Source organism: Halorhabdus sp. SVX81 (assembly GCF_029207715.1).
Lineage (GTDB): Archaea > Halobacteriota > Halobacteria > Halobacteriales > Haloarculaceae > Halorhabdus.
In genome coordinates, this window is the sequence record NZ_CP104322.1 from 2,587,579 (window position 1) to 2,642,319 (window position 54,741).

The window sequence follows — 54,741 nt, forward strand, 5'->3', positions numbered from 1 at the left end:
GAAGGGACCGCGACGTTCACGCAGTACTGGTCCATTCGACAGAACTCCCGGACGAGCGGGACCATCACCACCTCGAATCACTTCGACGCCTGGGAGAGCGCGGGCCTGAACATGGGGAGCCACGACTACCAGATCCTGGCCACTGAGGGCTACCAATCCAGCGGCAGTTCCAGCGTCACAGTCGGCAGTTCCGGCGGCGGTGGTGGCGGAGGCGGCGGCGGTGGTGGTGGCGGTGGTGGCGGTGGTGGCGGTGGTGGTTCCGGCAGCCAGCAGCCCTACAACGGAACGCCGCACAGCATCCCCGGCACCATTCCGGCCGAAGAGTACGATCAGGGTGGCTCAGGCGTCGCCTACAGCGACAACACGTCCGAGAACGAGGGCGGTGCCATGCGCACCGGCGAGGGCGTCGACATCTCCTCGAACTCCGCGGGTTCGGGTTACTCGATCGGCTACATCGAGTCCGGCGAGTGGGTCGAGTACACCGTCGACGTCCAGCAATCCGGTGACTACACCCTCGATGCGCTGGTCGCCTCTGACTCGGGCGGCGGTTCCTTCCACCTCGAAGTCAACGGACAGAACGTCTCCGGGAACGTCAGCTTCGGCGCGACCGGCGGCTGGGACTCCTGGGAGACGGTTTCGACCTCCGGTGTCTCGCTCGACGCCGGACAGCAGGTGATCCGCGTTTCCATGGACGAGAGCTGGTGGGACCTCAACACCATCGACCTCTCGCTTGACGGTGGCGGTGGCGGAGGCGGCGGAGGCGGCGGCGGTGGCGGAGGGGGCGGTAATGGCGGTACTGGTGGCGGTGGTGGCGGTACCAGCGGCGATCTCGTTGCGGAGATTGATCCGAACACGACCTCAGCCAGTACCGGCGACCTCGTGCAGTTCAACATTAACGACACCACCGGATCCGGGAACTACATCTCCTCGCTGGAGTGGGATCTCGGCAACGGTGTCACCGGCTCCGGCTGGTACATCGACGAACGCTACCAGTCCGCCGGCAGCTACACTGTCACACTCACCGCGACCAACAACGAAGGGACGTCGACGACTGACGAGGTGACCGTCACGATCACGTGAGGTGACTTTCCGAACGGCACTGGCGCTCTCTCGTATAACTCGCCTCGCTTGCTTTCGGGGCGTATAATTGCGGAATACACGGAGTGCGCTTCGACAGGTCGCCCTCGAAAGTCGATCGTTCGCCGGCTCGCAGTCAACTGTTACTGACTAGTAGCTCCCCCGAATATGTCGTTCCATAGAAATAGAATGATTTATATAGCTGGACTAATGTCATTTGTTTTGTTGGTATCTCACAATGGGGCAACACAAATCGGATGACTCAGGCAACGAGCAGGCAGTCGAATCGAACGCGAACGAACGGGTCGGACAGTTCGACCGTCGGAGTTACCTGAAAGGGGCAGCCGCGACCGTGGCGACGGGGCTCGGGATTGGCTCCCTGGCCTCCCCGGCCGCCGCCATCACGTCGAATCAGACCGGCAACGACAGCGGGTATTACTACTCGTTTTGGACCAATTCCGAAGGGACGGTCGAGATGACCCTGGGAGACGGTGGTAATTATAGCGTCGACTGGTCGGACACGGGGAATTTCGTCTGTGGCAAGGGCTGGGAGACCGGCGGCCGTCGTGACGTCGATTACACGGCCAACTACAACCCGTCGGGTAACTCCTACCTGTGCATCTACGGGTGGACGACGGACCCGCTGGTGGAGTACTACATCATCGAGGACTACGGGAGCTACAAGCCGGGCGACTCCTATCAGGGAACGCATACGACCAATGGGTCCACGTACGAGATCTACACGTCCGAGCGGGTGAACAAGCCCTCGATCGAGGGCAATGCAACGTTCACGCAGTACTGGTCCATTCGACAGGACTCCCGAACCAGCGGGACGATCACGACCGGCAACCACTTCGACGCCTGGGAGAACCACGGGCTCCCCATGGGTAACCACGACTACATGATCGTGGCCACCGAGGGCTACCAGTCCAGTGGCTCCTCGGAGGTCTGGGTCGGTGCCGACGGTAGCGGCGGTGGCGGCGGTGGCGGAGGCAGCGGTGACACCGGTGGTTCGAGTGGCTCCTCGAATCCGCCATCCAGCGGCACCTACAGCATCCAGAACGTCAACAGTGGCAAAGGCATGGACGTCGCCGGGCAGTCGACGTCGGACGGTGCGAACGTCCAGCAGTACAGCTACTGGGGCGGCGAGAACCAGCAGTGGAACGTCGAGGATACCGGCGGCGGGCAGTTCCGGATCCAGAACGTCAACAGCGGGAAAGTGCTCGACGTCGCCAACCAGTCGTCCGAGAACGGCGCGAACGTCCATCAGTACTCGGACGGCGGCGGTGACAACCAGCGGTTCTATCTCCACGATCAGGGCGGCGGTCAGTACCACATCCAGCCGGTTCACAGCGAGAAGGCCGTCGAAGTCGAGAGTTCCTCGACCTCCGACGGCGGGAACGTCCAGCAGTACGACTGGCACGGCGGTAACAACCAACTCTGGACGTTCGAGTCGGTCTAGTAGGGCTGTCGGGTAGATCATCGAGCACTCATTTTTGCTGTTGTCCACACTTCGACAGCTGCTGGTCGAACACCGTTTCGTGAAATCGTTGCCGGTGGGATTTGAAGCGAGTGAAGACGTTCCGGGATGCTTGCCCACTTCGTTCGCTGTGCTTCCGGGGCTGCGGCTCCCCGGTTCAATTCCTCACGTCAAGTATACGACGAGCGAAGCGAGTCGTTTCACCGGACGCGAACGAAGTGAGCGTCCGGCTTTTGGATACTAAAGTTTTCGAGGAGTGAGTTGCGGGCCGACGGCCCGCAACTGATACCGGTGGCGGCGAAGCCGCCACCCAGTTCGCGCCACGCACGAACCCGACGAGAAAAGTTTAGCGGGCCGGATGGGAGTTCGCCGAGCACCGCGAGGCGAACGCCGAACGACGTTTCGTCGTTCGGAAATTGAACCGGAACCAGAGGTTCCTGCTCGCTACGCTACGCGGGCTGGCACTGGTAGGGTTCAATTCCCATCATAGCACATTTGCTGCTCGCGGATTGCACACAGAAAAATGCTACGGGCCGGATGGGAATTGAACCGGAGGGAGACGTTCCGGGCATGTGGCCTCGTTTCACTCGGCCATTCCGGGGCTGCGACTCCCAGGGCTCAATTCCCACCGGCATCGAACAGCAGGCGCTCGCGAGCTTGCGAGCGCCATCGTGAGCGGGCCGGATGGGAATTGAACCCATGACCGTCTGGTTAAAAGCCAGACGCTCTGCCTGACTGAGCTACCGGCCCTCACTCGCTCATGGGGGAGTTGCCGGCTAAGTCCTTACGGTTGCCGCCGATCGGACTCCCCGACCGCGTCGTAGTGCTCGGCCAGCGCCGCGGCGATGAGCGACCCGGGGGATTCGTCCTCCAATGAGGCCCGCCGCCGGAGTTCACAATAGGCCTCAACCGGCAACCGGATCGTGAGTTCGCCGAGTGGATATCCGGCTTGACCGAGGACGACGGCCGGATCCGCCCCGTCGGTGATCTCACTCGCCAGTGTCCGAACCTCCCGGACGGTCAAGCCATGGTCCAGGATCGCAAACGCCAGCAAGAACCGTGACGTCCCGCTGACCCGGGCGATGTGTTTGGCTGCGGTCGGCGCGATCTCGCCCTTCGCGACGTGTCGGCGGATCGACCGGGGTAAGTCGTGGACCCGAGACCACTTCCGGATGAACGAGACCGTCGTCTCGCCGCCGGCCCGTTCGGCAGCCGCTTTGTAGGAGCCGACACCACGGACCAGTGCCGCACAGGCAGCCGCACCCCGGAGCATGTAGACGCTGTCCTCGTCGCCGACAGTGTTCTCGGCGAAGGCGCGGACGGTCGTCGCCGCCGCTTCGAGACTCTCGTCGTCGGTTGGATCGAACTTGACGGCCCGGTTCGCGTGCTCGCCTGTCGCGTCCGGGTCACCACGGATCACCGGTTGGCCGACCGGCGACTCCCGGTCAGTGGGCATCCCCGGCCCCTGCGTCTCGTCACTCATTCGTATGGTGGGACGGATTGTATGGCTAAAAACGTCTCGCCGCGATTCAATCGTCGGCGGCCGTCCGCTCGCGCTCCGCCGAGAGGTGTTCCCAGACTTCCGCACAGCCACAGCCGTCCTCGACGTTCTCGAGGTGCTCGTCCTCGCTGTCAGTGTCACTCATCGCTCAGTCCCTCCGCAAGTGTTGTCCAGGTTCGCGCTGCGATTAGCTGCCGTCTACTCATCGATCATTCGTAGCGCGTACAGCCCTAAAAGACCGCTCTCCGTGGTAATGCCTTCCCGAACTCCCATCTCGCGGCAAGAATCTTCGGTAGCTACGACACTCGCCCTCTCGCCCTACTCGCCAGCGTCGATTCAGGTCGCTGGCTTCTTCGAGAAGGGGCTGGCACTGACACAGAGTCAGCAATATTGGCCTATTTCAGTGAGGAAGCCGGAAGGGACTCCGTTTCTCCTGCTCGACGGCCGAGACACCACGTTGAAGACACTCCGCTTGTAACCCGCGAACATGTCAGCCTCGGAACTCGCTGCCGCAGTCCGCGAGGCGTTGTCGGTCGATCGTGAGGCGTTCCAGGCGCGGGCCGAGGAAGAAGCCCAGGAACTCAAAGCCGCCGTCAGAGCTGGAACCTTCGACAACAACCAGGCGATCATCGGCCTGGAGTTCGAACTCTACGCGGCCGACGACCGGACGGACGCCCTCCGTCGGGTGCCACGTCAGTTGCTCGAACGCATCGGTTTCGAGAAGGAACTCGGCCTGCACAACGCCGAAATGCAGACCAGTCCGCTGCCGTTGAACGATCACGGCCTCGAAGCCCAGCAACGACAGCTCCAGGCCAACCTCGCGCCGGCCATCGAGCGAACGGGGGCCGAGGACATCAGACTGGTGAGCGACGGGCTGTGGACGGTCCCACCCAACGGCGAGACTGCGGTCGAGTACCTCTGTGATTCCGTCGAGCAGGACGGGATCCGGATCGGGACGAACATGTCCGACAGCGTCCGGTATCACGCGATGGCGAACACGGACTATCCCTCGCGTTTCCGCCTCGACGCCCCGCACGTCTCCCTGGAGGCCGATACCGTCATGCCGGAGAGTCTCATCACGTCGATCCAGCCCCACTATCAGGTCCCGCATGCCCCTGATCTGCCCGAGCACTTCCGGTACGCCCTCCGGGTAGCCGGCCCACTACTCGCCCTGGGTGTCAATTCCCCATTTTTCCCGCCGCAGTGTTACGACGACGCCCACGATCGGGAGATCGTCGCCGACGCCCACATGGAACACCGGATCGGCATCTTCGAGTCCGTCCTCAATCCGTCCGCGGAAAGCGACATCGAACCGAAGGTTCGGTTCCCCCGGGATCTGGATTCCGTCGAGGAAGCGATCGACCGGATCGTCGCTGACCCGCTGATCGTCCCGATGGACATCGATCGCGGGGACCGTTTCGACGATCGCTTCGCTCATATCCGACACAAGCACGGCAGTTACTGGCGATGGGTCCGACCGGTCTTCGACGGGGCGACACGCTCGGCGGCCAACGCTCGCATCGAGTTCCGCCCGCTGCCCGGGCAGCCGACAATCCGTGACGCGGTCGCCTTCACGGCTGTCTTCGCCGGGCTTCTGGAAAGTCTTCCACGTCGGGAACACCCCGTGCGCGAACTCGATTGGGAACGCGCCCGCGAGAACTTCTACGCTGCCGCTCGCGATGGATTGGACGCCGAGATGACCTGGATTACGGGCAGCGGCGAGACGACCGCGATCGACGAACTCTACGGCGACCTCTTCGAACACGCCCGCGACGGCTTGGAGTTGCGGGGGTTCTCGACGGAGCAAGCTCACCGGTACATCAAACCGCTTCGGGAGCGCCTGGATCGGCGGATGACGCCGGCCCGCTTCAAACACGACTACGTCCGCCGGCAGGTCCGTGACGGCGTTCCGCTCGGCGAGGCGATCTGGGGGATGCAGGCCGAGTACATCAACCGGCAGCGCGAGACCTTACTGGAGGGGACGTTCATCGACTGGCTGGCGTAGCCTATTGCCGTGCTGACTCGATGTATTCGAGGGCGGCTTGTGGCGTCTCGACGGCTTTGACGCCCGCAACGTCGTGCGTATCCAGGCCGGCCACCGGTTTCCCTGCGTCGAGCGCAAGCGCGATCTCCGAGAGCGTGCCCGTCGAGCCGTCGATGGCGATCGCGGCGTCGCCGTTGCCCACGACCAGGGCGTTGCGTGCGTTGCCGAGGCCAGTAGCGATCGGCGTCTCGATGTACTCGTTGGCTGCCCCGCGGTCCGCTCCAGGGAGAATGCCGATCGTATGGCCACCCGCTTCCGTCGCGCCCCGGGCAACTGCTTCCATGACGCCACCGCGGCCGCCACAGACGACTTCGTGGCCGCGCTCGGCCAGCAACCGGCCGACTTCACGAGCCTGGTCGTACAACTCCTCGCCGACCGTACTCCCGCCGATAACACTGACGCGCATGGTTTTCAACTCGCTCGGCCGATCCGTAGCGATGTCGGTTCCACCTGGTCGAACATGTTCACCGGCAGCCCCAAACCTCGGCCGATCGAACGGCCGGTATGAGCGACGATCAACTGGCGGACCTCGCGGGATCGGTACTCGAACTCGAAGACTTGCTAGACTATCAGGACGGCGCGATCGTGAGCCGAACGCTGGTCGATCGGGAGGCCGCGACGCTAACGGTGTTCGCCTGCGACGAAGGCCAGACGATCAGCGAGCACACCGCGCCTCACGAGGCACTCCTGCAGGTGTTGGATGGCACCGCCGAAGTCACGATCGACGGGACCGACTACGAACTGGCGGCCGGCGAGTCGATCGTCTTTCCCGCCGACACGCCTCATGCGATCGCGGCAGCAGAGCCATTCAAGATGCTGTTAACGATGGTTCGGTAGATCGCTCTGTTTGCGTCCAGGAGCACACTACTCAGGAGCCCGGAAGACCCGGATCGTGTCGCGGTTCGTCCGCTCGCAGACGATCTGGGCCAGCCCCAGATCAGAGAAGACAGCCTTCCAGTCGCGGTGATAGAGCGGAAAGTCGTCGTCGACATAGCTCACGTCCTCGGCGTCCGGGCCCCGATTCGGTCGATTGCCCTCGTTCTCGGCGGTGATCAGCAGGTCGCCGGTGACCCGGACCAACTCCTCGAACACCCATTCGTCGTCGGGATGGACATGCTGGAGGGTCTCGACGGAGTAGACGACATCGTAGGCGTCGTCGGGAAACTTCGGAAGATGGTCCTCGATCGCGCCACTGAGGAACGTCCCGGTGTCGGCGAGTCGCGGGTACTCCTCGGCCATGACTTCGAAGGATTCGTCGTTGATGTCGATCCCGGCGAGGTCCTTGTAGCCGACGCCGAGTAAGTGGTCCAGGTGGCGACCCGAGCCACACCCGATCTCGAGGATGCTCGCGTCCTCGTTCGCGTAGTATTCGATGACGGTCGCGAGCGTCTCGCTCACCTCGTTCTCTCCGATCTGGGCGTAGTACTCCGGCGAGTACGCGCCGTCGCGTTCGGCCCAGCTCCGGCGGTTGTCCTCCGGGTCCATGCGAGTTATGTCGGGGTAAGCAAGTGGGGGAGAAAAGGGCGACGAACCGGCCTGTCGCGATACGGGCTGTCTCTTTGGGCGTCTGGCAGTTGTTGCGGTAACGATGATATTTTAGAGGGTCTTGTTTAGACGCTAAAATTTTGACGGTATAGGGTTTCTACTCGGATGTAGTAGAAAGCCCTCGGATCGCTCGCGGCCTGCAACTCGCTGTGCTCCTCGCTCACGCCGTTCGCTGCGGTGCTTACGTCGTTTCGGCTCGCGACCGATCCTCGCCCTTTCGATCCGCCAGGAATTAGGTTTCATAGCCGGTCTACACCCAATATTTCCCTGGTGGACTGAAAGGGCGAATCCGTTTCGCGTGTCGCTGCGTGACCCCTATCTGAGTGAGCGAAGCGAGCGAAGATATGTCACGCAGCGGCTGCGAACGGGTGAGGGCTTTCAACCGTTTCTGGATAGCGGCCGTAAACGCAGTGAAATCAACCGTCTAAACAAGGCCCTTTAGAGTATCATACTTCAAAGTACGATCAGTCACGAGATCGACGTGGTCGGCTTGATGACGGGCGAGACGCTGATCGTCGGCGAGTGCACGTTCATGCAGGCGCCGCTCGGGTACGACCCGTTCGCGACCCTCCGCGATCACGTCGAGGAACTCCGGTGGACGCCCGAAGACGGGGGCGATCGGGTCGAGACGTACGCGCTCTTTTCCCGGAGTGGATTCACCACGGCAGTCGAAGAAGCCGCTGAGGAACGCGACGATCTCAAACTGTTCAGTGCCGGTGACGTGGTCGATGCGCTCACGTGAGCGGGTTTTGGAGTGGCGGAGTGAGAGGTTACACAATCGTCACTTGCTCTTCTCTAACTGAGCGAAATAACGGCGGATTCTCGAGATTGGTGCTGGTTGGCGTGCAAGATGTAGGGTACGTATTTCGCACCGGGAATTCTGGAGTTGATATGAGTCGCAATTGCTCAATATATGGATTAGAGGAAGCGATCGAGATCCTCCTCGCTAGAGTTGCTGCTTCGTTCGCTAACGAGAGTTTCAATGTCCAGGATTTCAGGCATATCCTCGGGCGTAAATTCGAGTTCACGCTTTTCCAGTTGGTTTCCGGCACCAAGGTCGTCAAGCAGCCGAAACGCACTTTCGACACGACCTGGCTCCAAACTGCGGTAATTGAAATGATTACGGAGTTGACTCACCGTTATTCGAACAGGTTCTGAGACCGCCCTTTGGCCCCAAATATTACAGATGGTGACAGCTACGCTCTCTATCTCCAAGCCATCAGTCATCGAGACCGTGACTCGCGGCGTCTCTGACATTTTGATACCGTACTCCAGCCACTCAGTAAGGTCGGCAGAATTGAATTGGCCCGTCAGTAACTTCAGTTGTCGATCCGCTTCTCGACCTAAAATCGGACAATTCGATTCCATCTCGATCAATCTCTCTTCGCAACTCTCCCACTCGTTTCGGCACTTCTCTATATAGGTGCTATCAATGCCGTCATAGTATATCAGCGGCTCAACACCGTATACGTCCCCACTAAGACCGAAGCGCTCACCGATGTTCATTTTATCCATGTACGCTTCGGCAGCATCTAACGTCACACTGTCGAGACGCCCCGTTTGTTCGACATCTCGGACATCTATGTTGTTACCCTGTTTCACTTCAGCGAGAATGAGTGTTTCACCGTCATAGAGAGAGAAATCCGGTTCGACTGCATCATCGGTGAACCGGTTGTCTATCGTCGGAAAGAAGTTCGTGAGTCGATATCCGCGCTGGGAAAACCCATGATAGCTGCTCCGTGACCGATAAGCAGAGAGAAAAGCATTGTATGCGTCTATTTCCCCCTTTTGGCGTGTCCATGACTTCCCACTGGTCACTGTGCCTTCACCCTCGTTTCTTTCTTCCTCAGAGAATATGTCGAGTCGAATTCATCGAGGACCGTGCGACAGAAGGCTCGTAGACTGTAGGCAGTCGTCGTCTCTCGGGCGTGAAGCACCAGCTCGTTCGACTCAATTCCAAGCTCAAAGACCTCCTCATGCTCCTTGTCGTAGACGAAGAACGTATCGTCTCCCCATCGACCAGTCTGGTAGCGATGTTTCGAGAAGACCTCCTCTTCGAGTTCCCTATCGAGAGAGTCGGCTTCGGTTTCATCGCGTCCGGGGTCATAGAGTTCAATACTGGTGTACTCATCTACGACGAATCCAGGTTGGAACAACTTCCAGCTCGTGTCCGCGTTGACGCGGAACTGCTCGATATCTCGGTCAGCAAACATTTCTGACGTTCGTAAGAGTGTATCGGCCGCTTTTGCTTCCGAATCCTCCCGGACGCTTTCGAGTTTGAGGAATCCGTCATTTGAACCGGACCCCTGAATTGCCGTCGCTGGGCTGTTCTTTTGGTTAAACTCTATCCGTGTCGGGGTTGCAGAGAAAGCATCTTCCGCTGTTCGAAGATCGTTCTTTTCTGCGCCGTGGAATTGTAGGGTCGCATCCCGATCCTTGTGATTGGCATGGTACTCAGCCGTAAACCCAGCTATCTCGGAATCGGCGATGCTCCGCATCGTGTCTTCCAACTCATCAGGCGATAGATAGACTCGTTCCAGTTGCGGAAGGTACTTGATGACTTTTTCAACGGTGTCCTCTAACCATTCCTTCAATTCGGTTGTAAGGATCCAGAATACGTCGCCTCTGTCTACGACGATCGCTTCGTCCGTCCGTTCATACCGTGGGTATGTAACGCTAAGAAAAGAGATCCCATCACTGACTTCGTCCTCCTCAATGACGATACTATTGAAGAATTCCCGGGCTGCCTTCTTCGTGTTCTTGTCGTCGGCAACGTCCATCCCGGCCTTGTCGAAACGACCCTGGATGTCTTCAGAGGAGTTGACAAGGTAAAGCTTCAGATCCGTCGATTTGGAACCTCTGGTCTCTTTTTCTTCCATCTCCTCACCGGATTTGGTGACTTCGGTGATGAGTTCCAAGACGATCTCCCTTTCGTCGTAACCCTTGATTTCGGATAGCTCAATGTTCATATTGTGGGATCTTTATTGCTCAGCCCTGATTAGTCTGATCACTTCTTCATCCAATAGACCACTCTGGGCAATTCATATTATATCTTGGCCCGAAACATTCACTTCAGAAAAATAGGTCAGAGTAGGCTTGTTGAAACACATTGAGAGGGTTTCAGTAGGTATGCTGAATACACAAGCGCAAACCACCCAATTAGCAAGCTGCTGACCGGTTGATTCATCCCAGCCGATGTGGAACCATCGAGGGCCGACTGCTGCATAGACACTCTATATCTTGCACGTCTCGATCCCAAAATTTCGAGACAAATACCGTGTTCGCTGTCTTCAATAAGTGTCTCGCCACGTCAGATTGACACAGCGCTACAGCGCTTCTTTGTACGCTTCGAGTGCCTCCTCGATGTCGTCCTCAGTATGCGCCGCCGAGACGAACTGCGATTCGAACTGGTTCGGCGTCAGGAACACGCCCTGATCTTTCATCGCCGGCCAGAACAGCCGCTCCCAGCGTTCGGTCTCGGCCCGATCCACGTCCGCGCCGTTCTTCGGGCAGGCGTCGTAGCTCGGACAGGATTCGCGCTGGCGACACCCCGACCCGCAGTGGTTTTCGCCGCTCGCGCCGTCGCGGGTGAAGATCACCTTGAAAATCGAGTCCGAGCCGACGACGGTGTACTCGGGGGCGCGATCCGCGACGATGTCGGTCAGACCCTCGCGCATTTGCGCTCCCAGATCGTTGACCTGCTCCCAGACGTCGTTCTCGGCGGCGTACCGCAGCGTCTCCAGCCCGGCAGCCATCGTGACCGGGTGGCCCGAGAACGTGCCCGACTGGAAGACGTCGCCGGCGGGCGTGAACTGCTCGATGATCTCGCTCTTGCCGCCGATCGCGCCGACCGGGAACCCGCCGCCGACGATCTTCCCGAACGTGGTCACGTCGGGTTCGATGCCGAACTTGCCCTGGGCGCACTGCGGCCCGCCGACGCGGAAGCCAGTGATCACCTCGTCGAAGATCAGGAGGGACCCGTAGTCGTCACAGAGGTCCCGGAGGGTCTCGTGATACCCCTCGACGGGATGGACGATGCCATGGTTGCCGAGAATGGGTTCGGTCAGGACGGCCGCGATCTCGTCGCCGTGGCTCTCGAAGACGCCCTCGACGTATTCCTCGTCGTTGAACGGGACGGTGATCGTGTGCTCGGCGAAGCTCTCGGGGATTCCCGGACTCGACGGGGACGTGTGACAGCCCTCGCCCTCGACGAGGGTTGACTCCTGGGCCCCGTGGTAGGACCCCTGCATGATGACGATCTTGTCCCGTCCCGTATAGCCGCGGGCCAGCCGGACGGCCGAGACGGTCGCCTCTGTCCCCGAATTCACGAACCGGACCATCTCGACGCTGGGGACGTGTCTGGCGACGAACTCCGCGAGTTCGACCTCGACCTCCGTGGGCGCGCCGTACATCGGCCCCTCGGCCGCGCGCTGCTGGATCGCCGACTGGACCTGTTCCGGGAGGTCGTGGCCGAGCAAGAGCGGGCCATAGCCCATCACGAAGTCCAGGTAGCGGTTGCCGTCGGCGTCGATGACGTGCCCGCCGTCGCCCTTTTCGACGAAGAAGGGGTACGGCTGGATCGCCCGGACGGAGGAGTTGACGCCGCCCGGGGCGACCGACAGCGCGCGATCGTACAGCTCGCGGGAGCGCTCGTGATTCATGGGCGGACGTTGCCGCCGGGGAGAAAAGTAGGTGTGGGTTCCGCCGGACGGATGCCTCCCGTCGCCTCGTCAGTCCGACCGATCGGCGTCCTCGTCGACTGGCTTGCTGTCGTACTCCCAGATCAACTCGAAGTACCGGCCCAGCCCGGCGACAAAGGAGCCGTTCTCGGTGACGGCGGCCTGGCGCATCGACAGCGGGACGTCTTTCTCCTCGACTAGCATGATCGCTTCGCCGGTCTCGTAGTCCATGCTGGGATCGACGATCGTCCCGCGCCAGGGGAGGGCCTTCTCGCTGTAGCGCAACGCGACGTCCGGAAAGCCAGCCTGGAGCGTCTCGATCACGTCTGCCTGGGCGGTACGATTCTCCGCCGAGAGGTGGTCAGGATCGAGCAACAGGACTCGGATCGGGACATTGCTGTCGTAGGCAGCTTCGAACGCAGGGCGAACCGACTCGAAGTACGCGAAACTCTTCGTGATGACGGCGATCTCCTCGTCGGCCGACCCGTAGAGTCGGCGGGTTTCGGTCTCGCTTGGCTCGCCGACGTCGACGACGTGAAACAGGTCCTCGGTCGGCGTGACGTCCTCGCTGGCGCGCTCGTAGACGGGGCCGAACTCCGCGACGAAGCGCTCGCGGAAGGAATCGATCTCCTCGCGGGCCGACTCGAAGGACTGCCGGCGGTTCTCGACCGCCCGTTCGAGGATCGTCTCGGGGTGTTTGGCCTCGTACTCCTTTGGCCGGCCCGGGATCTCCTTGACGTAGCCGGCATTCGACAGCGTGTCGAGCACGTCGTAGATCCGGGCGCGCGGGATCCCCGTCGCCTCGGCGAGGTTCGGTGCGGTCGTCCGCCCGAGCGTGAGCAACTGCGTCAGCGCCGTGGCCTCGTACTCCCGCAGGTCCAGGGTCTCCCCGAGGTCCTCGGCGGTGTCGTCGGTCATTGTCCGTCCTTCGAGACGGCGGGCAAATAAGGGTAGGTCATCTCGCCGGGGTAGCGTTCAGATACGCACCGACCGCTGGAGTGCAGACACCGAAAGCCCTCGCGGGGCTCGACCGCTCCGGGACTCTCACGGCTCACTCCGTTCGCCGTTCGAGCGGTCCGAGACGCTCACACAGTTCGCGTCTCGCGCTCGCTGCGCTCCGGTAGGTGCTTGCGTCGTCCGGGAGGGTTCGAGCCCCGCTCGCCCTTTCATCCACCAGGCACATTGACGGTCTCACAGTCCAAATCCTGGCGGATGAAAGGGCGAGGCACGCGTGGCGGCTGCGAGGCGGTTGCACCGCCTCGAATGGAGACGGCGATGCCGTCTCCCTGCCGCCACGGTTTGAGGAGGTCGGCGACGCCGACCTCCCTTTCCGGGAACCCCGGCGATGTAAGTAGCGAGGGACCGCAGGTCCCTCGGACCATGCGAATAGCGTGGGAGCAAAGCTCCCACGGACAGTGCGAGCGGGCCTGCGGCCCGCGAGCATACGGCGGCTTCGCCGCCGTGAGCAGAGACCGCAACACAGTGAGGACCGCAGCGAGCCGCGGGACCGGAACTGCACGAGGGCTTTCGGTGCGTTGTCCCCAGTTTGGATATCTTATCTGAGCACCACCTTCGCCAGGGTCACGCTCTCGATAATCCGGCAGTTCCTCCCTCAGAAGTCCGACAGCGTCGCCTGGAGGCCGGCGACCATCTCGGACTTCCGGCGCAGTGCCGTCAGCGAGACCGGGAGTTGCTCGGTCACGCTCGTCACGGCGTCCCGGAAACTCCCGGCCTCGCCGTATCGGCCCGAAAGCGCGTCGGGCAGCCCCTCCGGATCCTCGAAGGCGTTGCGCACGCCCTCACGGACCTGCCAGACGCCGACGGGTGCCCAGTAGTCGTCGGTCACCTCCCGAAGGACGAGACACTTGGCCTGTCGATCGATGTCGACGAGGTGCTCAAGGACGCCGAGTCGCGAGGCGTAGTACGCCCCGGCGGTTTCCTCGACGTAGCTCGTCCGCCCTTCGTAGCCTTCGTGGGCGCTCGCGAGGTAGTGGGTCTCGCCGAGGGGGTTCCAGACGCTCTCGGGGGCTTTCATCTCGACGAGTTCGAACTCCCAGTCCCCGGGCGTGAGGATGATCCAGTACCGGTTGCCCATGTACTCGTTGTACCAGACCTGGGTCTCGTCGATGGTGTTGGCGTTGCGAACTTGGCCGTGGAGATACTGCCCGACCGTGTCGTCGACGGCGGTGATCGACCACCGCGTCGGGACGAGTCGCCGGTTTCGGCCCTGGCCGAGCGCGCCCGCCGAGAGGATGGTGTTGACGTCGTAGACGTCGAAGCCCTTCCGGTAGAGGTACGTCATCGCGCCCTCCGCGCGCCAGTCGTCGTCCTCGAGGGTCTTCTCGACGGGGCGAGGGACGTGGGGATTCTCGGCGAGTGTGGCTTCGGTCGCCCGTGCCCGCGGGCCCGTGGGCGTGGAGATGTCGTCAGTGGTCAGGTCGAAATCGGGCGTCCCGTCCAGCCCGATCTCGACGTCGACGGGCCGGTCGGCGATCGCGACTTCACGCTGGGTGCCGACGAACCCATCCCAGACGTCATTCACGTCCACCTTCGCCGAGCGCTGGGAGTTGAGCAACCCCGTCCGGCGCTGGAGGACGTCCTCGATCCCCAGGCCGTTGGCGTACCACTGGCCGCTGGTCGCAAAGTCCGTCGGGTCGCCGTCGTCGGCGACCGGCGAGAGCACGCCCGAGGAGACGTTCGGGTAGCCCGACCGTCCGACGAAGATCTCGGGCGCGGTCGAGCCAAAGAGCGCGTCGCCCTGGAGGGTCTCCTCGAGTTGTCGCTCGACGTCTTCGAGGTGATCGGTGATCGCATAGGACTTCTCCTCGGCGAGGCGGCGCTTCTCGGCGGCCTCGTCGCGCTCGAAGCCTTCGATATAGTCGTCGAGCCGCATCTATCGGAACTATGACGACGAGAAGTATGAATCTACGGAACGACGGACTGCCCGAGCGACGTGCCGCGCTGGTCAGCGACAGCTGCGGCGGTGGTTCGATCGCTTCGGGTCCACCGCTTCTCGCGAGTCGGAGGTCCATACACTCGGATCGAGTCCCAGAGTATTCACGACCACGACGGATCCCCTGGAGGGCCGTCACGTCGGGGACCTTTGGTCAGTGGGCCGTCGCGGTCAACGGGAAAGCAAGGAGGACCGGCGCTGTCAGAGGCACCGAATCCTTGGTGGGCCGGTGTTCACCGGGAACCTCGCAATAGCACGTACCGGGCGGTAGTACTTATTACCCGATCCAGACCTTCCGGGACGGCAGGTCGGGAAAAGAGTTAAATACCGTTCAGGCAAGCAACTGCGGGCCGAACAACATCAACATGAGGCTTCCGAACATCACGAGTCCGACCGAGACAGTCACGGTGCGGACAGCCCAGCGCTTGTTGATCGGTGTTCGAGACACGATTGCTTCCGTTCCCGTCCGGAGCAAGTGGCCGCCGTCCAGCGGAAACAGCGGGATCAGGTTGAACACGGCGAGATTGAGGTTGATCCAGGCAGTCCAGAACAGCAGGTTCGCCGCGACGAACACCCCGCCGCCGAGGCCGCCGAGCGGCCCCTGGATGGTATAGAAGTCAGCGATCGGCCCGAGGAAGCCGGCGAAGTTGAATGCGATGTTGGGGTTGACCACGCTCGCGAAGGGTAGCGTCACGATCCAGAGGATCTGCTGGGCGAGCGAGCTGTCCAGGCCGACGTCGCCGCCGAGGATGCCGAGGTAGGTCTCGGCGGGGTACGATTGGATGCCGAAGTCGTTGACGACGAGGCCGCTGATCCCGGGCTGAATGCCGACGACGCCGAGAAACCCGGTCTCGTCACGTGGGTTCTCCCCGAGCGTGACCGTGTACGTTCGGCGTTCGCCGTCGACGTACGCGACGAGGTCGACCTCGTCGCCGGGTGCAGTCCCGTCGAGCGCATCGGTGAGTTGACTCTGCCCGACGATCCGCTCCCCATCGAAGTGAGTGATGACGACTGATTCGCCCGCCGGGCCGCCGTCCTCGGCGAAGGGGCCGTCCTCGGCGACGCGGCTGACGTACGCGCCGATCGGCCCGGTCGTCCGGTTTCCGTCGGCCGTTTCGAGTGTCGCAACCGACCGGTTCTCGATGGTCTCGACCAGCCCGCTGACGGTGTGGACACCCGTCCCGTTGACGCTCGTGATCGTGTCGCCCTCATCGACGGCAAGCGGCCCCTCGAGGAGGGCCACGGTGACGAACACCGACCGCTGAATGTATTTGGTCTCGCCGCCGTGGAGGGACACCGCGACCGTCCGGCTCTCGGTGTTCCCGAGTGCGTCGGTCAGCGTCGACTGGTTGGTCACTTCGGTCCCATTGATCCCCGTGATCACGTCACCCTCCCCGAGGGACGCGTCGGCGGCCGGCGATCCCGGGAGTGCGCCGCCGACGGCGACGCCCCCGACGGCCTGGATCGAGCCCGCGACCGGGCCAAAGAGCAGGAGAAAGGCGAGCGCCGTGACGACGAAGTTGTTGGTCACCCCGGCTGCGAACATTCGGGTCTGGGCGCCGCGGTCGGCTTCGGCCCGACTCTCCTCGTCGGGTTCGACGAACGCGCCCAGCGGGATGATCGTCAGGAGGGCAACGCCCATCGAGTCGATGTCGATGTTCTCGACCCGACAGAGCAAGCCGTGGCCCCCTTCGTGAACCACCATGCCGACGAGCAACCCGAAGATGATCTCCGGCGCGGCCGCGGGCGGGAGGAAGTCGTTGAGGCCCGGGATGACCAGGGCGTTTTTCGGCTCCTGGATCGGGTTCGCACCCGGTTGCTGGAGGCTCATGAATCCCGAAAACAGGACTGTCAGGAACATCCCGACCAGGACGAACAACGCGAATCCGACCCCCACGTTCGCGAAAGCTCGCCAGAACCGCTTGGGACCGGCGAGCCAGTCGAGAAACGCCCGGCCACGCTTGGTATGGATCGTGGTGATCGGCCCCGAGACGTGGAGAAAGGATGGTAGAAAGCCGCGACGCTGCAAGGCCATCGCTCCCAGGGAGTACGCAAGAACGCCCGCGAGGACCAGCGTGAGCGTATCGACCATTACGTGTGGGGATGCCCTCTCCCGCAAAGAGGATTGCGTTACGAATTCACATTCCACAGCCCGGCGGCGACGACACGAACCTGACCCGTGTGACGATACGTCTAACCGACCGTTATCGGTCGCGTCGCAGCCGATCCACGACGAACGCCTGGTCGAGTTTCGCCAGGAACGGCCCGAGCTTGGGTCCTTCCTCGAGCCCGAACAGCAATCGATAGCCAGCCGCGAAAAACTCACTCACTTCGAGGTCGTATTCGTCGGCGAGTTCGTAGATCTTTGCCTGGATCGCCTCGCCGTCGTTGCCGGCTGCGACGAACTCCGCGAGGTCGTCGAGGGCGGCCCCCGTCCCGGTTTCGAAGTCCACGTCGGGCAACTCCTCGCGCTTGAGATCGTAGTTGAACGCGTTGTCGGTCCGGCGCGCCCACGCGCGAGCGCGATCGACGCGTTCGAGTGCCTCCTCGACCGCCCATTCCGGGGCGTCGTCGGGGATATGCCCCTCGCGACGGGCGATCTCCTCGCGGAGATCGGGATCGTCGGTCATCCCGAGCACCGCGGCGAACGTGTAGGGGATGCGAATCCGCTCCTCGCGCGGCTCGTCGACGGCAATCGGATACACCCGCTCGGCTCGTTCTCGTTCCGCCTCGTCGGCGTCCTGCTTGCCGAAGTAGACGGCTTCGAGCCGGTCGAATTCGTCGACGAGCTGGTCGAGGTGGGCGATCGAAAAGTCCCGCTGCTTGCGCGGGTCCTTGGTGAAGAAATACCGGAGGACGGCCGGCTCGACCAGCTCGAGCACCTCGGCGGCGGTGACGATATTGCCCGACGACGAGGACAGCGCCTCGCCGTCGAGGGTAAACCACTCGTAGACCATCGGCACCGGGGGCTCGACGGTGAGGACGTTCCGGGCGATGTCGACACCGGAGGGCCAGGAGCCTTCGGCGTGGTCCTTCCCGAAGGGCTCGAAGTCGACACCGAGGACGTCCCACTGGGCCGGCCACTCGAAGCGCCAGGGGAGTTTGCCTTCGCGCAGGCTCACCTCGCCGTCGTGGCCACAGCCCTCGATGGTCTCCTCGCCGACCGTCACGTCACAGCACTCGTAGGCGACCGTCCCGGCTGCAGGGTCGACATCGGTGACTCCGTCGGTCAGGATGCCACAGGACGAACATTCGACCTGGAAGGGGACGTAGTCGTCGTCGACGCTCGCCTGGTAGTCACTGAGAACGTCGCGCGCGCGATTTCGGTTTTCCAGCACGTGACGCGTCAGGTTTTCGAAGTCGCCTTCGGCGTACAGTTCGGTGTTCGAGACGACCTCGATCGGGACATCGAGCAGCTCCGCGCTCCGGGCCAGCAGGGTCGTAAAGTGTGCGCCGTAGGAGTCACAGCACCCGAAGGGATCGGGAACCGACGTGTAGGGCTTGCCCAGGTTCCGGCCGAGCGCCCCGGCGTCAACTTCGCCGAGTCCGACGACGTTCCACTCTAGGTCGGCGAGTCGCCGGGGGATCTTCCGCAGGCGGTCCTTGTCGTCGCTGGTGAACACCTGTCGGACCTCGTGACCGCGCTCGCGCAATACCTCGGCGACGACGTACCCCCGGACGATCTCGTTGAGGTGCCCGATGTGTGGGACACCTGACGGCGAGACGCCACCCTTGATGACGATCGGCTCATCCGGATCGCGCGCTTCGATCGCGTCGGCGACGGCGTCGGCCCAGAACGTCGCCGTGCCGTCCTCGATCGTGGCGTAGGGGTTCTGTTCGGTCATCGTCCTTCGCCCTCCGAACCCACGATGTTTCCGATGTATGTCATCGTATACGCCTCACGCTTCTCCGTTCGGAACGATCTCGGTCCCGTCGTGGGCGTCGTCTTCGACCGCCTCGCGAACTCGCTGGGGATCGCTGCCGTCGAGGACGATCGCCCGGATACCCGATCGCTCGATGAGTTTCGCCGCCAGGAGGTCGACCGGCGCGTTGGACCCGGCATTCATCTCGATGTCGGCGATCACGTCGACGAGTTCACCCACGGAAAGCGTCTCGAACTGGGTGGCCTCAGCATCCACGTCGGGGTCGGCGTCGAAGACGCCGGGGACGCTCGTGGCGTACACTAGCAGGTCGGCGTTGACGTATTCGGCGAAGGCGGCGCTGACGGCGTCGGTCGTCTGCCCGGCGACGGTCCCGCCCAGGACCGGGATGTCGCCGCGCCGGAGTGCTTCCCGTCCGTCCTCGTAGGTTTCGGCGGGTTCGGGCGCGGCGCGCTCGCCGAGTGCTGCGATCAGGAGCCGGGCGTTCAATCGCGTCACGGCGATCCCGATGTGGTCGAGTTCCATCTCGTTGGCGTCGAGTGCCCGGGCGGCCTCGATGTACTCCCGGGCGACGGTTCCACCGCCGGTGACGACGCTGACTTCGTGTCCTGCGGCGTCCAACGCTGCGAGTGCGTCGGCGTAACCGGCCACGCGGTCAGCATCGAGATCGGGCGCGAGCACGCTTCCACCGATAGAGACGACGACGTTCATTGAATCGGCGTAGCCCCGATTCACTCTTAAGGGTTATCAAGCGCGTCCCGCCCCTCTCGTCGCGCGACGCTCTCTGGACATGGTTCTCGGAGGCAACCCGGGCGTTTTCGACGCCCTGGGGACCGCATACGGGCGAGATAAAATCAATATTTTGTATATGAAAGAAAGCCTAAGAAAAGTCTATAAAATATATCGGCCGTTCTAAAAAGGTCCTAAAACGTAGCCGTCACCCCCACAAACGACTGAAACGTCCCGAAGCAACCCGAATGTTCTCCCCTTTATATGTAGCTGTAGTCGATACACAAAATCGAGGTAATTCACATGAGCGCACAAGCAACGCCCTCCCCGGAACGCGAGGAGTCGACTGCCAGCAAGGAACAGCGGCTACGCGCGTTCTTGAAGCGTAAAGCCGACGACGGCGAGATGTACTTCAAGAGCAAGTTCATCGCCGACGAGGTTGACCTCTCGCCCAAGGAGATCGGCGCGATCATGGTCAAACTCAGCGAATCGGCCCCGGACCTCCACGTCGAGAAGTGGTCGTATACGAGTGCGACCACCTGGCGCGTCGAAGCGGCCTGACTCACTGCTCTGCCCTGCCCCCGGCCCCGCTGGTTCCCCGCACGGGCGTCGGTGTTTTACGTCACCAACTCTTCAGAGCCACGTAGATGTCATCCGAGGAGCCGTCGCGTAGCCCTCCCAGTGTTGGGGCGTTGACGTCGGTGTTTCACGTCTACCGGGTCGAACGTGACGACGACGAGATTAGATACATCGGCGAGCCCTTGATCCCGGCGAGAGACCTCTCGAAGGAGGTCGCGCCGCTGTTCGCCCAGCGGGGATACGACGTCTCGGTGACGCGGCGTCACGGCGACGGTAGCCCCGCGCCGTATGCCCTGGTCGCCGAGCCGGAGTCCCCCGGTATCGACGGTATCCCGTGGGGCAATCTCGTCATGTTCGTCCTCACGGTCGCAACGACGCTGTATGCGGGGACGATGTGGTATTACATCGATATCGCGGGTGACCCGCTCAACTTGCTCCGGGCCTGGCCCTTTACTGCCGCCGTGCTTGGCGTCCTTGCGACCCACGAACTCGGCCACTACGTAATGAGTCGCTACCACGGTGTCGACGCGAGTCTCCCTTACTTTATCCCGGTCCCGCCGCCGATCGGGACGATGGGGGCGGTCATTCGGATGCGCGGGCAGATCCCGTCCCGGAAAGCCCTCTTCGATATCGGCGTCGCCGGCCCGCTGGCCGGCCTCGCCGCGACGATGGCCGTGACGGTGATCGGTCTCCATCTCGATCCGATCGCGGTCCCCGAGCAGGCCATCCAGGCGGCCGAGGGGGGCGCTTCGATCCGGTTCAACGATCCGTTGTTGCTCACGTTGCTGGCCGATCTCGTCGGCCAGCCGACCGGGTACGGCGAGGGGCTGGCTGTCAACCCGGTCGTCTTCGGCGGCTGGGTCGGCATGTTCGTGACCTTCCTCAACCTGATCCCCGTCGGTCAACTCGACGGCGGGCACATCCTTCGGGCAACGCTTGGACCGCGCCAGGAGACGGTCGCCGCGGCGGTTCCCGGGGTTCTGTTCGCGATGGCCGGCGGGTTGTACTTCCTGACGGAGTACACCCAGTCGACCATTCTCTGGGGGATCTGGGGCGTGCTCGCGCTGGTCATGGTTCGGGCCGGCTCGGCGACGCCGCTCCGCGAGGACTCCCTCGGAGTCGGGCGGCTGGCGATCGCGGCACTCACGTTCGCACTCGGGGCGCTGTGTTTCATGCCGATCCCGATCGAGATCGTGCTGGCGTGAGCCCCCGACCACGCGGGATGCCGGCGGCTGACGCGAACGCGATACGCTTTTCGGGCAGTGCCCAGTAGCTGGGACCACTACCCGTGGTCTCTCTCCCCGAACCGATCGCGTCGTTCGTCCGATGGCTCCCCAGCGAGTTCTCGACAGCGAGCGTCCTCAAACGCGAACTCAAAGCCCGGCTCGTCCGGCCGTTCGTCCGCCAGGACTACGAGACGATCTCCTATGCCGACCGCGACTGGGACACGCTCGTTGTCCTCGATGCCTGTCGGTACGACGTCTTCGAAGCGAACAACCCGTTCTCCGTGCCGGCCGAGCGGGTTAACTCCAACGCGAGTCACACCAGCGATTTCCTCTCGAAGAACTTCGCCGGCGATCATCCCGACACCGTCTACGTGACTGCGAGCCCGCAGGTGGCCAATCACGGCGGTGACTTCGCCCACGTCGAACACGTCTGGCGAGACGGCTGGGACGAGGAAACCGACACGGTCCTGCCCGAGACGATGACCGACCGCGCACTCGATGTCGCCCAGACGTACCCGGAAAAGCGGCTTATCGTCCACTACATGCAACCTCATTACCCCTTCATCGGTGAGGCGGGGGCGGATCTCGCCGCGCAGGGCTCCTTTCTCGACGGCCGCGAGGATCGGGCCTATCCCTCGGCCTGGGAGCGTCTCGACGCCGGTGTGGCCGACGAGGACCAGGTCTGGGACGCCTACGAGGAGAACCTCCAGCGTGCACTCCCTGCCGTGGAGCGACTCGTCGAGGCACTCGACGGCAAGTCCGTCGTCACCAGCGACCACGGCAACCTCTTCGGCGAGCGCGTCTCGCCGTTGCCGATCGATATCTACGGCCATCCGCCCGGGATCGCCGACGAGGAACTCACCGCCGTCCCCTGGGTCGAACTCCCCTTCGAGGTGCGACGGGAGATTCACGGCGGAGAGACGCGATCGGCCACTACCGACGACGGCGACGTCGAGGAGCGCTTGGAGTCGCTGGGCTACGTTTGAGCGGCGTCCGTTCGCCCCGCTCAGCCCGATTCGCCGTGCGTGTATCCGTGATCGGGAAGGGGCTCGCCGTCGAGTGCTACCGCTCCGTCGTCGGTCACCTGGCCGATCGCCGTGAGTTCCGTCGGTGACACCTCGCGAGCGGCGTCGAGTTTTTCCTCCGGGATCGTACACACGAGCTCGAAATCCTCGCCGAAGGAGACGGCTAGCTCCTGGCGTTCCTCCGGATCGGTAATCTCGACGAGTGCGTCGTCGATCGGCAGCGGCGACTCGACGGCAAAGCCCACGTCGCTGGCCTCGGCGAGTTGGTGGAGCGAGCGGGCGAGCCCGTCGCTGGAATCCATCATCGCGCTCGCGTACGGGGCGAGCGCGCGTCCGGCGGCGACCCGCGGCTCGAACCGGAAGAGATCGTTGGCCCGGTCGTGCTCGCCCGCGTCGAAGAAGCCGAGCGCGGCCGCACTTCGGCCGAGTGTTCCGGTCACACAGACCACGTCGCCCGGCGACGCACCCGACCGGAGTACGGGATTGTCCGTCCGGCCGACCGCTGCGGTCGCCGCCGTGAACTCGTCGTGTTCGTCCAGGTCGCCACCGACGTAGGCACCGTCGACTGCCGCACAGACGTCCCGCGCCCCGTCGACGAACGCCGTGATCGCCTCGGCCTCGAACGTCGACGCGCCGTAGACCGCGACCGCCGCCGTCGCCTCGCCGCCCATCGCGGCGACGTCCGATAGTGACGCGCCGACCGCACGCCAGCCGGCGGTGTAACGGGTCGTCCCGGTAGGGAAGTCCGTCGACTCGTGGAGCATGTCGATCGTGACGACGAGTCCGTCGACGACTGCCGCGTCGTCGCCCGCGGGATCCAGATGCTCGGCAATCAGCCCCAGTGCGCTCCGCTCGTCCATGGCCGGGATTCGGTCCCGTTCGTAATACGCCCGGCGATCGATCAGTCCGGAGCGTCGTCGGCCTGGCCCGGTCGAGACAGTCACCCGGTTCCGGTGGGTTCAAATCGCCCCCACTCGTGAGTCGCGGCCATGAACGGCGATCGGAAGACGACGCTGGCCGGGTTCGCCGGTGCGCTCGCCGTACTCGGATTGCTGTTCTGGGCGGTCGGTATCGACGCGTTGGTGAGCCATCTTTCGCGCGCCCGCCTCCCGCTGGTCCTCGCCGTCGTGACGATGACCTTCGTCTGGCTGTCCTGTTGGGGGATGTCGCTGCACACGGTCCTCGGTGCGCTCGGATCACCGGTTCCCGCCCGGACCGCGATCCCGGTGTTTTCCTCGGCCGTCTTCTCAAACGCCATCACGCCCTTTGGACAGGCTGGCGGCGAACCCGTCGCTGCGTTGCTCGTCTCGGAGGCCGCCGATAGCGACTACGAGACCGGCCTGGCTGCGATCGCGAGCGTCGATACGCTCCACTTCGTGCCTTCGATCGGGCTGGCGACGATCGGACTCGGCGCGTTCGCCGTCGAGTCAGCCAACCTGGATCAGAATCTCTACTTCGCGGCGGCCGCGGTCGGGTTGCTCGCGGCAACGTTCCTCGGGGCGACGCTGCTCGGATGGCGATACCGCTACGAGATCGAGCGTGTGGTCGTTGCCCTGTTGACGCCGGTGATTCGCCGCGTCGGCGACGTGCTCCCGCGGATCGAACCCCCGGAACGCAACGCTGTCGAGGATAGCATCGAGGGATTTTTCACCGCGATCGATCGGGTCGCCGGGAGTCGCCGGACGCTCGCGCTCGCCTCGCTGTACTCGACAGCGGGGTGGCTGTCGCTGTCGACGGCGCTGTGGCTGTCGATGGCGTCGCTCGGCCACGTCGTCCCGTTCGTCGCGATGCTGGTCGTCGTCCCGGTCGCCTCCATCGCGGCGATCACACCACTGCCCGGCGGACTCGGTGGGATCGAAGCTGCCTTTATCGCGCTGGTCGTCTCGACGACGGGGCTCTCCGCGTCGGTCGCCGGCGCGGGCGTCGTCATCTACCGACTTTCGACCTACTGGCTCACCATGCTCGTCGGGGGCAGTACGGCAGCCATTCTGGGAGAACGCTATCGATCTTCGTAACGACTGGGTTGCACCCTTGGCGTGTGAACGCGGCCCAGACGACCTTCCGGACAACGATGCGCTTAAATGACGCCACGGGGAAGGATACGTCAATGACGACGCTCTACGACGTCCCGGCCGAGGATCTCATCGAGGCCGTGGCCGAGGAACTTGCCGAGGACAGTGCGATCGAAGCACCCGAATGGCTCACTTTCACCACCACCGGCACCGGTCGCGAACTGGCACCCGAGCAGGAGGACTTCTGGGAGACCCGCGCCGCGAGCCTCCTCCGGAAGGTCGCCGTCGACAGCCCGGTCGGCGTCGGTACGCTCGCGACCGCCTACGGCGGAACCAAGCAGGGAACCAACCGCTATCAGGTTCGTCCGAAACACCAGGTTGACGGGAGTCGCAACATCGTCCGGACGGCGCTCCAGCAACTCGAAGACGCCGGCTACGTCTCGACCGCCGAGGGCGAGGGGCGACGCATCACCGCCGAGGGACAGGCTCTGCTCGACGAGACGGCCGAAGCGGTCATCGAGGACCTCGACCGACCGGAACTCGAACGCTACGCCTAGCACTCGCCGTTTCCGCCCGGCGGCCGCGACATCGGTCGCGGAGTAGCGAAATCGTTTTCCCCCGGAATCGACAACCTATCTACAACCATGAGTGGCGAGCCATCCGACGACGAACTCGAACAGCTTCGCGAGGAGAAAATGGAGCAGCTTCGCGACCAGGCCCAACAGGAGGGTGGTGGAAACCCGCGTGAAGCAGCCCAACAGCGCGCCGATGCCCAGAAGAAGGCCGTCCTGCGCCAGCACCTGACTGACGACGCCCGCAAGCGGCTCAACACGCTGAAGATGTCCAAGCCGCAGGTCGCCGAGCAGGTCGAAAGTCAACTCGTCGCGATCGCCCAGAGCGGCCGTATCCAGGGCAAGATCGACGACGAAAAGATGGAAGAACTCCTCCGGGAGCTGACGCCCGACTCCAAGAGCTTCAACATCAAACGCCGGTAGATGGAGCTCGCGCTCTCGTTCAGCGGCGGGAAGGACTCCGCGCTCGCGGCGTTGCTCGCCGACCCCTTCTTCGACGTCACGCTCGTGACGGCCACGTTCGGCGTGACCGACGCCGCTACCCACGCCCGTGAGGCAGCCGAGTCCATCGGTTTCGCCCACGAGACCGTCGAACTCGACCGCGCCGTCGCCGACGAGGCGGTCGAGCGGATGGTCACGGACGGCTATCCACGCAACGGCATCCAGCAGGTCCACGAGGCGACCCTCGAAGCCGTGGCCGAGGTCGGGTTCGACGCCGTCGGCGACGGGACCCGGCGGGACGACCGCGCGCCGACGGTGTCGCGATCAGTTGCGCAGAGTCTCGAAGACCGTCACGGCGTCCAGTACGTCGCGCCACTCGTCGGCTACGGCCGGGCGACGATCGATGCACTTGCTGGCGATCTACTCCGGATCGAGACGGGGCCGAGCGAGCGACTGGCGAAGGGCGACTACGAACACGAACTTCGGGCTGTGCTGGCGGATGAGTACGGCGAGGACGCAATTGGCGAAATTTTCCCCGAGCACGTCCAGTCGGTCGTGCGTGGACGGCGGGAGTGAGATCGATCAGGTGGCTGTTCACACCGCAACCATACTGAGGTAATTGCGCAGTCCGTCTGCGTCCCATTCTCCGTTGGTCTTATTGACCTGTTTCAGGTAGTGGCCAGTATGCTGTTCCCCGAGGAGATTGAGACGGAGCGTCTCCGTTTACGACGGCTCTGTCACGAGACGGTCGACGTCTTCGAATACTATCGGTTGTGTTCTGCTCATGAGCCAGCGATCGAGGAAGTGACCGCGTACCTTCCATGGGACCCTCACGAGACTGTCAAGGAAACAGCCGACTATCTCGATGAACTCGAAGCCAAGTGGGACAACGGAACGCGGGCGGAGTACATCATCCGTCCGAAAGAGGGGGAGGCAGGCGCGGGTAAAATCGTGGGTTCGGGGGGCCTCATCGTCGATTGGGAGACACAAACCGGAAAGCCGGCGATCTGGCTCCGCAAGCAGTTCTGGGGCAACGGCTATGCCGGCGAACGAGCGGAGGCGATGCTTGAAGTGGCTTTCGAACGTCTGGACCTCGATCTCGTCGCAATCCCCGTGCAGGACGGCAACGACAGGTCCCGGGCGGCGGTCGAGAAGTACCTCTCCACGTACGGCGGGCAGTACGACGGCCTCATCCGCAACTCGACAGCCCGACCTGACGGGACGATAATCGACCACCACCGATACACAGTCACCCAACAGCAGTATCAGGAGCACCACTCGAAGGCTGATTCGTCTGTATCGCTTGGATCTTCGAACCGAGCCCAGCGGGAGCCCTGAGCGTCCGAGCGCCGGACTGATGATTTGGAACGCTCACTAAACCGAATCCTCATCTGAACACTATTTTTCGGACGCGGCCACGAAGCGGTATACACGCTCGTGCCTGATGCAGGCAGCTGTAATGACATGGATGGCGCGTCATAACATCTATTGCGGTGGGGCTAGAAATGAGAGTAGGATGGCCGCAAACAACGACAAAGTCCAGTTCCGGGGGGAGACCGAGAAGGCGGCCTCGAAAGTCGTCGATCAGATCCGTCTCGGCGGCATCAACGTCAGTGAACTGGCCCGAGAAGGCCTCAAGGAGAAGCTCCGAGAAACGCTGTCGGACGAAGAAAAGATCGAAATCCACCGCCGATACGAGCAGGGCGACATCTCCGAGGAGGTGGCGGAGATGTTGATCGGGGACGGCATCGCGGAAATCGAGCGCGAGGCGGCCGCCTTCGAGGACGCGATGGAACTCGACACGAGTGGCGTCTATCAGGAATAGGGATGGCGGGAGACGAACAACGCCATCCAGTCATTGCTGACACAGATGCGCTGATCGCCGACGCCGAGCACGCCGCTGCATCCGCCGGTCTTCTCGGAGCTGCCACGGCCGACGCCATCGACGGCGGTTTTTCCGACGATACCATCGAGACGTGGATGGAGACTGCTGTCGATCCGATCGAGAACCGATCCAACCACGGCGACAGACAGGGTTGACGAAGTCGCGAAGCGAATCGAGTATCCGTCAGTGTTATCGACGCGGCCGGAAGGAAGGGTTCAAACGCCCGCTGGTCGAACGCGTGGGTATGTACGACGGTATCAAGGGGTTTCGCGACTTCTATCCCGCGGAGATGGCGGCCCACCGTGAGGTCATCGACACGGTTGAGGACACCGCCGCCCGGTATGGTTTCCGCGAGATCGCGACGCCCGCCATCGAGGAGACGCGGATGTACGTCGAGAAGAGCGGCGAGGAGATCACCGAGGACCTCTACAGCTTCGAGGACCAGGGCGGTCGCGACGTGGCGCTGACGCCCGAACTCACGCCCACCGTCGCCCGGATGGTCGTCGAGAAACAGCAGGCTCTCGCCAAGCCGATCAAGTGGTACTCCACCCGCCCGTTCTGGCGCTACGAAGAGCCCCAGCAGGGCCGTTTCCGGGAGTTCTACCAGACCAACGTCGACATCTTCGGCAGCGAGGAACCCGAAGCCGACGCCGAGATCCTGGCCTTCGCCGCCGACGCGCTGACGAACCTCGGGCTGGACGCCGACGATTTCGACTTCCGTGTCTCCCACCGTGACATTCTGGGCGGTCTCCTGGTGGCCTTCGACGCCGACGTGGATCAGCGGGCCGCGATCCGGGCCGTCGACAAGAGCGCGAAGATCGAGGAGGCCGAATACTACGATCTCCTGACGGAGTCCGGGCTCTCCTACGATCAGGCCGAACAGTTCGACGCCCTGCTGGCGACCGACGACCTCGACGAGTTGACCGACTTCGCGGGCACAGATCGCGTCGCCGACGCCGTCGAGAATCTCGAAGCCGTCCTTGCGGCCGCCGAGGACTTCGGTGTCCGACAGTACACGACGATCTCCCTGGAGACGGCCCGTGGACTCGATTACTACACGGGCGTCGTCTTCGAGTGTTTCGACTCCGTGGGCGACGTTTCTCGGGCCGTCTTCGGCGGTGGCCGCTACGACGACCTCATCGAGAGCTTCGGCGGCCAGCCGACGCCCGCGGTCGGCGTCGCGCCGGGCGTGATGAACTCGACGCTGCCCCTCTTGCTCCAGCGCGCCGGCGTCTGGCCGGAAGAAGAACTCTCGACGGACTACTACGTCCTGCAGGTTGGCGAGACCCGCTCGGTCGCCGCGCGGATCGCCCGCGAGCTTCGGGAAGCGGGTCACGTCGTCGAGACCGACGTCTCCGATCGATCCTTCGGCGGACAACTCGACTACGCCGACTCGATCAACGCCGAGACGGCGATCATCGTCGGCGAACGCGACCTCGAAAACGACGAGATCACGATCAAGGACATGGCCTCGGGTGACCAGATCCAGGTGCCCGTTGATGACTTCCCCGGCGACCGCGACCGGCCCACGTACGACGATCTCGCCTGAGCTGCTGTCGTCTACTGAGGTCCGTTCGCTGACGAACACTTCTTTGGGTGTCGATACCATAGATCGCGTCGATGGCGGTCGAACTCCGTCCGGCGACGGCGCTGGTCGTCCTGGGAGCCGTGCTCCTGGCCGGATCGTTGGGTTCGTTCGTCGTGACCGAGGCCGTCGGCGAGTCCGCTGTCGAACCGACGTATCTCTCGCTGGAAGACACCGATCGACAGCTGTGGTCGTATACGAGCACGGGCTACTCTTTCGATCGGGCAACGCTCGCGCTGAACGCACTCGTCTACGGCGATCCGTCGGCTGTCCGCGGGCGGTTCCTTGAGGGCGGGATGGACAACTGGAACGTCACGGACGAACCGACGGAGCCGATCGCCGCGGATCCGACTGCCGCCGAGGCGACAGATCCGGCGGTCCAGTGGGATCTCACGACCGGCTCGAACCGGTACGTCTACCTGGCCGATGCGGGCGGTGACGGGACGGCCGGCGAGTGGCTCACCGTCGACTACCAGGTCCACGACGGCACCTACCTCGGGAGCCGTCACCACATCCGGGCGTACACGTCCCCCGACGGCGACGGCGAGTGGACGGCGATGCAGGCCCACCACGAACACTGGGACTGGTTCATGGGCAGACACGTCGTCACGAGCGTCGAGAAGTCACAGTCCCATCTCGAACGCGAACTCGTCGCCGGGTCGAGTGCGCCCGAGATCCGGCGGATACCCGTTGGAGGGGACCAGTCTGACTTCGATCGCTGGTTGACGATCGTCGACCTCCGTGACCTCGGCGTGAGCGTCGCGTCCGTGCTGCCAGTCGTTCTCCTCGGCGCGTTTAGCGCCCGGTTCTCGGGCGTTGCTTCGCGTGTTCGCGAGCGGGTCCCCACACAGGACATCAGGACGCTCCTGCTTGCTGCCGGCATCGTGGCGGTGACACTTTCGGTCCGAGTGCTCGGCATCCAACTCGAGCGCGCGCTCGACGTTGCGCCGAAGACGATCGCCTTTGGACTCTATCCCGTTCTCTTCGTCGGCCTTCCGACCGTGACGTACCTGCTTGCCCGACAGCTCGATCGCCCGCGGGCCTTTGCCGGCGCGTCGCTCGGGTTCGTGGCCGCAGTCCTCCTCGATTACTCGTATCTGGGCGTGTCACATCTCTCGCTGACGATGCTCGTCTACCGCGGTGCGCTGGCGGTCGCGCTCGGGCTGATCGCCGCCGGGAGTTCACGCGACGAACGCCGCGATCCCGAGCAGGTGAGTCACGTCCGACTCGGCGTCTTACTGTGGCTCGTGGCGACGCTGCTGCCACTGCTGCGTCACACGCCGCTGCCGGTCTGATCGGTCCGTCCTCTCAGTCCGGACTTCGATACGGTCGCTCCCACGCCGGGGTGAGTTTCGCGTAGACGGCGATGCCGACGAACAGCACGAGGTAATGGGCCCACTGGGGGAGCGTCAGCCAGCGAAAGGCGGCCGCCGAGGCGACGATCCACGACAGCAACACGGCCGCGTCGACGAACAACTGATCGCGGTTGTGCCCCAGATACGCGAGCAGTCGACGCGATCGCGACTCGATTCTCGGTCGGTCGGTGTCAGCCACTGGCACCCAATACGCACTGCCGGCCCAAAATCCTTCACCTCGATTCGGGCGTCGACTCCGCGTCTACCGCTGCCCCGTCGGGGGACTCCCAGGCCTCGTCTTCGATCGTCTCGACCGCCTCGGCGAGCGTCCGCTCGCGTCGATCGAGATGAACGTAGCCCATGCCGGTCCGGGCGGCGAACTCGCGGTCGCTGTCGCGGTCGCCGACGTAGACGTACTCGCCCTCGCCCAGCGCGTCGGCGACCGGCTCAAACATGGCCGGATCGGGCTTGAGTCGGTCGAGTGCTTTCCGTGATTGCCCGCGACCGACAGCCACGTCGAACGCCTCGTCGTAGCCCGTGGTTTCGAGGAACGCCTCGACGACTTCCTGGGGGGAGTTACTCACGCAGAACAGCGTTTCGTCGGTCACGCGCTCGATGGCGTCGAGGTCCTCGAAGGGCATGAGTTCGCCGGACTGGATGGCTGTGATCTTCGCCTCGGTGTAGTTGCGGGTTCGTGCCGCCCACAGGCGGTCCGGTTCGACGCCGAACTTGGTAGCGACGGCTTCGAGGTCAGCCAGCGCGTCGGGGTAGAGCTTTCGTCGGTTGGACTCAGTGGGCTCGATGTCGAGTTCGGCCAGCGCGTTGTCGAGCCCGCGGTCGAGCCACGCGAGATCGGCCGCCGAGTCCAGGAGGACGCCATCGAGGTCAAAACCGACGTTCATCGCTTGGTTGTTCGTTCGTCGAAGCGAAATATTCCTCGGAATCCGAACGTGGCCGAACGAAATGTCTGTCAGAAATTATTTCAACGGGCACGATCTTTGGGGGAGATGAAACAGCTGATGGTCCCCACTCGACGGCAATATCTACAGACGATCGCAGGGCTCGGAGTGACCGAAATCGGTTCGATCACCGCCTCCGATGGGACAGCGGATATCACTGGGGAGGACTGGGGGCAGCTCGGATACGACAGCGGGAACACGGGCCACGCTCGCGGGCATACAGGACCGACCGAACGCGCCGGCGTGGCTTGGCGGGCCGATATCGAGGGGCACTACTACGAGTCGGCCCCGGCGGTCGTCGACGGGACAGTCTACGTCGGCAGCGCCGATGGACAGATGTACGCCCTCGATGCTGCGGACGGCTCCCAGGAATGGACATTCCAGACCGAACTGAACATCTATTCCTCGCCCACAGTCGCGGATGGGGTCGTCTATTTCGGAAGTACTGACGGAAACGTCTACGCTGTCGACGCGACGGACGGCACCGAAGTCTGGACGTTTGAAACCCCATATAGTGTCCGCTGTTCGCCAGTCCTCGCCGATGGGACGCTCTTTATCGGCAGCAAGTACCGGCTGCTGTACGCTATCGACGCCGCCAGCGGGGTCGAGCAGTGGACGTACGGAACGGGAACGAGAGCAGGACCGTCCGGGTCACCGGCCGTCCGCAACGGGACTGTCTACGTCGCCAGCGATTATCGCCTCTATGCGATCAATGCCGAAGACGGCACACGCCGATGGGAGTTCGAACCCGAGGGCGGAATCCGTGCGTCGTCGCCGGCAGTCGCCGACGGGGTCGTCTATATCGGTGGCGACAGGGGGGCCGTCTATGCGATCGACGCTGACGATGGCACGGAGCAGTGGACGTTCCAGACGGGCGAGGAGCGAACCTACCGGACGGGCAGATGGATCTGGTCGTCGCCGGCCGTCGCGGACGGGACGGTGTACGTCGGTTCGGGGGACAAACACGTCTACGCGATCGATGCGAGCGACGGTCACGAGGAGTGGTCCTACCGGACGGGGAGAACCGTCAATACGGCACCGGCCGTCGCGGACGACACTGTCTACGTTGGGAACGTCGAGTCGACGCTGTATGCCCTTGACGGGACTGACGGGACGGAACGCTGGACTGTCGGGTCGATTGATATCCACTACTCCTCGCCGGTCGTTGCCGATGGCAGCGTCTACATCGGAAGCCCCGATGGACACGTCTACGCGCTCGATGAGGATTCTGGTGGTGGTTTCGACGTCTCGATCCCCGTCGTGGGGGGACTGGCACTGTTCGCCGACGTCGGCGGGTACGGCGTCCATCGGATGGTTTCAGCGAACAGCGGACGATCCGATTCGACGAACGACCCTTGAGATGCCGGCGACGCCCACGGGAGGGAAGACGGTGTCGAAACTTCGAAGGGTCCGCTCCGTCGAACTCGACCCGTGACCGACGTTTCGCGACGGGCGTTCCGGATCGCCTACGACGGCCGCCCGTTCCACGGGTTCCAGCGCCAGCCCGACGTGGCGACCGTCTCGGACGCGATCCTCGACGCGCTCGCCGATCTCGAAGTCTTCGATACGTCCGCAAACGATGTTCCGCCGGGATACGCCGCTGCCGGACGGACTGACGCCGGCGTCTCCGCGCTCGCCCAGACCGTCGCCTTCGATTGCCCGGAGTGGCTTTCGCCGGCGGCGTTCAACAGCGAACTCCCGGCCGACGTCCGGGCCTGGGCGAGCGCCGAGGCTCCCGCCGAGTTTCACGCAACCCACGACGCCGTCGCCCGCGAGTACACCTATCACCTCCACGCGCCGGACGCCTCGCTGTCGCGGGCGACAGAGGCACTCGACGCCCTCGACGGCGAACACGACTTTCACAATTTCACGCCCGACGACACGGGAACCGTCCGGGATCTCTCCCGGGATCTACGGCGAGAAGGGGACTTCCTGGTCGTCACGCTCCGCGCTGACGGGTTCCCCCGACAGTTCGTCCGACGGGCCGTCACCGTCATCGACGCCGTCGCGAGTGGTGTGGCCGAACTCGACCGGATCGAGTGGCTTCTCGGCGATGAACCTGTCGACGGGCCGGCGGGCGTCGCGCCGGCTGCGCCCGAAGCGCTGGTTTTGACCGCGGTCGAGTATCCCGGGCTCAGCTTCGAACGTGACGAGTCAGCACTCGCGAGTGCGCGTGCAATCTTCGAAACGAAAGCGATCGATCACCGGACGAACGCCCGGGTCGCCTCGACGATCGCGGACGGGATCGATCAGGAAGAGTGACGGACCGGTTTACTCCATCGCGTCGGCGGTGACCAGCGTGTCGCCTTCGAGGTAGTGCTCGATGTGGTGGGCGTCCTCCTCGACGGTGACGATGTTCTCGCGGATGATCTCCGCCGTGGTCGGGTCGCCGAGGTTGTCGAACAGCTCGACGTGCTCCCGGAGGGTCTCGATGATGTCGCCGTACATCTCCAGATCATTTTCGAGAGAGGTCCGGATGTCGTAGACGTTCTCGTCTTCCGGTTCGACGGGGGACTCGGCCTCCAGCGTCGCGCCGCTGGCGTGGGGCACCCCACCCAGTGCCTGGACACGCTCGGCGAGTTCGTCGGCGAAGGCCTCGGCGTTCTCGGCCGCGTCGCCAAGGAACAGATGGAGGTCACGGAACTCCGCGCCCTCGACGTTCCAGTGGTGCTTGCGAAGCTGGTGATAGAGGACGTACGTCGCTGCCAGGTCCGTGTTCAGTGCGTCGACGATCTCCTCGGCGCGCTCGGCGTCCATTCGCAGTCCGTCGGATCCCTCGACTTCGCCTGCCGTCTTGAGTACGTGCTCGCTCTGGCTCATACACGACAACGTACTGGTGGGAACTACTTAAAGGTTCCCGAACACGCAATCATATTTTGTCGATTTGGATCTATCTCTTTCCGTAATGGACAATTTATTTGGCAAGGCGGTGGTTTCGTTTGGGCCAGTTGGTCGTTCGTGGTGGTCGGATGCCGTTTGATCGACTGGACGGACGACTACGGACGGGAAGAACTCGGTGCGAACGAAACTGGGGAGCGATCGATGTGTGAGCGAAGGGAACGCCACCGATGAGGAGGCGCTAGCTACCGGTTTTCCTTGTACGCGCTGACGAGGTCCTGCATCGACGCCTGGGCGTCGCCAAAGAGCATACTCGTGTTGTCCTTGGCGAACAGGGGGTTCGGAATGCCAGCGAAGCCGGAACTCAGGCTGCGCTTGTTGACCACGACGGTCCCGGCGTCCCAGACTTCCAGCACGGGCATGCCCGCGATCGGGCTGTTCTCGTCCTCGTTGGCCGAGGGGTTGACCACGTCGTTGGCCCCGGTGACGATCACGAGGTCGGTCTGGGAGAATTTCGGGTTGATCTCTTCGAGTTCCCGCATCTTGTCGTAGGGCACGTCAGCTTCTGCCAGCAGCGCGTTCATGTGCCCCGGCATCCGGCCCGCGACGGGATGGATACCGAACTCGACATCGACGCCGTCCTCCTCTAAGAGTTCCGCGAGTTCCGCGACGGCGTGCTGGGCCTGGGCGACCGCCATCCCGTAGCCCGGGACGACGACGACCCGTTCGGCGACTTCGAGCAGCATTTCGACCTCTTCGGGCGAGGTCTCGGTGATGTTGCCTTCGTAGATGTCTTCGACATCTTCGTCGTCGCCGCCCATGGTCCCGAAGAGGACGTCCAGTAGCGGGCGGTTCATCGACTCACACATGATGAACGTGAGGATGAGCCCGGCCGCGCCGACCAGGGTCCCCGCGACGATCAGCGCCGTGTTGTCCAGCACGAACCCGGTCGTCGCCGCCGCGAGCCCGGACATCGAGTTCAACAGGGCGATCACGACCGGCATGTCCGCGCCGCCGATCGGGTACACCAAGACGATGCCGAACACCGACGCCGCGGCTACCAGCACCCAGTAGGAGGGGAGCCACGTTGTCAACGGATCGCCCCCAAGGATTCCGGTCTGGACCACCAGGAACCCGCCGGCGACGACGGCCCCGAGCAGGAAGAGTCCCTGGAGTGCCTGGCCGGCCGTCCCGCTGAGAGGCGGGTCGCCGACCATGCCGTGGAGCTTTCCGGCGGCGATAAGGCTGCCGAACAGCGTCGCCGACCCGATGATGCCGGCGATCGCCGCCGAGACCGTCAGATCGGCCGAGAGGGATGCAGTTGTCGCGGGATCGACGGTGTCGACCAGTTCGGCCCCGGCGACCACTGCCGAGGCCCCGCCGCCGAACCCGTTGAACAGCCCGACCAGCTGTGGCATCTCCGTGGTCTCGACGCTGACGGCGAGCCAGACGCCGATCGACCCGCCGATCAGGAGCGCTGCGGCCAGCAACAGCGGCGAGACGATCTCGAAGTAAAGCACCGTCGCGAGGACGGCCAGGAACATCCCGCCCGAGGAGAGCTGATTCCCACGGGCCGCCGTCCGCGGGTGGGTCATGTCCCGCAGCCCCTGGATGAACAGGATCGCCGCGGCCAGATACGCGAGTTCGATCGCCGCCGGCGGGAGACTCCCGAGAACACCGTCGGCCATCTCAGCGACCACCCTGGTTGAACTCCGCAAGCATGAAGTGACTCACGAGATAGCCGCCGACGACGTTGATCGTCGCCATCACGACCGCCAGAAAGCCAAGGACGGTCGCCAGCGTGGTCTCGCCCGAGCCGGCGACCAGCACTGAGCCCAGCAGCGTGATCCCCGAAATGGCGTTCGAGCCTGACATCAGCGGCGTGTGGAGGTTCGTCGGGATCTGGGTGATGATCTCATAGCCCAGGAAGGCCGCGAGCACGAACAGCGTAAGGTTGGTGACGAGACTCATGGCTCTGCCCTCCTTGTGTGGGCTGTCCCGCCGCGGGGTGACTTACGCATCGTTCCCTCCATCGGTCGTTTGGTTCTGTCTGTCTCCATTCGTGTCGTCACCGTGCTCGTCGTCCGCGTCGGTGGCCCCCTCCTCGCCGTCACTCGAATCGTCCCCGTCGGACTCGCTATCGTCCTCGTGGGGGGCTCTGACCGTTCCGTCGTGGGTGAGCAGCGTCGCGTCGACGATCTCGTCGTCGATGTCGATCGTCAACTCGCCCTCCTCGACCAGAAGCTCGAAGAGATTCCGGAGATTGTTGGCGTACAGCTCACTCGCCGTCCGGGGCAGCGTCGACGGCAGGTTCGTCGGCCCAAAGACCGTGACCCCTTCGTACTCGACTCGTTCGTCAGGCTCGGTGACGTCGCAGTTGCCCCCGCCGTCGGCGGCCAGGTCGACGATGACAGAGCCGTGATCCATTGCGGCGACAGCCTCGTCAGTGACGAGTCGGGGGGCCGGTCCACCCGGAACCGCCGCCGTCGTGATGACGACATCGGCCTCGGCGATTTCCTCGCCGAGCTGGGCGCGCTGTTTCCGGTAGAACTCTTCGTCCATCTCCTGGGCGTGACCTTCCTCGTCGGCGGCGTCCTCGGCGTGGACATCGAGTTCGACGAAGTCCGCCCCGACGCTTTCGATCTCCTCGGCGGCTTCGGGCCGGATGTCGTAGGCCCGGACCGACGCCCCGAGTCGGTCAGCAGTGGTGATCGCCTGGAGGCCGGCGACGCCTGCGCCGATCACGAAGACGTCGGCGGGCTGGACGGTTCCCGCCGCGGTCATCTGCATCGGCACGAGCTTGTCGAGTTCGCTCGCGGCCTGCACCATCGCTTTGTAGCCCGCGAGGTTGGCCATCGACGACAGCGCGTCCATGCTCTGGGCGCGGCTGATCCGCGGGATGAGTTCGAGCGCGAACGTGCTAACCTGCCGTTCGGCCAGTGCCTCCAGAACGTCGTCATCGACGTCGTAGGGCCCGAGCAACCCGATGACGGTTTGTCCCTCGCGATAGACGGTGGCGTCCCCGTCCTCGATTGCGCCCAACGCTTCCACCTCGAAGATGACGTCAGCGCGATCGAACACCGCCGCCCGGTCGTCGAGGACGTCACAGCCTGCCTCGCGATAGGCGTCGTCGTCGAACCCGGCGGTCTCGCCGGCCCCGGCTTCGAGGAGTACTTCGTGACCATCCTCGAGGAGGTCCTCGGCGACCCCGGGGACCACTGCGACACGGGTTTCATCGCCGGACGCTGTCGGTACGCCCACGATCATGGCTGGGTGGACGATCTCCGCTGTAGTCGATCTCCCGGTACGACCCCGTTCGTGTGTGTCGGCCGATATATAGCGTGATGGCGTCCCATAGCGTAGTCGGTACTGGAGCCACTGGCTTTGCGGTATTATGGCTTTCGCAAATAATACGCCGACCGAAACCGAGAGTGTCAAATTTCAAATCGAGAATCGCCCGCAGGCGCGACGATTGCTCAGTCGATCCGCTCACCTGCCGCTAAATACTCCTCGAGTAACGACGGGAACGACCGTCCCCGCAGATACCGCAGACCGAAGTCCTCGGCCCAGGTGATGATGCCGGTATCTTCCGTGACGACGCCGGCTTCGAGTTCGCGCGCGAGGATCAACAGGTCGAAGTCCTCTCTGGAGTCGAGCACGCCCTGGCGGAGTGCCCGCCGATATTCGTCCCGGAGATCCGAGATGACCTGGTCGACCTCGCTCATGTGTTCGCTGTCCGTCTCCTGCTCGTCGCGGGACTGTTCGGCCTTCCGGACAGCCTTCTCCGAGACTCGAAGGCCGCGGTTGACCCGCTCGCTCATCTCGTCGATGAACCCATAGACGATTTCGGCCGGGATCATGAGTTCGTACTGGGCCGGACTCTTGGTGATGACCCAGGTGTTGAGCTTGGCGATCGTCTCATCGCTGACGTCGCGCTCCTCGAGCATCGTCGTGAGTTCGTCGTTGATCGAGGGCGGCATGTAACACGAGATATTGTGTTCGAGTTTTGCCTCCGCGACGAGGTCGAGCAGGCGATCGACGGCGTCCTCGATGTCTTCGTCGTCACCCCGGATTTCCGGCGTGATGAACACCGACGTATCGAGGACGAATCGCTGTTTCAGCGGACGTTCGGCCATAGTGGGATGTTCACATCCTGCCCCCAAATGTGCACCGGCGAGGGCGACGTCACGTGGCGACGACGAACTGATCGTGGCCGGCTATCCCTGACAGCGTACCTTTTTGCTCCCGGTCTACCTAGTGCCGGTATGGACTGCCCGGAGTGTGACGCCCAGATGCTCTCGTTTGCGGTCCCGGCCGACTTGCGGGACTATCTCCCGGGAGAGCAACCCGGCGCGGCGATCTGTCCCCGGTGTCTGGAGCTCAGGCCGGTCGCCGACCCGCCCGAGGAACTACCCGATTTCCGGCAGATCGACGATTCCTTCCCCGCCGAGTCCGAGGCCGCGATCCCGATGGCGCTGGTCGTGGGATTGCTCTCGTCGCTTGCGATTCATCGCCAGGAGATCTCGGCACTGCTCGAACACGTCGAGCGCGCGGGCGCCGATCCGTTGCTTGTGGTCGACCGGCTGTCGATCGCCGACGGCGTCGAAACGTCGGTCGATCTGCAGGGCCGACGCCGGCAACTCGAACAGTTGCTCTGAGTCGCCGTTACTATACCCAACTAGTTGGGTAGCGTGCATACCTGAATCAAGCGCTTACCAGAGGTTGCGGAAGCAGATTCCTGCATCCGCACCGAACGCCCGAGACGCCACCCGACGATCGATCCCCAATCCTACTGGCGTTGTGTCGACGCCGTGTCGGCCCTTCCCCCTCCGACACGGCATTCCTTGACGCCCCCACGCCGTATTTCGATTAGACACCCGTGGAGTATCGCAGAATGCCGGCGACGCCGCCGAATGCCGTCAGCAGCTGTTCGCCCTTTTCGAAGTCCGTCGAGACGAAGATCGTCTCGGAACCCCGCTGTTCGGCGATCGAGATCAGGTGTTCGATGGCGTCCTCGCGCTCGCCGGTCTCGACGGTCTCGCCGCAGGTCGAACAGGTGTGTTCCGGCGTCTCGGCGCTGCGGTCGAGTAGTTCGTGTTCCTCGTGGTCGTTCGCGCACTCGTAGGTGACGGCGTCCTTTCGGAGATCCTCACTGATGAGGAGTTGTTCGACCGACCCCATCATGAGGTTCTGGCGGGTCTGGTCGAACCCGTAGGTCGCCAGATCGCCGTCGTGGAGTTCCTTGAAGAAGCGCTCCATGACCTGCTTGTCCTGGAGCATCTCGTGTTCGGCGAGAACGTCCTCGGCGGCGTCGACGAGGTCGTGCAGTCCCGACTCGTCGGTGTAGGCGACGTCGAACTTCCCCAGCACCATGTCGCCGATTTCGTGATGGAGGTAATCGCCGTCTAAGAACTCGTCTTTCGTCGGCGAGGGCCCGCCCACGAGGATGCCATCGAGATCGTGGCGCTCGGGGACGAACAGGTCGTTGGCCATGCCCGCGACCTCCTGGTAGAAGTTGTCGATCGCTTCCAGCCGCAACCGGGCGAAGCGCTGTGCGGACTGACCACCTTTGCGCTGCTTGCCGGGAACGAGCGAGGAGGCGGACTTGACTGGGTCGACGCGCTTACCCCGGAGCCAGCCGACGTTGGCCTCCCGGCGATCGAGGACGATCAGGCCGAACAGGCCCTTGTCCTCGAGCATGCCTTCCAGCGGTTCGAGCAGGAAATCAGAGTCGCAATGATAGCGGAACGACTGGACGGGCTGGGGTGGACTTTCGAGGACGCGAGTGATCATGTCCGTCCGGCCACCGCCGGTGTCGACGGCTCCGGAGAACAGCACGAGGCCGTTTTCCGGCGGCTTGTTGTCGTAATACCGGAGTCGGTCCTTGATGCTTTTTAGCGCGTCCTGGACGTTCGTCCGGGTGTCCTTGGACTTGATGTTGCTCGCTTCGCTGTGCTCCTGGGTGACGTGGGCCACCACGTCGCTGATCAGCGTGTCGTCGGGGACGTAGATGGTCACCAGCTGGGTGCCGCTGCCGTCGTAGTCTTCGAGTTCCTCGATCACTTTCCGGAACTCGTATTTCTGGCGGTCACTCTGTTCCCCGTGCCCTTCCTGGCTACTCATTACGCGTCTCTAGTCGGATGACCGGTAAGTATGCTTTGACCGCGCCCGTCAGCCGCTCGCATGCACGTCTCGGCCGGCAGGCGTGGGTCGTCCCACTCGGCGGGCTTGCGTGCGCCGTCCCATTTGACCGGCAGGCGTGGGTCGTCCGGGACGGTGCAAGCGACTGTCTCCCCACCCGACACGTGGATCAGTTCAACTGCACGGAAACTGCACGGACGCGGGGCTTTATATGCTTGCCTCGTGACTATCAAAACACGCGAATGACGGGGCACGTCTTTACTGTCGCAGGCGGCAAGGGCGGTGTCGGGAAGACGACGACAGCCGTCAATGTCGGTGTCGCACTCGAGGACGCAGGGTACGATGTCGTCGTCGTCGATGCCGACCTCGGCATGGCGAACCTCGCGGCGATGGTCGACGTCGAGTACGACAGCAGTCTTCACGAGGTGCTCGCCGAGCGCGCCGCGGTCAGCGACACGCTGACCGAAGCGCCCGGTGGGCTGACGGTCGTCCCGGGCGAGCAGAGCCTGGAGGCCTTCGCCGACGCCGATCCCGCCAAACTTCGGAAGGTCATCAAGACGCTGAGTAACGCCTACGACGTCGTGTTGATCGACACCGGCGCGGGGCTGAGTCACGAGGCCACGGTCCCGCTGGGGCTGGCCGATAGCGTCCTGTTGGTCACGACGCCCGACAGCGTCGCGGTCGGCGACGCGAACAAGACCGCGGGGTTGGCCGAGCGCGTCGACGGCGAGGTCATCGGGTCGATCCTGACGCGGGCGACCGGCCCGGAAGACGTCGAACTCGTCGCCGACGATCTCGGGGCGGACCTGCTCGCCATCGTCCCCGAAGACTCCGAGGCGACGACCGAGGAACCGCTGGTGCTGAACTCCCCCGACAGCCCCGCGGCGGAGGCCTACCGACGGCTCGGCGAGATTCTCGAAGCTGTCCTGATCGGTGAACCAGCGAAATCCATCGACGAACAGGACACCGTCTGGTTCCCCGAGGACGAGGAAGACGAAGACGGCGAGGAGGCCGACGACGAAGAGTCCGGCGGCGTCTTCGGCGTTTTCGGTCGCTGAGACGTCCGTTCCGGCGGGGATCTCTTCTCCCAACCTGTCTTACATCGAATCCGGTGCCTCGACACCCAGCGCGTCGAGGGCGTTGGCGACGGTCGTTCGCGCCGCGGCGACCAGCGCCAGCCGGGCCGCCCGTGTCTCCGGGTCGGCGTCCAGCACGGGACACTCCCGGTAGAAGGCGTTGAACGCCTCGGCGATATCGCGGGTGTACGTCGCGACGACGTGCGGCCGGAGTTCATCGGCCGCCTGCTCGATCACGCCGGGGAACCGCGCGATCGCACGCAGCAGGTCCCGTTCCGCATCAGTGGTCAGCGTCGCCGCACTGACCGTCTCGGGCACCTCGTAGCCGGCGTCTTTCCCTTCGTCGATGATGCCACAGCAGCGAGCGTGGACGTACTGGACGTACGGCGCGGACTGGGCCTCGAAGTCCAGCGCGCGGTCCCACTCGAAGGTGATGCCCTTCGTCGGCTGTTTGGCCACGACGTCGTACCGGACGGCCCCGATCCCGACCTGGTGGGCAATGCGTTCGACATCTTCCGTATCGAGGTCGTCGCTCCGCTGGCGGTCCTCGAGGCGGTCCTCGACCTCCTCGCGGGCACGGTCGATCGCCTCGTCGAGTAAGTCGTCGAGATCCACACCGGTCCCCTCGCGGGTGCTCATGCCGCCCTCGGGCAGGTTGACCCACGAGTAGAAGACCTGCTGGAGGCGGTCGGTGTCGTGACCGAGTAGCTCCAGCGTCGAGGATAGTTGATCAGCCTGGAGCTTGTGGTCCTCACCGAGCACCGTGACCGCCCGATCGTAGTTGTCGAACTTCCACTCGTGGTGGGCGAGATCTCGCGTGGTGTACAGCGAGGTCCCGTCCGACCGGAGGAAGACGAGGTTCTTCTCGAAGTCCGGCAGGTCGAGTTGCCAGGCATCCTCCTCGAAGACGGCGGCGTCGAGTTCCTTGAGGCGATCGACGAGGTCGTCGGTCGACCCGTCGCGCATGAACCGGGTCTCCTTGACGAACTCGTCGAACTCGGCGGGCAGCCGTCCGAGGGTCTCGGTCATCCCGCCCAGCACGGTGTCGACGACCTCGCTCACGCGCTCGTAGGTCTCCTCGTCGCCCTCCTCTAAGCCCTGGAGGATCGCCCCGATCTCGTCTTCGGCGGCTTCCTGCTCCGATTCGCTGGCTTCTTCGAGGTAGTCGTTGGCTTTCCGGTAGTACCGGACCATCTCGTACTCGGAGGACTCACGCTCGGGTTCGGGGAGGTCGCTTTCGTCGAAAGTCTCGTAGGCCCAGGTGAAGACCGCGATCTGGCGGCCGGCGTCGTTGACGTAATAGTGACGCTCGACGTCGTTGCCGGCGTATTCCAGCACCCGAGCCAGCGCGTCCCCGACGATGGGGTTGCGGGCCCGGCCGACGTGGACCGGGCCGGTCGGGTTGGCGCTGGTGTGCTCGACGACGACCGACTCGCCGGTGTCTTCGAGCGTGCCGTAGTCGTCTGCCTGGGCGGCTTCGAGCGTCCCTTCGAAGTACCGATCGCTCGGCAGGAAGTTGACGTAGGGGCCTTGGGTCTGGACGCTTCCCACGTAGTCGTACCCGGCTGGGTCGATCTCGCTCGCGATGTCGGCGGCGATCTTCGGTGGCGGTGCGCCCGCCTCGTCGGCGAGTCGATAGGCAGCGCTGGACGCCAGGACGGCCGGGACATCTTCCGGGGGGTGTTCGATCCCCAGATCGTCACTCGGCAGGTCGAGCGCCGAGAGTGCCTCGGACAGTGCGACCTCGACCTCGTCGCGGAATGTCAGGAACATACCCACGGTATTCCACCGGCGACCATAGGGATTACGAGATGGCGAAGCGAGCAGCCCGGATCCCGGAGGGTACGGCGTTCATCGGAACGAACGATACTTCGAGTGACCTGTTCGATCGTAGTCTGTGGGTTATATACCGCTGGCCCAGCAATCTCGGGCCATGCAGACGGCAGTCCTCACTGAAGATCTCGAGTTCGAGTTCGAGGAGCGCGAGCGACCGACGCCGGCGAGCGACGAGGTGCTCGTCGAGATGACCGACGTCGGCATCTGCAAGTCCGACGTTCACTACTGGGAGCACGGCAAGATCGGCGAGTACGTCGTCGAGGACCCGCTCCTGCTCGGCCACGAGAGCGCGGGCGTCATCGCCGCGGTCGGCGACAACGTCGAGGGACTCGATGTCGGCGACCGCGTCGCACTCGAACCGGGCATCGTCTGTGGCACGTGCGAACACTGTCGCCGCGGGGAGTACAACCTCTGTCCGAACGTCGACTTCATGGCGACGCCGCCCTTTGACGGCGCGTTCGCGGAGTACGTCGCTTGGCCGGCGAACCTCGCCCACGTTCTCCCCGACAGCGTCTCCCAGGTCGAGGGCGCGCTGTGTGAGCCCTTCGCCGTCGGTCTCCACGCGACCCGCCGGGGGAGCGTCGGCCACGGCGACACCGTCGCGATCCTGGGCGGCGGGACGGTCGGCTCAGTCACGATGGAGGCCGCCAGGGCGGCGGGCGCGACCGATATCATCGTCGGCGACGTCGTCGACAGCAAACTCGAACGCGCCGAAGAACACGGCGCTGACGCGACGGTCAACGTTCGCGAGGGAGACTTCGCCGCGACCGTCGAGGAATATACCGACGGCCGGGGGGCCGACGTGGTCTTCGAGGCGACGGACTCCGAACCCGACGTCGAAGCCTTGATCGACGCGGCCCGTCGCGGCGGCACGGTCGTCATGATCGGCCTGGCCGACGAGGCGACGGTGGAGGTCGACGCCTTAGAGATCATCACCAACGAACTCGACGTGCTGGGTTCGTTCCGGGACGCCAACCGCTACGGCCCGGCGATCGACCTGCTCGAAGACGGTGCCGCCGAGATCGAGTGGATCGCCGACTTCACCGAACCCCTGGCGAACGTCGAGGAAGCCTTCGAGCGCGCCCGCGATGACGACGATGCGATCAAGGGCATGATCTCGATCGGGGAGTAAGGCCCTTCGTTGACGCGGCGACGGGTCTGCCGGCCGGTGACACGCTCGACGTCCAGAAGAGTGTGCTTTTCTGGAAACAGATTCCATGTAACCGCAACTTGAAGTTACAGAGCGTACAATTAGCATGTATGGGAATCGTTCGAGACCCCGACCACAGTGATGGCACGCCGACGGTCGAGGGAACAGGGATCCGGGTGAAGGATATCGCCTCGGCGTACGAACACAGCGGCTACGATCCGGACGAGATAACGCAACTGTATCCCGATCTCACGCTCGCAGACGTCCATCGGGCGCTGGCGTACTACTACGACCACATCGAGGACTTCCGATCGCCGTCCTCGGAGCCGACCCCGGCATGACCCGATCGGTGTACTGTGACGAGAGCATGTGGATCCCCGTCGCTGATGGACTTCGCCGGCGTGGCTGGACGATCCATACCGCGAGAGAAGGGAACGCTCGGTGAACCTGACCGTGAACAACTGCGATACGCCGTCGAGAACGACTGGCTCCTGTTGACTTTCGACGACGACTTTCTCTCACTCGTCAAGGGCGAAGGACTGGAGCACACTGGAATAATTTACGTCAGACAGGCTGGACGACAGATCGGAGACGTGGTGAAAGTCGTCGACGAGCACTTACAACACCGCTCTGACGACGATCAATCGATTCAGTATCTGTAGATCGCACCGCAGTCCCCATCTGGCCGGTCTCGACAAATTCTCTCCGAGATCCGACGAACTCGATGTCCTCGGCTCGTTCCGCCATACCGACCGCCACGGGCCGGCAATCGACCTGAAGCGTGCTTTCCTGTATAGGTTCGTCGTCACTCACGCTATTTTCATAGCTTTCTCTCCTAACATTCTTTACAGTCGACGACGTATTTTCCATCATCCATGTCCATCGATCGAGAGACCTTCGAGAACACACGCGAGGAGGAACTCGAGGGGCTCTCCGCCCCCGATCAGGTCTTGGGATTCCTCGCTGCGCACGAGGACCGTGCGTTCGAGGCCCAGGAAATCGCCTCTCAAACAGGGCTCGAGAAGGCTCCAGTCAGTACCGCGCTGTCGCGATTGAAGGACCGCGATCTCGTCGAACACAAGGCGACGTACTGGGCGGTGACCGACGATGCCGATCGACTTGATGGGTATAGCGGCTACGAGCGAGCGACCGCCCTGTTCAACGAGCAATTCGGTGCCGAGGAAAAGGAAACGTGGCGCGAGCACGCCCCCAGCGAATCCCATCCGAGCACGGAGAGCGAGCAGTGACCGACGAGGAAGCCGCCCCGATCTTCGAGCGGGGCGACGTCGTCTTCGGTGACGATCCGTTCAAGGGGACGAAGCTGCTCGTCCGTGGCTCGCTCTGTCCAATAGTCAGAAAGATAACAAATATCCGGGGGTCACATTCCTCTCACCCATTTAATTTTATTGAGGATATTCTCAATAAAATAGGTCGAGGAATTTAAATAGGCGTCTCAAAAATTCACAAAGAGCGTATTGTTTCAATGGACACGGACGACGATCTTCCGACTGTAGAAGATGTTCACACTATTCATGATGAGATCAGTGAGACGTATGATCTGAAATATCCTGGAGTCCGTGATCGATTCGCCGATGAAAAAGTCAAACAACTGCTCGAAAAAGCCAGAGAATACGACGACGACTTTCGACGAGCAGCAGTTATTTTACGGAAGCTTCCCTCATTGCATGTGTTTGAGGACGGAAACAAGCGAACAGCCTATCTTGTCGTTGTTGAGTACCTTGACCGACGAAATCTTGAACCCGCGAAAAGTGGGGAGGTCGTTGAACGTGTCATGAGGTGCCGTAAGCGGTTTTCAGTGGAAGAGATCGCAGAGTGGTTAGAGGATGGATCTATCGATGAAGATCGTCTCCGTGAAGAATAACGATGACCTCTGTTTTTTCGGTACTTTTAGGGTACGAATAGAGTACCATAGATTCAAGTAGACTCGCCCGGTTTACTCTAGTAGGACGATTGGAACACTAGGTGGAGTACACTCCGCCTGGTGGAGGGGATAACCATGGACAAAAATGAACCAGAAAAGAGGGCTGACGGTGGGCCAGATGCTGCCTATCGGAAGCGTGTTCGGGACCTGATTTCGAAACACAAAGACACACTCGACCTTCTCGAGTGAGAATTCCCGCGATCCGTGTTCTTTTGGTGTTCTGTGAGATAACCAGTGCGTAATGAGCGACGACGCCCGCCAGGTCACCGATCCCGACTACCACAGCGAGGGCCACACCGCGGCCCAGACCTGCGGGTGGACCGACAACGCACTCCAGGGCGAGGGCCGGTGCTATAAGTACGCGTTCTACGGCATTCGATCGCATCGCTGCATCCAGATGACGCCCGTCGTCCGGTGTAACGAGCGCTGTGTCTTCTGCTGGCGGGATCACGCCGGCCACACCTACGAACTCGACGACGTCGCTTGGGACGATCCCGAGGCGGTCGTCGACGCCTCGATCGACCTCCAGCGCAAGCTCCTCTCGGGGTACGGCGGCAACGACGACGTTCCGCGCGAGCGCTTCGAGGAGGCCATGGAACCCCGTCACGTTGCTATTTCCCTCGACGGCGAGCCCACCTTGTACCCCCACCTGCCCGAACTCATCGAGGCCTTTCACGATCGCGGGATCACGACTTTCCTCGTCTCGAACGGAACGGACCCGGAGATGCTCGCGGAGTGTGATCCCACCCAGCTCTATGTCTCCGTCGACGCCGCCGATCGCCGGACGTTCGACGACGTCGTCAAAGCTGTCGAGGACGACGCCTGGGATCGCCTGATCGACACGCTGGACGTCCTCGCCGCGAAGGACGACACCCGGACGGTCCTCCGGACGACGCTGATCGACGGCTACAACATGCATCGGCCGGCGTGGTACGCCGCGATGGCCGATCGCGCGGACGTCGACTTCTACGAGTTGAAGGCCTACATGCACGTCGGCCACTCACGGGGCCGGCTGGATCGGTCGTCGATGCCCGACCACGACGATGTCCTGTCCTTCACCGAGGCTGTCGGCGAGTTCCTGCCCGACCACGACGTCATCAAGGAGTCGGCGGACTCCCGGGTCGCGATGCTCGCCCGCGAGGAAGACACCTGGGTCGAGAAACTCGCGCCCGAGAGCGACTTCTGGGCGGAGGGGACGGCCGACTGGACGCCGAAGGGCGGTCGGTCGTGAGATCGATAGTAGCCGAAGGCTTGACTTATCGCGCTAAAACTGGCGTACTGCGTAGAGAGTATGAGTTCAGCACATCAGCTGTGTTGCTGGGGAACTGAGGTAAACCAACTGGTCAGTAGATCTGCGAACTGACTGTTACTGCTTTACGTAAATTACTACATTCTTGCCCTGGATACAGCATAAGATCCCTCAAAATTGAGCGATTGTAAATGCCAAGAACTTCTCGATTAGGACCAACTGATTATTGTTGGCTGACCACGAAATAAGCTAATTGAGGGGGATAGAGCGTTGTTGAGGCCGGATTGACTGGATATTGACTGACTGGTGTGGCTTTTCAGTCTTACTGGTTGGGCAATATTTTGATATCTGGAAGTCGAATAGGACACACACAAAGACTTAAGTCATATCTAAACCAATAGGCGAGTATGTCCCGCACGATAGAGATGAACGAGAAGGGCATTCAGTTCGTGAGTAAACAAGAGCGCATGCTGTCCGATGAACCGATTGAAACAGTCACCGATGAAATTGGGTGGGATGAACTCCCGGTGGAACATCTAAGAATTGAAGGAGTGAGCCGTATAGATGCCGACGTTGATAACAATGATGACCTGCCCACATCAATCAGATTGGAGTTTGATACCGTTGAAAAAGTGGAGGTGCCTGATAATGGAAACGACGAAGCAGCCGGATTCTTTGAGAAATTAGAAGCAGAAACCGGCATAACATGGGATTCACGGAAAAAAGAATTTGAGTTTGATAATAGCAAGAGTGATAAGCAAAACTTCGTTGATTTTGCCGCCTTTCTATTTAATCAAGGACATATCGAAACATCTGATTTGCCCTACGCCACTCCATACGCGCGCAAAGCGTGGCTGTTGAACACAAAGCCAACGCATCAAGATGGCTCAGAAATGGAGAGAGTCGGGGAACCCATAGAAGGAGTATATATGCCTACCTATTACGGAGCAGATCAAAAAAAGAACTACATGGCCACACTGGTCAATGACTTCGTGAAGGGACATCACATTGATACCTGACTAACTATTCTTCGTTCTCATATATTTTCATATATAAATACTCCATCATCGTGGATAACCGATAGGTGTGGCTGTATTGAGCGCTCACTACAGTCCCAATCAGGCAAACCTCTCGTGCAAGCCACGCGACTTCTGTCCTACCCGCCGGAACGCCCCTGCCGCTCCCGGTGTGTTTATCCGTGATCCCGTCCAATCCGGCGGCGATGGCAGACCTCCCGGACGAGTCGATCGGATACGCCGAACTGGCGACGCTGAAACTCCTGGCGCTGGCCGGCGCGGTCGACGGCGACGCCAAGATCACCGGCTCCGGCCTCGCGTCGAAACTCGACGCCTCCACTCAGACCGCCTCCCGTCGGCTCCAGCGCCTGGAGGACGCCGATCTGGTCGCCCGGGAGATCGTCAGCGACGGGCAGTGGGTCCGGGTCACCGACGACGGCGAGCGCCTCCTCCAGGAGGAGTACGCCGAGTACCAGCGCATTTTCGAGCACGGCATCGGCGTCACGCTGTCGGGCTCAGTCGAGAGTGGCATGGGCGAGGGACGGCACTACGTCTCGCTGTCGGGGTATCATAGACAGTTCGTCGACAAACTCGGGTACGAGCCATATCCTGGCACCTTCAACCTCACGCTGGACGACCGGAGTGCCCGCGCCCGGGCGCGGATGAACGCCCTCGATCCGGTCCAGATCGATGGCTGGGAAGACGGCGACCGGACCTACGGCCCGGCGTACTGCTACCCGATCACCCTCGAAAGCGATACCGCCACCTACGAGGGTGCTCACGTCGTCTCGCCCGAGCGGACGCATTACGACGACGCCGAACTGGAGATCATCGCCCCCGATCAACTCAGGACGGAACTCGGCGTCGAGGACGGCGATGTCGTGACGGTCCACGTTCACGAGCGGTGACTGCCCCTCTCTCAGAGAACCGCTCTCGTAAGTTCACAATTTGTTTCGACGCTGGGAATCCAGCACGCCACCGATTGCTGACCAGCAAAGCGTTAAGTGGGTCTCGAACGTATGGGGATGTATGAGTCGGAACGACCGAGACGAACAGGGCCGGTTTAGGCCCGATCACGGCGACCACGAGTTCCTCGCGGCAGTGGCCGAACGTGAGCCTGCCGGGACGGCGGAAATCGCCGAAGCAGTCGGCGTAACTCGCCAGAACGCGGATCAACGTCTTCGCCAACTTGCGGATGACGGCAAAGTCACCAGTAAGAAGGTCGGCGGCTCTCTGATCTGGAGCGCTACAGCGGCAGCAGTCGACGTGCAACACGTCGACCCGGACGACGGATTCTGGGAAGCAGAGACCTATGCCGGCGAAGAGATGAGCGCCACTGACATCGACGATGTCCTTTACGGATAGCGGTCCTGTATGACTGTCTCACCACGGCCACTGTTTATTGACACCGCCGCGTTCTTCGCCCGTTTCAACGAGCGTGCCACCGAACATGATCGTGCACGGACCGTCTTTCGGGGCATCCGCACCGGCAAGCTCCCGTACGATCCGCTGTTCACCAGTCGGTATGTACTCTCCGAGCTGGCGACGTTGCTGCTCCGAAAAGTCGGCCATCGCCAGGCCGTGGACGCACTCGCCACGATACGCGACGCCGACAGCTTCAACGTTCTTCCGATGACCGGTGACTCCTTCGATCGTACGTGTGAACAGTTCGGTCGGTACGACGATCAACAGATCTCATTCGTCGATCATACCAGTGCCATCCTCGCTTCCGATCGCAACATTGAGTACGTATTCACATTCGACCAGGACGACTTCCAGACGCTCGGGTTTACGGTAGCCCCCGACGATACCGGCGACGCGTGACATTCTGCACGGCTGAACAGTCGGCCGTGAGCCACTCGAACCGTGAACACTCTTAACGGAGGGGTGCTTTTGCGCGAGTATGAGTTTCGAGGACATGGACGTCGGGACGATCTGGATGGACGGTGAATTCGTCGACTGGGAGGACGCACAGGTGCACGTCCTCACGCACGGACTCCACTACGGGACGGGCGTCTTCGAGGGCGTCCGGAGCTACGACACCGACAACGGCGCGGCGATCTTCAGGTGGGACGAGCACCTCGATCGGCTCTATCAGTCGGCCAAACCCTACGGGATGGAGATCCCCTTCGACCGCGAGGAACTCACCGAGGCCACGCTCGAACTCATCGAGCGCGAGGACCTGCCCTCGTGTTACATCCGCCCGATCGCCTTCTACGGCTACGACATGCTCGGGCTGAACCCCGGTGACGCCCCCGTGAAGGTCGCCATCGCCGTCTGGCCGTGGGGCGCGTACCTGGGTGAAGAGGCACTCGAAGAGGGCGTCGACGTGGCGATCTCCTCCTGGCGGAAGTTTGCCTCCAGCCAGATCCCGACCAACGCAAAGACCACCGGGCCGTACGTCAACAGCGTGCTGGCGAGCTTAGAGGCCGAGGAGAACGGCTACACCGAGGCTATTCTCCTCAACAAGGAGGGGCAGGTCGCCGAAGGCCCTGGTGAGAATCTCTTCCTCGTCCGGGACGGCGAGATTCACACGCCCGGTCTCGCCGAGTCGAACCTCGACGGCATCACGCGCCAGACAGTGATCGATCTCGCCGAGGAGCGGGGATACACTGTCCACGACGACGCGACGATCTCCCGGGGCGAACTCTACACCGCCGACGAGCTGTTCTTCTCGGGGACGGCGGCGGAGGTCACGCCGATCCGGAGCGTCGACGACACCGAGATCGGCCCGGGCACGAAAGGCCCGGTCACCGACGAGATCCAGCAGGCGTTCTTCGACGTCGTCGAGTCCGGCGACCGCGAGGAGTGGTTCACGTACGTCTGATCTCCGGGCGGGACGCGTCAGTCGGCGTCACCCTCTCCGCCGTCACTCTTTCCAACCTCACTGACGACGTCCTCGACGTCGACCTGAATCGATTTTTCGTCGCTTTCACCGAAGCCGGCACTGAGAATCCGGGTCAGCGCGTCCTCGACACGCTCGTCGACCTCCGTGTATCGCTCGGCCTCGACCTCGACGACGAACCCCGTCGTGATGTTGGGTGCCGTCGGCAAAAAGAGGACGTCGCGCCCGTCTTCGGTAGTTTTGCCCGTCAGGAACGCGGTCATCCGCATCCCGTCCCAGACTTCGAGCTTGACGGGTGCCTGGAGTTCGTCGGTGCCCGAGAGCGCAGTTTCGGCTGCCATCTTCGAAGCGTTGTAGACCACGCGCAACCCCGGCAGCTGGTTCATGAGGTCGTCGATCGCGTCCTCGAGAATCGATCCGACAGCGGTCCGCATCAGGTACCCGACGGCGAACACCAGCAGGACGAACACGACGATCGTCAGCACGACCCGGAGTGGCGCAGGCTCGATCGGCAGTGGGATCCCTTCGAGCCGATTGTACAGCCACAGCAGGACGATCACGGTGACCAAAAGCGGCGTGATGACGATCAGTCCGCTGGCGAAGTCACGCTTCCACGTCGAGGCCATTGTGAAAATCCTGTCACGGGAGCGTAATGAGCCTTCCTGTTGTGCGCTCCGGTTCGTCTCACCGGAATACATACGGCGTCGGGGCGTGTGCGTCGGAGCATGATCCGTGCCCGCGACGTGATGACCGAGGACGTCGAGACGGTCGCCCCTGACGACGAGATCAGCGAAGTCCTCACCCGACTGGCCCGTGCCGACTTCAACGGGTTTCCCGTCGTCGAGGACGGGGCCGTCGTCGGCGTCGTCACCGAGGAGGACCTCGTGGACATGTTCCAGCCCTCGAACCGAGTGCTGTGGATCCCGATCGGGTTCCCGCCGTTCCTGGAGAGTCGAACCTACGGCTTCGACCTGTCGTGGGACGACCTCGATGTCGGGATCGACATGGTCAAAAGCGCCCGCAAGCCAATCAGCACTGTCATGACCGGGGATGTGGTGACTGTCGATCCCGATGCCGATCTGGACGAACTCCTCGGACTGCTGGCCGACACGTCCCGAAACATCAACCGGCTGCCCGTTCTCGACGACGGCCAGTTGGTCGGGATCGTCACGCGTCAGGACCTTCTCACGGCACTCGATGACGAGCGCAACCCGCCGTGAGGTGCCGTCTCGCCCCTCGATCGAGATGGAAACCAGTAGGTGCCCCAGGATCGAACGCCGACTGTGCGCTATCGAAACGCCACCGCGTTTCTTGCTCTCGGCGCGATCTGGGGGAGCGCGTTCGTCGCGATCAAGGCCGGCCTGTCGGCGTTCCCGCCGGTTCTGTTCGCCGCACTCCGCTACGACGTCGCCGGCGTCATCGTGCTGGGCTACGCCGCGGTCGTCACAGATCCACTTCCCGCGAACCGTCGTGATTTGGCGGCGATCATCGTCGGGTCGACTCTCCTCATCGCGGGATATCACGCCCTGCTGTTCGTCGGCGAACTCGAAACCACGAGCGCGACCGCAGCGGTCATCGTGAGTCTCTCGCCGGTACTGACGGCCGGGTTCGCCCGGCTTGCCCTCCCGGGGGACCGTCTTTCGGTTGCCGGCGTCGCCGGACTCGCCCTGGGGTTCGCTGGCGTCGTCGTTATCGCCCAGCCTGATCCCGCTCGACTCCTCTCCAGTGACGTCCTCGGGCCGCTGCTCGTCTTTGGCGCTGCGTGCGCCTTTGCCCTGGGAAGTGTGCTCACCCGCTGGCTCGACGCTGAGCTGTCGATCGAAGCCATGGAAGGGTGGTCGATGGTCGGCGGAGCCGTGCTGATGCACGTCCTCAGTCTCGCGCTCGGGGAGTCACCGGCCGCGATCGGCTGGACACCGACTGCCCTGCTCTCGCTCGGCTATCTCTCGCTGGTCGCGAGCGCGCTGGGCTTTCTTCTCTATTTCGCCCTGCTGGATCGACTCGGCCCGGTCGAGATCAACCTCGTCTCCTACGTCGCGCCCGTCTTCGCCGCGCTGACTGGTTTTCTCCTGCTGGGGGAACGCATCGACGTCGCGACGGCTTCCGGGTTCGTCGTCATTCTGGTTGGATTTGTCCTGCTAAAACGGGATGCGATCCGTGAGACGTATGCCGGTTGGCTGGCGGAAGCGCAACCGTAGTGGTCGCTATTCGCGGCCGTAGGTGTGGCCGACGTACAACGTGAAGACGTTGAGCGCGAGCAGCGCGAGGAACGCGGCCAGCGTCGTCCACTCGCGCAGTCCGGACAAAAGGAGGGGAACCTGGACGAACGGGAGGGCGATCGACGCCCAGAACGCGACCCCCTGGACGGGTTCGAGGAGGTGACGCTGGACTGACTGTGCTTCGGTCGGCGGCGTGTGGTCGGCGAGTGAGGGGTTCGAGTTTGACATCGGGGACACCGTCGCGTGTTTCACTCATTGAGCGATATCCCCATATAACCCGGCGAGCCTTCGGGTCGTTTCAGCTCGTTTTACTCCCTCTACTGAGGAACTATTGACATTTTATGACGGGCTGAAACTGCCGGAGACGTTTTACAATGTACTCTCGTTCCGTAACATCTGAATGGCGAAACAGCCACCTCACAGCGGAGCGAAGCAGATCAGCCCCGCTGTGAGCGGGGGCAACCAGATCACGCGGAGCCGACAGTGAGCTGGGCACACTCATCTGGTTCCGTCGCGCGGCACGTCCGGTCGCAGGGATGGTCGATCCGTTCGGCCAACCGGTTGAGGCCGGCGTCGGGGAATTCGAACCCGATGCGGTAGGCGGTCTCGACGTCGACATCGAGCGCGAGTTCGCGTTCGAAAAACTGTTCGGTGACGCACCGCCGCCACAGCAGATGGCGGGCGAGCACCTCTCCTTTGCCCGTCAGCGTCGTCCCCTTGTAGTGTTCGTGATCGACGAGATCGCCGTCGCCGAACTTCTCGACCATCTCGGTGACGCTCGCGCGGCTGACGTCGAGGTCGTCGGCGAGGTCGCCGGTGGCGACCTGCTCGCGATCGGCCAGCGAACACCGCAACAGGCCACAGAGGTACTTGCCGCCGGTTCGCGTGACTGACCGCGAGA

58 protein-coding genes, 1 tRNA gene and 1 pseudogene (2 of these 60 cut by a window edge) are annotated in these 54,741 nt (G+C 63.0%); 35 read left to right on the plus strand and 25 right to left on the minus strand.

Annotated elements, in window-relative coordinates; translation table 11 throughout:
• Positions 1 to 1,080 carry the 3' portion of a glycoside hydrolase family 11 protein gene (locus SVXhr_RS12975; RefSeq protein WP_275737702.1) on the plus strand. 534 nt of this gene lie to the left of the window's left edge, so 1,080 of the gene's 1,614 nt are visible here — the last part of the coding sequence; its start codon lies off the left edge, out of view; its stop codon occupies positions 1,078 to 1,080.
• Between the two features lie 235 nt (positions 1,081 to 1,315).
• Positions 1,316 to 2,539, plus strand: a complete 1,224-nt coding sequence (locus SVXhr_RS12980) for a glycoside hydrolase family 11 protein (RefSeq protein WP_275737703.1) — start codon at positions 1,316 to 1,318, stop codon at positions 2,537 to 2,539.
• A gap of 694 nt (positions 2,540 to 3,233) precedes the next feature.
• Here the strand turns inward: SVXhr_RS12980 and SVXhr_RS12985 are convergent.
• Positions 3,234 to 3,307, minus strand: a tRNA-Lys gene (locus SVXhr_RS12985).
• A gap of 34 nt (positions 3,308 to 3,341) precedes the next feature.
• Positions 3,342 to 4,040 (minus strand): hypothetical protein, encoded by a 699-nt coding sequence (locus SVXhr_RS12990; RefSeq protein WP_275737705.1) that lies wholly within the window; start codon positions 4,038 to 4,040, stop codon positions 3,342 to 3,344.
• A gap of 505 nt (positions 4,041 to 4,545) precedes the next feature.
• Here SVXhr_RS12990 and SVXhr_RS12995 point away from each other — a divergent pair.
• Entirely contained in the window at positions 4,546 to 6,063 is a 1,518-nt protein-coding gene (locus SVXhr_RS12995) for a hypothetical protein (RefSeq protein WP_275737707.1), read from the plus strand.
• 1 nt (position 6,064) lies between these two features.
• Here SVXhr_RS12995 and SVXhr_RS13000 read toward each other — a convergent pair whose 3' ends face one another.
• Positions 6,065 to 6,508, minus strand: a complete 444-nt coding sequence (locus SVXhr_RS13000; protein ID WP_275737709.1) for a TIGR00725 family protein — start codon at positions 6,506 to 6,508, stop codon at positions 6,065 to 6,067.
• Positions 6,509 to 6,606: 98 nt separating this feature from the next.
• Between SVXhr_RS13000 and SVXhr_RS13005 the strand changes: the two genes are divergently transcribed.
• On the plus strand, positions 6,607 to 6,939 hold the full coding sequence (locus tag SVXhr_RS13005) for a cupin domain-containing protein (RefSeq protein ID WP_275737711.1): 333 nt from the start codon (positions 6,607 to 6,609) through the stop codon (positions 6,937 to 6,939).
• A gap of 27 nt (positions 6,940 to 6,966) precedes the next feature.
• On the opposite strand, the gene SVXhr_RS13010 is transcribed toward SVXhr_RS13005, so the two are convergent.
• Positions 6,967 to 7,587, minus strand: coding sequence for a class I SAM-dependent methyltransferase (locus SVXhr_RS13010; RefSeq protein ID WP_275737712.1), 621 nt, complete (start codon positions 7,585 to 7,587; stop codon positions 6,967 to 6,969).
• 553 nt (positions 7,588 to 8,140) lie between these two features.
• On the opposite strand from SVXhr_RS13010, the gene SVXhr_RS13015 reads away from it, so the two are divergent.
• Positions 8,141 to 8,389 carry a hypothetical protein gene (locus SVXhr_RS13015; RefSeq protein WP_275737715.1) on the plus strand — a complete coding sequence of 83 codons (249 nt, stop codon included), beginning with the start codon at positions 8,141 to 8,143 and terminating at the stop codon, positions 8,387 to 8,389.
• A 176-nt stretch (positions 8,390 to 8,565) separates the two neighbouring features.
• On the opposite strand, the gene SVXhr_RS13020 is transcribed toward SVXhr_RS13015, so the two are convergent.
• From SVXhr_RS13020 to pyrH, 8 genes are all read right to left on the minus strand, one after another.
• A complete protein-coding gene (locus tag SVXhr_RS13020; protein ID WP_275737717.1) occupies positions 8,566 to 9,465 on the minus strand; it encodes a hypothetical protein in 900 nt (299 codons plus the stop codon).
• Complete coding sequence (locus SVXhr_RS13025; RefSeq protein ID WP_275737719.1) at positions 9,462 to 10,616, minus strand: hypothetical protein; 1,155 nt, start codon at positions 10,614 to 10,616, stop codon at positions 9,462 to 9,464. The genes SVXhr_RS13020 and SVXhr_RS13025 overlap by 4 nt, the downstream gene beginning before the upstream one ends.
• Before the next feature lie 357 nt (positions 10,617 to 10,973).
• A complete protein-coding gene (locus SVXhr_RS13030; RefSeq protein ID WP_275737721.1) occupies positions 10,974 to 12,308 on the minus strand; it encodes a glutamate-1-semialdehyde 2,1-aminomutase in 1,335 nt (444 codons plus the stop codon).
• A gap of 69 nt (positions 12,309 to 12,377) precedes the next feature.
• Positions 12,378 to 13,244: a helix-turn-helix domain-containing protein gene (locus tag SVXhr_RS13035; RefSeq protein ID WP_275737723.1), complete on the minus strand. Its 867-nt coding sequence runs from the start codon at positions 13,242 to 13,244 to the stop codon at positions 12,378 to 12,380.
• Between the two features lie 694 nt (positions 13,245 to 13,938).
• The gene (gene nreA / locus SVXhr_RS13040; RefSeq protein WP_275737725.1) at positions 13,939 to 15,219 is read right to left on the minus strand and encodes a DNA repair protein NreA; all 1,281 of its coding nucleotides are present in this window, start codon (positions 15,217 to 15,219) and stop codon (positions 13,939 to 13,941) included.
• A 391-nt stretch (positions 15,220 to 15,610) separates the two neighbouring features.
• A complete protein-coding gene (locus tag SVXhr_RS13045; RefSeq protein WP_275737727.1) occupies positions 15,611 to 17,371 on the minus strand; it encodes a site-2 protease family protein in 1,761 nt (586 codons plus the stop codon).
• Positions 17,372 to 17,483: 112 nt separating this feature from the next.
• Complete coding sequence (lysS, locus tag SVXhr_RS13050; RefSeq protein ID WP_275737729.1) at positions 17,484 to 19,124, minus strand: lysine--tRNA ligase; 1,641 nt, start codon at positions 19,122 to 19,124, stop codon at positions 17,484 to 17,486.
• 54 nt (positions 19,125 to 19,178) lie between these two features.
• Entirely contained in the window at positions 19,179 to 19,871 is a 693-nt protein-coding gene (gene pyrH, locus SVXhr_RS13055) for a UMP kinase (protein WP_275737730.1), read from the minus strand.
• Positions 19,872 to 20,192: 321 nt separating this feature from the next.
• Between pyrH and SVXhr_RS13060 the strand changes: the two genes are divergently transcribed.
• The 3 genes from SVXhr_RS13060 to SVXhr_RS13070 all read left to right on the plus strand — a co-directional run bounded on the left by SVXhr_RS13060 (position 20,193) and on the right by SVXhr_RS13070 (position 22,680).
• On the plus strand, positions 20,193 to 20,450 hold the full coding sequence (locus tag SVXhr_RS13060) for a hypothetical protein (protein ID WP_275737732.1): 258 nt from the start codon (positions 20,193 to 20,195) through the stop codon (positions 20,448 to 20,450).
• Between the two features lie 86 nt (positions 20,451 to 20,536).
• The gene (locus tag SVXhr_RS13065) at positions 20,537 to 21,673 is read left to right on the plus strand and encodes a site-2 protease family protein (protein ID WP_275737734.1); all 1,137 of its coding nucleotides are present in this window, start codon (positions 20,537 to 20,539) and stop codon (positions 21,671 to 21,673) included.
• A gap of 83 nt (positions 21,674 to 21,756) precedes the next feature.
• Positions 21,757 to 22,680 (plus strand): hypothetical protein, encoded by a 924-nt coding sequence (locus SVXhr_RS13070; protein ID WP_275737736.1) that lies wholly within the window; start codon positions 21,757 to 21,759, stop codon positions 22,678 to 22,680.
• Between the two features lie 20 nt (positions 22,681 to 22,700).
• Here the strand turns inward: SVXhr_RS13070 and thiL are convergent, their stop codons facing one another.
• Positions 22,701 to 23,579 (minus strand): thiamine-phosphate kinase, encoded by an 879-nt coding sequence (gene thiL / locus SVXhr_RS13075; RefSeq protein ID WP_275737738.1) that lies wholly within the window; start codon positions 23,577 to 23,579, stop codon positions 22,701 to 22,703.
• A gap of 129 nt (positions 23,580 to 23,708) precedes the next feature.
• On the opposite strand from thiL, the gene SVXhr_RS13080 reads away from it, so the two are divergent.
• The 9 genes from SVXhr_RS13080 (at position 23,709) to SVXhr_RS13120 (ending at position 30,509) form a co-directional block, all read left to right on the plus strand.
• Positions 23,709 to 24,734 carry a lysylphosphatidylglycerol synthase transmembrane domain-containing protein gene (locus SVXhr_RS13080; protein ID WP_275737739.1) on the plus strand — a complete coding sequence of 342 codons (1,026 nt, stop codon included), beginning with the start codon at positions 23,709 to 23,711 and terminating at the stop codon, positions 24,732 to 24,734.
• 92 nt (positions 24,735 to 24,826) lie between these two features.
• Entirely contained in the window at positions 24,827 to 25,288 is a 462-nt protein-coding gene (locus tag SVXhr_RS13085; RefSeq protein WP_275737741.1) for a 30S ribosomal protein S19e, read from the plus strand.
• A gap of 87 nt (positions 25,289 to 25,375) precedes the next feature.
• Positions 25,376 to 25,726, plus strand: coding sequence for a DNA-binding protein (locus SVXhr_RS13090; protein WP_275737743.1), 351 nt, complete (start codon positions 25,376 to 25,378; stop codon positions 25,724 to 25,726).
• On the plus strand, positions 25,727 to 26,320 hold the full coding sequence (locus tag SVXhr_RS13095) for an alpha hydrolase (RefSeq protein ID WP_275737745.1): 594 nt from the start codon (positions 25,727 to 25,729) through the stop codon (positions 26,318 to 26,320). It begins immediately after the preceding gene.
• A gap of 108 nt (positions 26,321 to 26,428) precedes the next feature.
• A complete protein-coding gene (locus tag SVXhr_RS13100) occupies positions 26,429 to 27,082 on the plus strand; it encodes a GNAT family N-acetyltransferase (RefSeq protein WP_275737747.1) in 654 nt (217 codons plus the stop codon).
• A 178-nt stretch (positions 27,083 to 27,260) separates the two neighbouring features.
• Positions 27,261 to 27,569, plus strand: a complete 309-nt coding sequence (locus SVXhr_RS13105) for a hypothetical protein (protein WP_275737749.1) — start codon at positions 27,261 to 27,263, stop codon at positions 27,567 to 27,569.
• Positions 27,570 to 27,571: 2 nt separating this feature from the next.
• Positions 27,572 to 27,784, plus strand: coding sequence for a hypothetical protein (locus SVXhr_RS13110; protein WP_275737751.1), 213 nt, complete (start codon positions 27,572 to 27,574; stop codon positions 27,782 to 27,784).
• A gap of 89 nt (positions 27,785 to 27,873) precedes the next feature.
• Positions 27,874 to 29,178, plus strand: a complete 1,305-nt coding sequence (gene hisS / locus SVXhr_RS13115) for a histidine--tRNA ligase (RefSeq protein WP_275737753.1) — start codon at positions 27,874 to 27,876, stop codon at positions 29,176 to 29,178.
• A 71-nt stretch (positions 29,179 to 29,249) separates the two neighbouring features.
• Complete coding sequence (locus tag SVXhr_RS13120; protein WP_275737755.1) at positions 29,250 to 30,509, plus strand: hypothetical protein; 1,260 nt, start codon at positions 29,250 to 29,252, stop codon at positions 30,507 to 30,509.
• A 13-nt stretch (positions 30,510 to 30,522) separates the two neighbouring features.
• Here the strand turns inward: SVXhr_RS13120 and SVXhr_RS13125 are convergent, their stop codons facing one another.
• Positions 30,523 to 30,768: a hypothetical protein gene (locus SVXhr_RS13125; protein WP_275737757.1), complete on the minus strand. Its 246-nt coding sequence runs from the start codon at positions 30,766 to 30,768 to the stop codon at positions 30,523 to 30,525.
• 34 nt (positions 30,769 to 30,802) lie between these two features.
• The gene (locus SVXhr_RS13130; protein ID WP_275737759.1) at positions 30,803 to 31,471 is read right to left on the minus strand and encodes an HAD family hydrolase; all 669 of its coding nucleotides are present in this window, start codon (positions 31,469 to 31,471) and stop codon (positions 30,803 to 30,805) included.
• Between the two features lie 105 nt (positions 31,472 to 31,576).
• Here SVXhr_RS13130 and SVXhr_RS13135 point away from each other — a divergent pair, with 105 nt between their 5' ends.
• Positions 31,577 to 32,887 carry a PQQ-binding-like beta-propeller repeat protein gene (locus tag SVXhr_RS13135; RefSeq protein ID WP_275737761.1) on the plus strand — a complete coding sequence of 437 codons (1,311 nt, stop codon included), beginning with the start codon at positions 31,577 to 31,579 and terminating at the stop codon, positions 32,885 to 32,887.
• A 72-nt stretch (positions 32,888 to 32,959) separates the two neighbouring features.
• Entirely contained in the window at positions 32,960 to 33,790 is an 831-nt protein-coding gene (gene truA / locus SVXhr_RS13140; protein ID WP_275737763.1) for a tRNA pseudouridine(38-40) synthase TruA, read from the plus strand.
• Positions 33,791 to 33,799: 9 nt separating this feature from the next.
• Here the strand turns inward: truA and dpsA are convergent, their stop codons facing one another.
• From dpsA to SVXhr_RS13165, 5 genes are all read right to left on the minus strand, one after another.
• Entirely contained in the window at positions 33,800 to 34,348 is a 549-nt protein-coding gene (gene dpsA, locus SVXhr_RS13145) for a DNA starvation/stationary phase protection protein DpsA (protein WP_275737765.1), read from the minus strand.
• Between the two features lie 263 nt (positions 34,349 to 34,611).
• Positions 34,612 to 36,054: an NAD(P)(+) transhydrogenase (Re/Si-specific) subunit beta gene (locus tag SVXhr_RS13150; protein ID WP_275737767.1), complete on the minus strand. Its 1,443-nt coding sequence runs from the start codon at positions 36,052 to 36,054 to the stop codon at positions 34,612 to 34,614.
• A gap of 1 nt (position 36,055) precedes the next feature.
• Positions 36,056 to 36,337, minus strand: a complete 282-nt coding sequence (locus SVXhr_RS13155) for an NAD(P) transhydrogenase subunit alpha (protein ID WP_275737769.1) — start codon at positions 36,335 to 36,337, stop codon at positions 36,056 to 36,058.
• Positions 36,338 to 36,379: 42 nt separating this feature from the next.
• Entirely contained in the window at positions 36,380 to 37,633 is a 1,254-nt protein-coding gene (locus SVXhr_RS13160) for a Re/Si-specific NAD(P)(+) transhydrogenase subunit alpha (protein ID WP_275737771.1), read from the minus strand.
• 209 nt (positions 37,634 to 37,842) lie between these two features.
• Positions 37,843 to 38,502: an RNA ligase partner protein gene (locus tag SVXhr_RS13165; RefSeq protein ID WP_275737774.1), complete on the minus strand. Its 660-nt coding sequence runs from the start codon at positions 38,500 to 38,502 to the stop codon at positions 37,843 to 37,845.
• Positions 38,503 to 38,631: 129 nt separating this feature from the next.
• On the opposite strand from SVXhr_RS13165, the gene SVXhr_RS13170 reads away from it, so the two are divergent.
• Positions 38,632 to 39,024 carry a DUF6276 family protein gene (locus SVXhr_RS13170; RefSeq protein WP_275737776.1) on the plus strand — a complete coding sequence of 131 codons (393 nt, stop codon included), beginning with the start codon at positions 38,632 to 38,634 and terminating at the stop codon, positions 39,022 to 39,024.
• Between the two features lie 211 nt (positions 39,025 to 39,235).
• Here SVXhr_RS13170 and prf1 read toward each other — a convergent pair whose 3' ends face one another.
• Positions 39,236 to 40,489, minus strand: a complete 1,254-nt coding sequence (gene prf1, locus SVXhr_RS13175; protein WP_275737779.1) for a peptide chain release factor aRF-1 — start codon at positions 40,487 to 40,489, stop codon at positions 39,236 to 39,238.
• Positions 40,490 to 40,749: 260 nt separating this feature from the next.
• On the opposite strand from prf1, the gene SVXhr_RS13180 reads away from it, so the two are divergent.
• Positions 40,750 to 41,565 carry an AAA family ATPase gene (locus SVXhr_RS13180; RefSeq protein ID WP_275737781.1) on the plus strand — a complete coding sequence of 272 codons (816 nt, stop codon included), beginning with the start codon at positions 40,750 to 40,752 and terminating at the stop codon, positions 41,563 to 41,565.
• Between the two features lie 39 nt (positions 41,566 to 41,604).
• Here SVXhr_RS13180 and argS read toward each other — a convergent pair whose 3' ends face one another.
• Positions 41,605 to 43,356, minus strand: a complete 1,752-nt coding sequence (gene argS / locus SVXhr_RS13185) for an arginine--tRNA ligase (RefSeq protein WP_275737783.1) — start codon at positions 43,354 to 43,356, stop codon at positions 41,605 to 41,607.
• A 160-nt stretch (positions 43,357 to 43,516) separates the two neighbouring features.
• Between argS and SVXhr_RS13190 the strand changes: the two genes are divergently transcribed.
• The 12 genes and pseudogenes from SVXhr_RS13190 (at position 43,517) to SVXhr_RS13245 (ending at position 51,603) form a co-directional block, all read left to right on the plus strand.
• Positions 43,517 to 44,551, plus strand: coding sequence for an NAD(P)-dependent alcohol dehydrogenase (locus tag SVXhr_RS13190; RefSeq protein ID WP_275737785.1), 1,035 nt, complete (start codon positions 43,517 to 43,519; stop codon positions 44,549 to 44,551).
• Positions 44,552 to 44,679: 128 nt separating this feature from the next.
• Complete coding sequence (locus tag SVXhr_RS13195; RefSeq protein WP_275737788.1) at positions 44,680 to 44,910, plus strand: DUF433 domain-containing protein; 231 nt, start codon at positions 44,680 to 44,682, stop codon at positions 44,908 to 44,910.
• Between the two features lie 45 nt (positions 44,911 to 44,955).
• A complete protein-coding gene (locus SVXhr_RS13200; protein WP_275737790.1) occupies positions 44,956 to 45,231 on the plus strand; it encodes a DUF5615 family PIN-like protein in 276 nt (91 codons plus the stop codon).
• 213 nt (positions 45,232 to 45,444) lie between these two features.
• Positions 45,445 to 45,816, plus strand: a complete 372-nt coding sequence (locus SVXhr_RS13205; RefSeq protein ID WP_275737792.1) for a helix-turn-helix domain-containing protein — start codon at positions 45,445 to 45,447, stop codon at positions 45,814 to 45,816.
• Positions 45,813 to 45,925: pseudogene (locus tag SVXhr_RS14660) on the plus strand (type II toxin-antitoxin system PemK/MazF family toxin); the annotation flags it as partial. The gene SVXhr_RS13205 and the pseudogene SVXhr_RS14660, both read left to right, overlap by 4 nt.
• A 127-nt stretch (positions 45,926 to 46,052) precedes the next feature.
• Positions 46,053 to 46,451 (plus strand): Fic family protein, encoded by a 399-nt coding sequence (locus SVXhr_RS13215; protein WP_275737796.1) that lies wholly within the window; start codon positions 46,053 to 46,055, stop codon positions 46,449 to 46,451.
• Positions 46,452 to 46,752: 301 nt separating this feature from the next.
• Positions 46,753 to 47,742 carry a 4-demethylwyosine synthase TYW1 gene (gene twy1, locus SVXhr_RS13220; RefSeq protein ID WP_275737798.1) on the plus strand — a complete coding sequence of 330 codons (990 nt, stop codon included), beginning with the start codon at positions 46,753 to 46,755 and terminating at the stop codon, positions 47,740 to 47,742.
• A gap of 425 nt (positions 47,743 to 48,167) precedes the next feature.
• Positions 48,168 to 48,779, plus strand: a complete 612-nt coding sequence (locus SVXhr_RS13225) for a hypothetical protein (RefSeq protein ID WP_275737800.1) — start codon at positions 48,168 to 48,170, stop codon at positions 48,777 to 48,779.
• A 203-nt stretch (positions 48,780 to 48,982) separates the two neighbouring features.
• Positions 48,983 to 49,684, plus strand: coding sequence for a CTP-dependent riboflavin kinase (locus tag SVXhr_RS13230; RefSeq protein ID WP_275737802.1), 702 nt, complete (start codon positions 48,983 to 48,985; stop codon positions 49,682 to 49,684).
• Positions 49,685 to 49,805: 121 nt separating this feature from the next.
• A complete protein-coding gene (locus tag SVXhr_RS13235) occupies positions 49,806 to 50,141 on the plus strand; it encodes a winged helix-turn-helix domain-containing protein (protein WP_275737804.1) in 336 nt (111 codons plus the stop codon).
• A 9-nt stretch (positions 50,142 to 50,150) separates the two neighbouring features.
• On the plus strand, positions 50,151 to 50,600 hold the full coding sequence (locus tag SVXhr_RS13240; RefSeq protein ID WP_275737806.1) for a PIN domain-containing protein: 450 nt from the start codon (positions 50,151 to 50,153) through the stop codon (positions 50,598 to 50,600).
• Positions 50,601 to 50,679: 79 nt separating this feature from the next.
• The gene (locus SVXhr_RS13245; RefSeq protein WP_275737808.1) at positions 50,680 to 51,603 is read left to right on the plus strand and encodes a branched-chain amino acid transaminase; all 924 of its coding nucleotides are present in this window, start codon (positions 50,680 to 50,682) and stop codon (positions 51,601 to 51,603) included.
• 17 nt (positions 51,604 to 51,620) lie between these two features.
• Here the strand turns inward: SVXhr_RS13245 and SVXhr_RS13250 are convergent, their stop codons facing one another.
• Positions 51,621 to 52,247: a DUF502 domain-containing protein gene (locus SVXhr_RS13250; RefSeq protein ID WP_275737810.1), complete on the minus strand. Its 627-nt coding sequence runs from the start codon at positions 52,245 to 52,247 to the stop codon at positions 51,621 to 51,623.
• Between the two features lie 99 nt (positions 52,248 to 52,346).
• On the opposite strand from SVXhr_RS13250, the gene SVXhr_RS13255 reads away from it, so the two are divergent.
• Together SVXhr_RS13255 and SVXhr_RS13260 are read left to right on the plus strand one after the other, a co-directional pair.
• On the plus strand, positions 52,347 to 52,841 hold the full coding sequence (locus tag SVXhr_RS13255; protein WP_275737812.1) for a CBS domain-containing protein: 495 nt from the start codon (positions 52,347 to 52,349) through the stop codon (positions 52,839 to 52,841).
• A gap of 39 nt (positions 52,842 to 52,880) precedes the next feature.
• Positions 52,881 to 53,819, plus strand: coding sequence for an EamA family transporter (locus tag SVXhr_RS13260; RefSeq protein WP_345799495.1), 939 nt, complete (start codon positions 52,881 to 52,883; stop codon positions 53,817 to 53,819).
• Between the two features lie 6 nt (positions 53,820 to 53,825).
• Here the strand turns inward: SVXhr_RS13260 and SVXhr_RS13265 are convergent, their stop codons facing one another.
• On the minus strand, positions 53,826 to 54,068 hold the full coding sequence (locus tag SVXhr_RS13265; protein ID WP_015789762.1) for a hypothetical protein: 243 nt from the start codon (positions 54,066 to 54,068) through the stop codon (positions 53,826 to 53,828).
• Positions 54,069 to 54,307: 239 nt separating this feature from the next.
• Positions 54,308 to 54,741, minus strand: the 3' portion of a protein-coding gene (locus SVXhr_RS13270; RefSeq protein ID WP_275737816.1) for a metal-dependent transcriptional regulator. It continues 46 nt past the right edge of the window; only the last 434 of its 480 coding nucleotides appear in the window; its start codon lies off the right edge, out of view; the stop codon is at positions 54,308 to 54,310.

What these genes read in the sequence shown, in the direction of transcription:
- SVXhr_RS12980 (WP_275737703.1), top strand. Translation starts at nt 1,316, where the DNA reads ATGGGGCAACACAAATCGGATGACTCAGGCAACGAGCAGGCAGTCGAA.
- SVXhr_RS12990 (WP_275737705.1), bottom strand. Translation starts at nt 4,040, where the DNA reads ATGAGTGACGAGACGCAGGGGCCGGGGATGCCCACTGACCGGGAGTCG.
- SVXhr_RS12995 (WP_275737707.1), top strand. Translation starts at nt 4,546, where the DNA reads ATGTCAGCCTCGGAACTCGCTGCCGCAGTCCGCGAGGCGTTGTCGGTC.
- SVXhr_RS13000 (WP_275737709.1), bottom strand. Translation starts at nt 6,508, where the DNA reads ATGCGCGTCAGTGTTATCGGCGGGAGTACGGTCGGCGAGGAGTTGTAC.
- SVXhr_RS13005 (WP_275737711.1), top strand. Translation starts at nt 6,607, where the DNA reads ATGAGCGACGATCAACTGGCGGACCTCGCGGGATCGGTACTCGAACTC.
- SVXhr_RS13010 (WP_275737712.1), bottom strand. Translation starts at nt 7,587, where the DNA reads ATGGACCCGGAGGACAACCGCCGGAGCTGGGCCGAACGCGACGGCGCG.
- SVXhr_RS13015 (WP_275737715.1), top strand. Translation starts at nt 8,141, where the DNA reads ATGACGGGCGAGACGCTGATCGTCGGCGAGTGCACGTTCATGCAGGCG.
- SVXhr_RS13025 (WP_275737719.1), bottom strand. Translation starts at nt 10,616, where the DNA reads ATGAACATTGAGCTATCCGAAATCAAGGGTTACGACGAAAGGGAGATC.
- SVXhr_RS13030 (WP_275737721.1), bottom strand. Translation starts at nt 12,308, where the DNA reads ATGAATCACGAGCGCTCCCGCGAGCTGTACGATCGCGCGCTGTCGGTC.
- SVXhr_RS13035 (WP_275737723.1), bottom strand. Translation starts at nt 13,244, where the DNA reads ATGACCGACGACACCGCCGAGGACCTCGGGGAGACCCTGGACCTGCGG.
- nreA (WP_275737725.1), bottom strand. Translation starts at nt 15,219, where the DNA reads ATGCGGCTCGACGACTATATCGAAGGCTTCGAGCGCGACGAGGCCGCC.
- SVXhr_RS13045 (WP_275737727.1), bottom strand. Translation starts at nt 17,371, where the DNA reads ATGGTCGATACGCTCACGCTGGTCCTCGCGGGCGTTCTTGCGTACTCC.
- lysS (WP_275737729.1), bottom strand. Translation starts at nt 19,124, where the DNA reads ATGACCGAACAGAACCCCTACGCCACGATCGAGGACGGCACGGCGACG.
- pyrH (WP_275737730.1), bottom strand. Translation starts at nt 19,871, where the DNA reads ATGAACGTCGTCGTCTCTATCGGTGGAAGCGTGCTCGCGCCCGATCTC.
- SVXhr_RS13060 (WP_275737732.1), top strand. Translation starts at nt 20,193, where the DNA reads ATGAGCGCACAAGCAACGCCCTCCCCGGAACGCGAGGAGTCGACTGCC.
- SVXhr_RS13065 (WP_275737734.1), top strand. Translation starts at nt 20,537, where the DNA reads ATGTCATCCGAGGAGCCGTCGCGTAGCCCTCCCAGTGTTGGGGCGTTG.
- thiL (WP_275737738.1), bottom strand. Translation starts at nt 23,579, where the DNA reads ATGGACGAGCGGAGCGCACTGGGGCTGATTGCCGAGCATCTGGATCCC.
- SVXhr_RS13080 (WP_275737739.1), top strand. Translation starts at nt 23,709, where the DNA reads ATGAACGGCGATCGGAAGACGACGCTGGCCGGGTTCGCCGGTGCGCTC.
- SVXhr_RS13085 (WP_275737741.1), top strand. Translation starts at nt 24,827, where the DNA reads ATGACGACGCTCTACGACGTCCCGGCCGAGGATCTCATCGAGGCCGTG.
- SVXhr_RS13090 (WP_275737743.1), top strand. Translation starts at nt 25,376, where the DNA reads ATGAGTGGCGAGCCATCCGACGACGAACTCGAACAGCTTCGCGAGGAG.
- SVXhr_RS13095 (WP_275737745.1), top strand. Translation starts at nt 25,727, where the DNA reads ATGGAGCTCGCGCTCTCGTTCAGCGGCGGGAAGGACTCCGCGCTCGCG.
- SVXhr_RS13100 (WP_275737747.1), top strand. Translation starts at nt 26,429, where the DNA reads ATGCTGTTCCCCGAGGAGATTGAGACGGAGCGTCTCCGTTTACGACGG.
- SVXhr_RS13105 (WP_275737749.1), top strand. Translation starts at nt 27,261, where the DNA reads ATGGCCGCAAACAACGACAAAGTCCAGTTCCGGGGGGAGACCGAGAAG.
- SVXhr_RS13110 (WP_275737751.1), top strand. Translation starts at nt 27,572, where the DNA reads ATGGCGGGAGACGAACAACGCCATCCAGTCATTGCTGACACAGATGCG.
- hisS (WP_275737753.1), top strand. Translation starts at nt 27,874, where the DNA reads ATGTACGACGGTATCAAGGGGTTTCGCGACTTCTATCCCGCGGAGATG.
- SVXhr_RS13120 (WP_275737755.1), top strand. Translation starts at nt 29,250, where the DNA reads ATGGCGGTCGAACTCCGTCCGGCGACGGCGCTGGTCGTCCTGGGAGCC.
- SVXhr_RS13130 (WP_275737759.1), bottom strand. Translation starts at nt 31,471, where the DNA reads ATGAACGTCGGTTTTGACCTCGATGGCGTCCTCCTGGACTCGGCGGCC.
- SVXhr_RS13135 (WP_275737761.1), top strand. Translation starts at nt 31,577, where the DNA reads ATGAAACAGCTGATGGTCCCCACTCGACGGCAATATCTACAGACGATC.
- dpsA (WP_275737765.1), bottom strand. Translation starts at nt 34,348, where the DNA reads ATGAGCCAGAGCGAGCACGTACTCAAGACGGCAGGCGAAGTCGAGGGA.
- SVXhr_RS13150 (WP_275737767.1), bottom strand. Translation starts at nt 36,054, where the DNA reads ATGGCCGACGGTGTTCTCGGGAGTCTCCCGCCGGCGGCGATCGAACTC.
- SVXhr_RS13155 (WP_275737769.1), bottom strand. Translation starts at nt 36,337, where the DNA reads ATGAGTCTCGTCACCAACCTTACGCTGTTCGTGCTCGCGGCCTTCCTG.
- SVXhr_RS13160 (WP_275737771.1), bottom strand. Translation starts at nt 37,633, where the DNA reads ATGATCGTGGGCGTACCGACAGCGTCCGGCGATGAAACCCGTGTCGCA.
- SVXhr_RS13165 (WP_275737774.1), bottom strand. Translation starts at nt 38,502, where the DNA reads ATGGCCGAACGTCCGCTGAAACAGCGATTCGTCCTCGATACGTCGGTG.
- SVXhr_RS13170 (WP_275737776.1), top strand. Translation starts at nt 38,632, where the DNA reads ATGGACTGCCCGGAGTGTGACGCCCAGATGCTCTCGTTTGCGGTCCCG.
- prf1 (WP_275737779.1), bottom strand. Translation starts at nt 40,489, where the DNA reads ATGAGTAGCCAGGAAGGGCACGGGGAACAGAGTGACCGCCAGAAATAC.
- SVXhr_RS13180 (WP_275737781.1), top strand. Translation starts at nt 40,750, where the DNA reads ATGACGGGGCACGTCTTTACTGTCGCAGGCGGCAAGGGCGGTGTCGGG.
- argS (WP_275737783.1), bottom strand. Translation starts at nt 43,356, where the DNA reads ATGTTCCTGACATTCCGCGACGAGGTCGAGGTCGCACTGTCCGAGGCA.
- SVXhr_RS13190 (WP_275737785.1), top strand. Translation starts at nt 43,517, where the DNA reads ATGCAGACGGCAGTCCTCACTGAAGATCTCGAGTTCGAGTTCGAGGAG.
- SVXhr_RS13195 (WP_275737788.1), top strand. Translation starts at nt 44,680, where the DNA reads ATGGGAATCGTTCGAGACCCCGACCACAGTGATGGCACGCCGACGGTC.
- SVXhr_RS13200 (WP_275737790.1), top strand. Translation starts at nt 44,956, where the DNA reads ATGGACTTCGCCGGCGTGGCTGGACGATCCATACCGCGAGAGAAGGGA.
- SVXhr_RS13205 (WP_275737792.1), top strand. Translation starts at nt 45,445, where the DNA reads ATGTCCATCGATCGAGAGACCTTCGAGAACACACGCGAGGAGGAACTC.
- SVXhr_RS13215 (WP_275737796.1), top strand. Translation starts at nt 46,053, where the DNA reads ATGGACACGGACGACGATCTTCCGACTGTAGAAGATGTTCACACTATT.
- twy1 (WP_275737798.1), top strand. Translation starts at nt 46,753, where the DNA reads ATGAGCGACGACGCCCGCCAGGTCACCGATCCCGACTACCACAGCGAG.
- SVXhr_RS13225 (WP_275737800.1), top strand. Translation starts at nt 48,168, where the DNA reads ATGTCCCGCACGATAGAGATGAACGAGAAGGGCATTCAGTTCGTGAGT.
- SVXhr_RS13230 (WP_275737802.1), top strand. Translation starts at nt 48,983, where the DNA reads ATGGCAGACCTCCCGGACGAGTCGATCGGATACGCCGAACTGGCGACG.
- SVXhr_RS13235 (WP_275737804.1), top strand. Translation starts at nt 49,806, where the DNA reads ATGAGTCGGAACGACCGAGACGAACAGGGCCGGTTTAGGCCCGATCAC.
- SVXhr_RS13240 (WP_275737806.1), top strand. Translation starts at nt 50,151, where the DNA reads ATGACTGTCTCACCACGGCCACTGTTTATTGACACCGCCGCGTTCTTC.
- SVXhr_RS13245 (WP_275737808.1), top strand. Translation starts at nt 50,680, where the DNA reads ATGAGTTTCGAGGACATGGACGTCGGGACGATCTGGATGGACGGTGAA.
- SVXhr_RS13250 (WP_275737810.1), bottom strand. Translation starts at nt 52,247, where the DNA reads ATGGCCTCGACGTGGAAGCGTGACTTCGCCAGCGGACTGATCGTCATC.
- SVXhr_RS13255 (WP_275737812.1), top strand. Translation starts at nt 52,347, where the DNA reads ATGATCCGTGCCCGCGACGTGATGACCGAGGACGTCGAGACGGTCGCC.
- SVXhr_RS13265 (WP_015789762.1), bottom strand. Translation starts at nt 54,068, where the DNA reads ATGTCAAACTCGAACCCCTCACTCGCCGACCACACGCCGCCGACCGAA.